Source organism: Bacillus sp. I-2 (genome assembly GCF_001974945.1).
GTDB classification, from domain to species: Bacteria; Bacillota; Bacilli; order Bacillales; family Bacillaceae; genus Bacillus; species Bacillus safensis.
Genome location: NZ_LZRW01000043.1, coordinates 230685 through 288355 on the forward strand (window position 1 = coordinate 230685; position 57671 = coordinate 288355).

Sequence of the window (57671 nt, forward strand, 5' to 3'; positions counted from 1 at the left end):
GATCGAGACTGAAGGAGGCTGCTGATCCAGCTCTTCATTTGCCGCTGGGTTTGAGCTCACGACGTATGCGTGAGCAAATGCTACCTTTGGAATGAAAAAAGCGAACATGACCATAAGAAGCAGAAGCCACTTACTATTTTTAAACAAGATGAATAACCGCCTTTCTACCTATGAAAATGTCTCATGTATCAGAAAGAAAGCGGCAGTAAACTGTGAGTCACAGAAAAAACCGCTCTTCCTATTGTGCCGCCCACTCTAAAAGGTAAACGAAACAAACAGCAAGATGGTTCACTTTTTCTGTGTCATGTCTGCGCAGACATTTCTTAATTGAATAGGTTTGATCAATTATAAGCCTATTCGATTTAAGAAGAGGAAACAAGAAGAGAGCATTTGAAAGTTGTGAAATTCCCATGAATTTTGCGTCAAAACAATGGCAGATCAACCTTTTTACCCGTTTTGTATTAGGATCTGAGAGTGATTTCACATCATTTTTCAATTTTGTCACACACTATGTGACAAAGTGACATTTAGTTTCAATTGAAGAGAACGTGAAAGCGTTTTACGATAGGCATAAGGGCTTCACTGAATATTGTTCTTATATCTTTTGACCTATAAAGCCCTAAATAAAGGGAGAGAAGAAAGGAGTTTTCATAGATGCAGGAAAAAAGCGGATTTCGCGTAAAAGTACAGCGCTTCGGAAGCTATTTAAGCGGTATGATCATGCCGAATATTGGAGCTTTTATCGCTTGGGGACTCATCACCGCATTGTTCATTCCAAGTGGTTATTTTCCAAATGAACAATTAAATACACTAGTTGGTCCAATGATCAACTACTTGCTGCCGCTCTTAATCGGTTACACAGGCGGGAAGCTCGTATATGACCATCGAGGCGGGGTACTCGGTGCAACCGCTACGATAGGGGTTATTGTCGGTTCGGACATCCCAATGTTTCTAGGCGCAATGATCATGGGCCCGCTTGGCGGTTATCTCATTAAGAAAATCGACCAGCTGTTTAAAGACCGAATCAGATCAGGCTTTGAAATGCTGATTAATAATTTTAGTGCAGGTATACTAGGTGCCATTTTAGTCGCCATTGCTTTCTACGCCATCGGTCCAGTGGTACTAGGCCTGAATAAAGCCCTTGCGGCAGGTGTAGATATCATTGTCAATGCGCATTTACTTCCGCTGGCAAGTATCTTCATTGAACCAGCGAAAGTATTGTTCTTAAACAATGCAATTAACCAAGGGATTTTAGGTCCATTAGGAGTAGAGCAAGCGGCGAAGACAGGCCAGTCCGTTCTGTTCTTGCTTGAAACAAACCCTGGACCAGGTCTCGGTGTTCTTCTAGCTTACATGTTCTTTGGAAGAGGGACGGCAAAGCAGTCTGCACCGGGTGCGATTGTCATTCAATTCTTAGGGGGAATCCATGAGATTTACTTCCCATACATCTTAATGAAGCCAAAGCTCATTTTAGCGGTTATTGCTGGGGGAGCGAGCGGCGTTCTGACCTTTACACTGTTAAATGCAGGCTTAAAGGCTGTGCCGTCACCAGGAAGTATCATCGCTCTGATGCTCATGTCACCAAAAGGCGGCCACCTTGCCGTTCTAGCAGGTGTTGTCGTGGCAGCGGTCGTATCGTTCCTTGTCGCTTCTGTCATTTTGAAAGCGTCTAAAGCAGTGGACGAAGACTTAACAGCAGCAACTGAAAAAATGCAAGACATGAAAGGCAAGAAAAGTGCAGCAGCAGCTGCTCTTACAGCACAAAAAGAAGGTGCTGAAGCAAGCGAGCAAGCAGCATCTCCAGATGAAATCAATCCAGATAACGTGAACAAAATCATCTTTGCCTGTGATGCAGGAATGGGCTCAAGTGCGATGGGCGCATCCGTCTTAAAGAATAAAGTCAAAAAGGCAGAGCTTGATATTGATGTAACAAATACATCCATCAGCAACCTCCCAGATGATGCCGATGTGGTCTTTACTCATAAAGATTTAACAGATAGAGCCAAGGCAAAACTGCCAGGAGCTGTTCATATCTCAGTTGATAATTTCTTAAACAGCCCGAAATACGATGAGCTGATTGAGAAATTGAAAAAATAACATGATGAAACGGGTTGAGTCCAATTTTTCCTAATTGAACTCCCCGTTTTGGTTGTTTTCTGATTTTCCATTCTAAAAAAGGTGTGTGATCTTTCATGAAACAAGTACTTTCAAAAGACAATATTTTTCTAAACGAACAAGCCGGCTCTAAAGAAGAAGCCATTAAAAAAGCGGGCGAAGTCTTAGTGGCAAACGGTTATGTCACGAGTGATTATGTGGACAAAATGTTTGAAAGAGAAAATATTTCTTCTACATTTATGGGCAACGGAATTGCCATTCCTCATGGAACAGAGGATGCGAAAGCGGCTGTTCTTCATTCAGGAATTTCCATTATCCAAATTCCAGATGGCGTTGAATATGGCGAGGGGAATATTGTCAAAGTTGTATTTGGTATCGCTGGTAAAAACAATGAACATCTCGATATTCTTTCTCAAATTGCGATTGTCTGTTCAGAGGAAGAAAACGTAGAGCGTATCATTCATGCAAAGGATCAGGATGAACTGATTGCCATCTTTAACGAGGTGAACTAACATGAAGGCACTTCATTTTGGAGCAGGAAATATTGGCAGAGGATTTATCGGATCTTTGTTAAAAGCATCAGGCTTTGAGCTCGTTTTTACCGATGTAAATGAAGCGGTGATCAACGAGCTGAATGAAAAAGGAGAATACACAGTAGAACTTGCAGCACCAGGGCAGCAGCAAGAAGTGGTTGGTCCTGTGTCAGCCATCAATTCCGCAAAAGATCCAGCCGCATTAACAGAGGCAGTTGCAACAGCTGATCTCATTACAACAGCTGTTGGACCAGCTGTTTTGAACATCATTGCTTCATCGATTGCTGAAGGTTTAAAACAGAAAAAGACTGATCATATCATCAACATTGTGGCGTGTGAAAATATGATTGGCGGCAGCTCTCATTTAAAGGAAGCCGTTTTCTCTCATTTAACAGCTGATGAACAAGAAGCGCTGTCACACACAGTTGGTTTTCCAAACGCTGCGGTTGACCGCATTGTCCCCATTCAGCACCATGAGGACATTTTGAAAGTATCAGTCGAGCCATTTTTCGAGTGGGTCATTGATGAGACAGGCTTTATTGGAGACGTTCCTCAGATCGATGGAGCGACCTTTGTCCAAGATTTGACGCCTTATATTGAGCGTAAGCTCTTTACTGTCAACACAGGACATGCACTAGCTGCTTATGTCGGGTACGAGAAAGGCGTGCAAACGATTAAAGAAGCTGTCGATACACCAGAGATTCGTCAAGTGGTAGAAGGTGCACTTCACGAAACGGGCAGTTATTTAATCGACACATATGGTTTTCAAAAAGAAGAACATGATGCGTATATCCAAAAAATCATCAAACGATTTGAAAATGCCTTTATCTCTGATGAAGTCACGCGCGTCGCACGTTCCCCGCTTAGAAAGCTTGGAGCAAATGACCGTTTAATCGGTCCAGCGAAAAAAATCAGACAGCCACAGTATTTAGTAAAAGGAATCGTGGCAGCTTTGGCTTACGATTTTACTGAAGACGAAGAAGCTGTTCGTCTGCAGGCATTACGAAAAGAAAAAGGCATTGAAGGTGTGCTGAAAGAGGTATGTGGACTCTCGCCAGCAGACGATCTTTATCAAGCCATTCTTAAAGAAGCAGCTCATTAATCAGAAAATCCCTTTCCAATGTGCGAAAGGGATTTTTTCTATGACTTTTTTAATACTTTTTCCTGCTTGACGATATATAAAGTAAGGGGGAATTTGTACATGAAAAAGAAAGCGTTTGCGTCAAGAAGTGTCTTTTTTCAATTAATGTCTGCCATTATCGTGATCACGATTTTAACGGGCGGACTTGTTGGAACAACGGGTTATTTTTTAGCGAAACACGTATTAATTGATGCAGGGAAAGCAGATTTAAAGCACATCGTCAGCGGAGCAATGGCCACACTTGAACAGTTGAATGACCGTGTGGAGAAAAAAGAACTGACGCTTGAGCAGGCGCAAGAACAAGCCCGGCTTTACTTGAGTGGACCCAAAAATGACAACGGGAAGGGATACCAATCTCAAAAATCAGATTTTATCTATAAAAATAAAGGCTATCTGATCGCATATGGCACTGACTATTCAACCCAGGTCCATCCGGTCAACGACATCGGCGTCATTCCAGATAACACGACCAATCGTCAAAAAATGGTCGCTGGCGCCAATGCAAAAGGCGAGGATGCACACTATGTGACCTATATGGATAAGGACGATGCAACCGGCGAAGAAAAAGAAAAGCTCGCCTATATGAGCCAGTTTACGCCGTGGAATTGGAGTGTAGGTATCGCTGTCTTCCAGGACGAATTTTATAAAGAATTAGAGCAGATGAAGCTCTATATTATTCTCATTACAGCAGGTGTCGCCCTTCTGAGTCTAGGCGTCTTTTATTTAGCTGCTCGAGGAAAAGTCAGACTGCTGAAGCAAGTCACTGCTGCTTCAAAGGAAATTGCGGCGGGGAATATTGAACGCACGAACTTAAAGGAAACAACGGATGAAATCGGACAGCTGGCAAAAGGCTTTAACCATATGTCAGGAGAGCTCAGAACGCTGGTGAGCGGTTTACAGGAAACGAGCAGTCAGCTTGTTGAATCAGCGACAGATTTATCGGCGATATCTGAAGAAACCTCAGCCAGCAGTGAAGAAATTGGACGAGCCATTGGAGACATTTCGACTGGAACACTTCATCAAGCATCTGATCTTGAAGAAGCCAATCAACAAATGACCCAGTTTAATCAATCTATTGAGAATGTCAAAGAACAGAGTGATCAAATTAAACGGATTTCTGACCAATCGAGTCAATCATCACAGCAGGGTCAGCAAATCTTACAGCAATTAAAACAATCAAATGAACAATCGATTCAGGCGTCTCAAGGCATTAGAGCAGGAATCGAGCAGTTAAGTACAAAAGTACAGGATATTTCTCAAATCACAGATACGATTGAAAGCATTTCAAATGAGACGAATTTACTGGCACTGAATGCAAGTATTGAGGCAGCACGGGCGGGAGAGCATGGCAAAGGCTTCTCAGTTGTGGCGAGTGAAGTGCGGAATTTAGCTGAACAGACAAAACAATCAGCCGTCCAAATTCAGCAAATGATTCAAGGCATTAAAGAAGAAACGACGGCAACAGCGGGCATCATGTCGAGCACAATGGATCGTTTTGCCGAGCTGGATGAAGCGGTGCATGCAACAGAACATGAATTCAATGCCATCTCTACGTTGATTTCACAAACCATCGTTGAAACAAACGCGATGGCAAAAGAGCTGAATACACTGCTGGAGCAAAACGACCTCATCACAAAAGCCATGCACGGCGCAGCACATGTTTCTCAAGAAAATGCTGCGGCGATCGAAGAAATCACTGCATCCACAGACGAACAAGTGACAGCCATTTCTAATGTGGCTAAAGCAGCAGAAAGACTCAATGAGCTTAGCATGCGATTGAATCAGGACATTGCGCGTTATCGTCTATAAATCATTTTGACGATGTATCACTTGTCAGGTACGATGAAGTTAATCAAAACCTTGCTCACGCAATCAAAAGGAGTGTTCCGGTCATGAAAAAGAAGATATTGATGTTCTTACCTTGTGGCTATGGATACTCCACTGCTGTTTTCTTTGAAGGTAGATAGAAATTGGTGAAGTCTGTCTACAAAACGAAGAAACTAGTAGAAAAATAAACGTGAGTGAGGGACATAACATGGAAAAAATCACGAGAAAAAACCCAGAAAGTATGCCGAAACCTGTTGGTCATTACAGTCATATCACAAGGGTGCCAAAGGGTGCGGGTTTATTTGTTACATCGGGTCAGGTAGGGACAGATATAGATGGGCAGATCCCATCAAGCTTAAACGACCAAGTAACGAATACGTTTGAAAACATTAAAAAAATCCTTGAATCAGAAGGATTGAATGAAGAACATGTGATCAAGGTCAATATATGGGCAACAGAAGAAATCGACTGGGACCAACTATATCCTCAGTGGGATACGATCTTTAAAACAGCTTACCCATCAATGACGGTTGCTTATGTATCAGCTTTAGGATGGCCGGAGCTGAAAATTGAAATTGAATTATGGTGTGCGGATATATGATTCAAAAAAAGAACAGTGGAAACTGTTCTTTCAAATTGTTGACAAAGGGCTAAAATGATCTTTATTTTAGCCCTTTGTCTTCTTTTTTTCAGCGTGATAGAAAACCTTTGAAGTCTAGGAAGGACGAGTACCGGCGCGGAGCGAATTTGACATTTGTGAGCACCGGAACGCAGACCTGATACCGAATGCGAGGGTTTGTCTACACGCTGAGCCGCCTTGTAATCCATCCAGCAAGGAACGTAAAGACGGTATAGACGATGACCCAAATGAGAAAGGATTCATTCCCGTCAATATAAGTGAACATGAAGATCATGCTCGCTAACAGCACAATCAAAGTAGGCATCCAAACATTCTTTAAAAAGAGCGTGCCCAAAATGCCAATCAGCACAGAGATAATAGGAAAGCCAAATACAATGAATAGAATAAAAACAGCCATATTGCGAACTCCTTTTAACAAGTGTTTACATCAAAACATAAAAGACCGAAGCAGCCATGTGTGGAAGTGCAAAAATCATCACAAGAAAAGCCGTATCAAGACGCCACATGCGGTGTTCTTTTGTTTCAGAATGATAGGCTGCTCGTGTCTCTTCTCCACTTGTCCAAGCACCCATTAGCACCCCAGACATCACGACCCCAATAATAGAAATCCCGCCGCTGACAAACCCAATCCATTCAAGGTGCTGCAATAGGATAGAAGCGCTGCAAATCACAATCATTGAGCAAACACCGGCGAAAAAGGCATGTTTTTTTCTCATTCTGGTTCACTCCCTTCACAGCCAATTAGGAGACCGCATCACATATTTCAATGAAATGACCATCAGGATCAGACACATAAGCGACTGTTTGACCCCATGGTTTTTTTGCAGGTTCTTTGATGATCGGAACCCCTTTTTCCTTCATTGATGCAATCGTTTGCGCCACTTCATCCACAACAAAGCCAATCTCAAACGTGTGAGACGCTTGATTTGCTTCAGGGACAGGCAATCCGAGTGCTTCTTTGACATCCTGTCGTGAATTAATCGATAACGTCACGTCTCCAGTGTCAAACTCAACATAGGATTCAACCCTCAATTTTATTGGGAAACCAAGTACATGCTGATAGAAATGAATACTCGCCTCCACATCGTTTACATATAGAATGGTATATTTCATTTTCATGTGAAAAGCTCCTCTCTTCATATACGTGTCAAAAACGGAAAGGTTTCCCATTCATTGTACCATATAGGATATAAGATATATTTCATGCCAAAAAAATCAAAATAATTAGCTCGATAGTCTTGAAAAACAAAAAGTGGTGACATATGATAAAAATGTAAAATTAGAAAAAATAGGGGGATCTTACATGTTGAAAAAAATCATGGTGGCTGTCTTGTCTTTAGGTCTTTTACTAAGCTTTACACAAGTCGACACCCACACAGCAGATGCAAAAACGGTCAAGTCTTACAAAAACTGCAAAGCGCTGAACAAAGTATATAAAGGCGGCGTAGCAAAAAGCAAAAACACGAAAAACAAAGGCGGAAAAACAAAGTACAAGCCTTATGTATCAAAAGCACTTTATCAAAAAAATATGCGGCTTGACCGCGATAAAGACGGCATTGCGTGTGAACGCTAAGCACCTGTGAAAAGACCTGTCACAAGGTCTTTTTTCTATGGGATCAAACTCGTCCCTTTGTGCCAGCTTCATCTTTATATTAAAATAAAGATAGTTTCAAAAATCGATACAAAGTGGGGTACTCAATTTGTCAACACAAGCTCATAAGAAAGACATCCGATTGATTGCCATTGATATGGATGGCACGCTGTTAAACAGTGAGCACATCATTCCAGAGGAAAATAAACAAGCCATTAAAGAGGCTGAAGCAAAAGGGGTCCATGTGGTCATTAGCACAGGGCGGACACTGATGACATGCCGAGAGCTGGTTGAGCCGCTCAAGTTATCGTCTTACCTTGTGACAGCAAACGGAAGTGAAATCTGGGATTCAAACTTCCAGCTGATCGAACGAGATCTGCTGCATCCTGATCACGTCCAAATGATGTGGGATTTAAAAAATAGGTACGAAACCGATTACTGGGCTTCGACTGTGGATAAGGTGTGGAGAGGTGAATTCCCTGAACGAATTCATGACCATGAATGGCTGAAATTTGGCTTTGATATTCATGATGATGACGTTCGTGAGGAAGTACTCAATACATTGAAAACAAATAAGCATCTAGAGATCACAAACTCAAGTCCAACGAATATCGAAGTGAATGCAGCCGGCATTAACAAAGCGGCAGCTCTTGCAAAAGTAGCAGAACGCATTGGCTGTACGATGGACAACGTCATGTCACTTGGCGACAGCCTCAATGATATAGCCATGATTCAAGAAGCCGGATTAGGCATTGCCATGGGAAATGCGCAGGAAGTGGTGAAAGAGGCCGCTGATTGGATTACAGCGCCTAATACAGAACACGGCGTGGCAAAAGCCATCCAACATTGGGTGCTGTCTAAATAAGGTGCATATCATTACAAAAAAAGTGAGAGGATTTTGCCTCTCGCTTTTTTTGTTTTCTCCTAGTTCTATTGTTATGTTTTCTGCCAATTTCATGTGCAGTCTATTCAAAGTTGGTATAATCAATATAAATTCGAATATTCGGACTTTATATTCCGTATTTCGGAACAATAAGGAGGGATTCTATGTATCAAGTGGATATCAACTGTGATTTGGGAGAAAGCTTTGGTCAATACACAATCGGTGCAGATGAACAAATCTTAGAATATGTCACCTCAGCCAACATTGCTTGCGGTTTTCATGCAGGAGATCCAACGGTCATGAGAAAGACAGTTAGAATGGCACTGGATAAAGGGGTTAAAATTGGTGCACATCCAGGTTTGCAAGATTTGGCCGGCTTTGGCAGACGTCCAATGGCTATCTCCGCAGAGGAAGCCTATGATCTTGTCATCTATCAAATTGGCGCTCTATCAGCCTTTCTCAAGGCCGAGGGCGGCACGATGCAGCATGTCAAACCACACGGCGCCCTCTACAACATGGCAGCTAAAAATAATGAATTATCTGAATCGATTGCGCAGGCTGTATATGATGTGGACCCAAACCTTGTGTTATTTGGTCTGTCAGGCAGTGAACTTGCGTTAGCAGGTGAACGAATAGGTCTGCAAGTGGCACATGAAGTTTTTTCTGATCGGACGTATCAAACAGACGGGACGCTGACATCGCGCCGCGAACCACATGCACTCATTAAAGAGGATGAACGGGCCGTCCAGCAGGTTGTTCGTATGGTGCGAGAAGGCAGGGTTCGTACAGTTCAAGGAGAAGATATCGAGCTCAAAGCAGATACGGTTTGCATTCACGGAGACGGCAGTCATGCGCTTCAATTTGCGAAGATCATTACAGCAAAGCTAAAAGAAGCCGGCATCCATCTGAAGGCCTTTCAATAAAAATCGTCATCAAAGGGGGAAACAGCATGAAAACAGAGAAAGTCAAACAAATGAAGGCACCAAAGGGGAATCGGTCTATGCTGATGGGCGCAGCCTTTTTAATGGCGACGTCCGCGATCGGACCGGGATTTTTAACACAAACAACCGTCTTCACACAGCAGCTTGCGGCTAGCTTTGGATTTGTCATTTTGATCTCAATTTTATTAGATATTTTTGCACAAACAAATGTATGGCGCATCATTGCCGTGTCAGAAAAACGAGGTCAGGATATCGCAAATATGGTGCTCCCGGGTCTCGGCTATGTGCTGGCCTTTTTGATTGTCATTGGAGGACTTGCCTTTAACATCGGAAATATCGCTGGAGCTGGTCTCGGTTTCCAGGTGATCTTCGGAGTCGATCCGCGAATCGGCGCAGGGATCAGTGCTGTGATTGCCATTCTTATCTTTGTGATCAAAGAGGCTGGGAAAGCGATGGATCGTTTCACACAGGCAGCTGGTTTTGTCATGATTGGCCTGATGCTGTATGTGGCGATTTCAACAGCGCCGCCAGTTGGAGAAGCGGCCGTGAGAACATTTGTCCCAGAGACGATTGATATTTTATCCATTGTGACACTTGTGGGCGGAACGGTAGGCGGCTATATCGTCTTTGCTGGCGGGCATCGCTTGCTGGATGCAGGTATTAAGGGGAAGGAAGCACTGCCGCAAGTGACGAAAAGCTCTATTTTCGGTGTTTTAATTACATCTGTCATGCGTGTAGCACTCTTTCTTGCCGTATTAGGGGTTGTTTCAAAAGGCTTGCAGATTGATCCATCCAACCCGCCTGCCTCTGTTTTTCAATTAGCTTCAGGAAATATCGGCTATAAAATGTTCGGGATTATTATGTGGGCTGCGGCGATTACGTCTGTCATTGGAGCAGCATACACATCTGTTTCTTTCTTCAAAACCTTCTCACCAAAAATTGAGCAAAACCAGCGTGGCATTATCATTGGTTTTATTGCTCTTTCAACCCTTTGTTTTATCACGATCGGAAGACCTGTGAACATCTTGATATTAGTTGGAGCAATCAATGCATTGATTTTGCCGCTCGCCCTTGGCACTTTACTCGTTGCGGCGTATAAGAAAGACATTGTTGGAGATTATCGTCATCCATTCTTTTTGACAGTGACTGGTGCATTTGTTGTGGTCATTATGGCGATGATGGGCGGCTATACCATCATGAATGAAATCCCTAAACTATGGAGCTGATCCAGATGAATACTTATCAAACATATGAGCCATCACAGATGAGAGAATTGATTCGCGAAAAAAAGATCACAGGACCAACGGCTGGCTTTGCAGAAGGGTTTGCTCAAGCCAATTTAATGATTGTCAAAAAGGAACTTGCCTTTGATTTTCTTTTGTTTTGTCAGCGGAATCCGGCTGCATGTCCCTTGCTTGATGTACTGGACCCAGGTGATCCAGTGCCAAGACGGTCGGCGCCTCAAGCGGATATTCGTACGGACTTTCCTAAGTACCGTATTTACCGAAAAGGGATTCTTGAAGAAGAGGTTACAGATATCACTGCTTATTGGGAGGGTGATATGGTTGCCTTTCTCATTGGATGCAGTTTTACGTTTGAGCACGCGCTTATGCTGAATGACATTCCTGTCCGCCATATTGAAGACGGTCATAACGTACCCATGTATCAAACGAATATAGCTTGTGAAAAAGCAGGAGTCTTTCACGGCCCGATGGTGGTCAGCATGAGACCCATTCCGGCGCATCAAGTCACAAGAAGTGTTCAAGTGACATCTCGATTTCCATCAGTCCATGGCGGTCCGATCCATATAGGGGACCCAGCGGTGATTGGCATTTCCGATGTGAATCAGCCTGACTTTGGAGAACCATCTGTGATCAAAGAAGGAGAGGTCCCGGTGTTTTGGGCATGTGGTGTGACGCCGCAAGCCATTGTCATGCATACAAAACCCGACATTGCGATTACTCATGCACCTGGGCATATGTTCATCACAGATCGAAGAGATCAAAAGCTCGGTGTACTGTAGAAAGAGAGGTGTCCTCAAGTGGCTTTTTCAACGATAAAAGATTCTATCACCTACCACCCGCTGGGAGATGCAGCGATCGTCATCCAAGCTGGAGCTGACATACGTGAGGAGATTCATGCACGGGTTGAGCAGCTGTTTGCATGTATTGAACAGCACCCATTTGAAGGGTATGTAGAAGCAGTTCAAGCCTTTACAAACGTGACTGTTTTTTACGAGCCTTATACCGTTCATCAATCGGCCCAGCTTCAAACACATGACCTGTCTCCGTATGAATGGGTCAAAGGCTATATTGAACAACTTCTTGAAGACAAATGGCAAGATGAAGTTCAGGTGAAGCGACGCATCGTTGACATTCCAGTCTGTTACGGGGGAGCGCTGGGCCCTGATTTAGAAGAGGTTGCCCGTATCAATGGTTTAACGCCAGAGGAAGTCGTGCGTATTCACACTGCCGGTACGTACCTTGTCTATATGGTTGGATTTGCCCCAGGGTTTCCGTTTTTAGGCGGGCTGTCTGAAAAGATCGCAGCACCACGCAGAGAAACACCAAGGATGTCCATTCCAAAAGGCTCTGTTGGTATTGCAGGAAAGCAGACAGGCGTTTATCCAATTTCCACACCCGGGGGCTGGCAGCTCATTGGACAAACCCCGCTGCCGCTTTTTCGCCCAGACGAGGAAATTCCGAGTTTATTAAAAGCAGGGGACGAGGTCAGATTTGTCCAAATGTCTGAAAAGGAATTTTTCAGCATGAAGGAGGCAGAACGTTGAGTATTCATGTCATCAAGCCAGGGATCTACACAACCATTCAAGATAAAGGGCGGCAAGGCTATCAAAAGTATGGCGTCTTAACGAGCGGCGGCATGGACCCGCTCTCACTTAGAATCGCCAACATTCTCACTGGCAACCAAGAAAATGAAGCCGTGCTGGAAGTGACGTTGATGGGGCCGGGGCCTGTGCTCACATTTGAGAGGGATCAGCTCATCGCCGTCACTGGTGCTGATGTTGAGATTGATATTGATGGAGAGCGGGCACCATTATGGAAGCCGCTCTTTGTCCGATCAGGAAGCACGATCACCTTTGGTCTTTGTAAGAGAGGCTGCCGCGTTTATCTTGCTGTGGCAGGTGGATTTGATGTGGAACCAGTCATGCAGAGCAAAAGCACCTATGTCAGAGCAGGGATCGGTGGACTGAAAGGACGACCGCTTGAAAAAGGTGACGTTCTATCCATTGGAGAGCCGTCTATCGTAGCGGATCATTTGTTTGATAGGCTAAAAAATAAAGTGAATCAGGCGGGATATGGCGCACCCGATTGGACAGTGAGTCATGATCATTTTTTACCGCTGCGGAAATCACCAGTGATTCGTGTGCTGGCAGGCAGGCATCTTTCTCATTTTCAAGAAACATCTCAAACCGCGTTTTTTGAGCAGTCTTATCAGGTCACACCCCAATCAGATCGCATGGGCTGCCGGCTAAAGGGAGAGCCGGTTCATTTAAAAGAAAAGCTGGAATTGATCTCAGAAGCTGTCGCCTTTGGATCTATTCAAATTCCACCCGATGGCCAGCCGATTATTCTGCTGGCAGATCGGCAGACGACAGGCGGATACCCGCGTATTGGAGAAGTAGCGACTGTTGATTTGCCGCTTATTGCACAGGCGATGCCTGGGGCAAAGCTGTATTTTGAACAAATAGATCATCGGGATGCAGAGCAGGCGTTATTTAAGCAAGAAGCAGAACTGAGGGAGCTGGCCGCAAGAATCAAGCTGGAAGCATTCTCGTTTAGAAAAGGTGAAGAAGATGCAAAACACAAATAAAACGGTTGTGAAATCAATGGAGATTTTGCGGCTGTTTATCGCTCACGATCAATTAACATTAAATGAAATGATCGAGCTTTCCGGTATGCCGAAAACATCTGTCCATCGTATGGCGAGCTCTTTAGCCGATATGGGACTGTTAGAAAAGCAAGAAACAGGTGTGTATCGATTAGGATTAATGTTCCTTGAATACGGTCAGCTTGTGGCGGACCGCCTTGATATTCGAAGGATTGCAAGACCATTTATGGAAAGCTTACGGGATGAAGTAGGAGAAGCTGTACAGCTCATTGTTCGTGAGGGCGACGAAGCCATTTACGTGGAAAAGATTGAAGGTACGCAGCCTGTTCGTCTCTACACCGCCGTTGGCAGACGGTCTCCCCTATATGCGGGTGCCTGTGCGAGAAGTATTCTCTCCTTTTTGCCAGAGAGCGAGAGACTTGCCTATATTGACTCAATAGAGCTGGGGAAGATCGGGATTGGGACCATCACAGATAAAGAGGTTCTAAGAAACATGCTGGAAGAATCAAATGCGCGGGGATATACGCTAAGCTATTCTGAGCTTGAAAACTATACAGCTGCGATTGGAGCTCCTATTTTCAATCATCTGGGGGAAGTGGCAGCAGGTATTAGCATTGCAGGATTTGAAGCAGGCTATCAAAAAGAACGCTTACCTTACTTAATTCAACAGGTGAAAAAAGCCGCCAGTGATATTTCGAGAGAATTAGGTTTTTCTGAACAAATAAAAAGCCAATGACCGTAAAGATCATTGGCTTTTTGCGTGCAGTTATTAGAAAGTTTTTCCTAAAGCTTTCGCACGTTCGATTGCATCTGCTTTAATTTGCTCTGCTTTCGCAGGCTCAGCATTGTGACCTTCAACGATAAGACCTTCGAAAGAAGGAATTCCGAAGAAGTTAGCGATTGTACCAAGGTAACGGTGACCTGCTTCAAGTTCAGCAGCAGGACCTTCAGAGTAGTATCCGCCACGTGCTTGGATGTGAAGAGCTTTTTTGTCTGTTAATAATCCAACAGGACCTTGCTCAGTGTATTTGAATGTTTTACCAGCTACAGCAACAGAGTCGATGTATGCTTTAAGAACTGGTGGGAATGAGAAGTTCCAAAGTGGTGAAACAAATACATATTTGTCAGCAGAAACGAATTGATCACTTAATTCGTTTAGACGAGCAACTTTCGCTTGCTCTTCAGCTGAAAGTGTATCGAAACCAGCGCCAGATTGAAGTTTGCCCCAGCCAGCGAATACATCTGCATCAATGTGAGGGATGTTTTCTTTGTACAAATCGATATGTACAACCTCGTCACTTGGATTTGCTTCCTTATAAGATTCGATAAATGCCTTAGCAGTAGCCATACTGTAAGAAACTGTTTCATCATGCGGATGTGCAGTGATGTATAAAACTTTTGCCATGTTCATTCAATCCTTTCTGTTTCGGTTATTTTTTTAGCGTATCCCAAAGGTACACTGAATATGTGGCATCTTTAATCATATTGGAATGCTATGAAAAAGATGTAACAAGCACAGTTACATGAAAACTGATATTTTCATTGTAATCACAATGTAGTTTGAAGTCAAGGTATAAAGTCTCGAAATCAAGATAAAAAGTTTGTAAATTTTTCTGGAACGCGTAAACACGCAGTTTTCAGCGCAAAAAGCCTACTCTTATTGAACAAAAAATCGTTCGATACCGCAAGTAAAGAGTTTGTAAAGGCGCTGCATCTCAAAAAAAAATGAATGCCCCTAAGTCATCTGCTACAAGCATCTGTTCTTCGAATTCGTATATATAAGAGAAGGCAGGAGAGAGTGAGGGATAAGAGTGGGACGATCCTATGTTGCGATTGGAGATTCCTTAACAGTTGGGGTGGGGGCACGTTTATTTGGCGGAGGATTTGTTCAGCGGTTTTGGTGGATGCTTGAAAAAAAGACGCATGCACCGGTCGAGCTGTCCGTATTTGCAAAATCAGGGTTAACGACTGAGCAGATTTTACAGCTCTTCAAACGGTCAGAGGTGAGACGTGCGATTGCGGCAGCTGACATCATCACCATCACAGGCTGTGGGAATGACCTTGTTCAAGCTGTTCAGCAGTATGAAGAAGGTGAAGATGAAAAGAAACTGCTGCAAGCAGTCATACATTGTCAGGCGAATTTTAGCAAGATGATTCAAGAAATTGCTCAAATTAAAAGAGGACAGCATCAGCCCTACTACGTGTATTTCATGAATTTATATAACCCATTTCCAGAAATACCAATAGCCGGGCGGTGGCTTCAGCAATATAATCAACAGCTTCGTTTGCTTGCTGCGAATCCACATGTAGAAGTTGTGGATGTGTACCGGGCGTTTGAAGGACATGAAAGAGCCTACTTATCGATTGATCAATTTCACCCGAATCCTAAGGGGTATGAAGCGATGGCAGAAGCATTGTTTAAAGCATACTGTAAACAGCTGTAATCCGTGGGATTGCAGTTTTTTTCATCCTTTTCAATATATGACGGTTTCGATATGATAAAAGAAACGAAGGTGAAAGAGGTGTACAGGCATGGAGGAAATCAGTGCGTTTTTTCAAAAGATGACAGGAACGGCTTATGAAGTAGGAAAACAGCAGGCTGTCTGGCTTAAGGAGAACCCGTTGCTAAAGACACAATATATTCGAACAGAACCGGTAACACAACAGGCTGTGAAAGAAACGAAGCAGCTGATCCGTCCCTTTCTTCCTCAATTAGATGAAGAGATTGCTGGGTTATGTGATGAAATGCAATTAGATGAGCGTTATTTGACCATTTTCTATTCATCTCATCTTCAGCCAGGCTGTTCCCACTGTGTGAGGCAAGGGAATATGGCGGCAGGCCAACAAACGGTCATGCTGCGTAACTATGATTTCTCTCCGATTTTTGATGATATGCGTCTTGTGACGACACATGTGAAAGGCTCGGCATATCATACAGGCTCGTCGCTGCTGTTGTTTGGCAGATCTGATGGAATGAATGAGCATGGTCTTGCAGTGACTTTCTCTGCTTGCGGTCCGCCGGTTGGCAATGAACCCGGTTTAAAGCCTCCAGCAGTCGCCGGTTTGCAGGTGTATCATGTGATTCGCTCTGTTCTGGAATCCTGTTCAACGGTCGAGGAAGCCATTCGCTCTATCGAGGAAATGCCCGTTGCCTCAAATGTTCATATCATGCTTGCCGATCGAAAAGGAAAGGCGGCTGTGATTGAAATCATTGATGGTCAAAAAAGGGTGAGAAAACCGAAGAGAGGTTATATTGCTGCAACGAATCATCCGGTAGCTGCTCAAACAGCAAAAGGGATGACCAAACATCATTCTGTTGTCAGATACGATATGTTAATGGAAGCTTTAAAAGAGCAACGATCAAGTGATTCTCTTGTGAAACTGTTCCAGACAGAATATCCTGATGGTCTGACTGTGCACAATTATGATGAGCTGTTTGGAACGATGCGAACCGTCATGTTCCGTCCAGAAGAAGGCACAATCGATTATTGCTTTGGCTCTCCAGTATACAATCCGACTTATTCTTTAAAAGCCGGGGGTTCACTGCCTTTTCAAGAACGAAAGGTTCAATTTCATCAAAAGGATTATGGACCTTCATTTTGGAGAAGTGTCTGATGATCCCTTGTTTATATTTTGTCACAGCCGCTGTGCCAAATTCAGATCAACTTAAGATTGCATCGCTCATTGAAAGCGTTTTATATTAAGGTGTGACAATAGACCTATTTATACAGAAGGAGGCATTTCATGTACATAACGGCACGAGAACAGAAAGTCATTAAATACATCATTCAGCAAAATCGTTATGTCACCATTCGTGAGATAGCCGATTCTGTTCAGGTGAGTACTAGAACGATCCATAGAGAACTAAAATCCATTAAACCAATATTAAAAGATTATCATCTTTCATTAGATAAACAGCCGGGGAAAGGTTTGAAGGCAGTCGGCGAACAGGAGGATAAACAGCGGCTTCTTGCTCATATGTCAAATGAGGATCAAATCGAATATAGTTCAGATGAACGAAAACTCTTAATCCTATGTGCGCTACTTGAAGCGAAGGAACCGGTGAAATTATACACACTCGCAGCTGACTTGCAGGTAACAAATGCGACGATCAGCTATGATTTAGATGAACTGACGGAGTGGATTGCTCCATACGGTTTGCAGCTTATCCGCAAGCGCGGGTACGGCATTGAATTAAAAGGGCCGGAGGAAGCAAAACGGAAAATTGTCGGCAATCTCATTGTTGACCGGCTCGACATTCAATTATTTTTAGAAACGATTGAAATGAATATCAAACATCGAACGAAAGCGACGGAAAAGGTGTTTGGCGTTGTCAGCAGAGGGCAGCTGCTTAAGGTAGAAAGGCTGCTCTTTCATTTGAAAGATCGACTGTCACTCTCCTTATCTGATAGTGCCTATATTGCACTTGTTGTTCACTTAACCTATGCTATCGAACGTATTCAGCTTGGGGAAACCATTCGAATGGAAGAGGAAGAGCTGCTGGAATTAAAGCGGACGAAGGAATTTGAATCATCACTTCGAATGGCAAGAGCACTTGAACGCATGTTTAATGTGGAAATTCCTGAAGCGGAGGTCGGTTATATGACCATCCATCTACGCAGTGCAAATCGCAGCTTTGGGGCAGAATACCGTATTGATGAAATTGAGCTGGATATAGCGCTGAGAACGAAAAAGCTCATTGATTTTATTTCAAATAAAACCGGCTATCATCTCAATGAAAATGATTCATTGTATGAGGGGCTCGTGTCTCATCTTGAGCCTGCCATGAACCGTCTAAAGGAAAAGATGAGAATCTATAATCCGCTCACACAACAAATAAAAAAAGACTACTTTTTGCTGTTTATGGCGATTGAAGAAGGAGTCGAGCGTTTCTTTCCAGAGATTGAATTTCCAGAGGATGAAATTGCCTTTCTTGTGCTTCACTTTGGCTCAGTGCTTGAAATCAAAAAAGAAGAAACAAAAATTCATGCGCTGGTTGTTTGCTCAAGCGGGATTGGTTCATCTAAAATGCTCGCCTCCCGGTTGAAAAAAGAACTGCCGGAGATCGCCAAATTCGATCTATCCTCCTTGATGGAGCTAAAGGAAATCGATGCATCGAGCTATGACATGATTGTCTCGACCGTTCCGATTCCATATGAGCATATCGATTACATTATGGTCAGCCCCCTTTTAAACGAGGATGATGCCATGCGTGTGAAGGCTCATATTAAACGGAAGATTCCTTATATCATCGAGAAAAAAAGAACAAAAGAATCTCCTAAAGAATTGGTGCAAGAAACTGTTGATATGATGGCGGTTGCAGAGCAGGTGACGAATTATATGTTTGTGATTCGCAGCATCTTGTCCCATTTTACCATCGAAAAAAGAAAGACGATGCCGCAGCATGATGACACCATCAGGCAACTGCTTCGTCAGCTTGAAGAGGAAGGGTTTATCATACATGCGGATGATGTAGCGGGCGGCCTTTTGGAACGTGAACAGCAAGGCGGCTTAGGCATACCTGGCACTAAATTTGCTCTTTATCATTTAAAACATACATTCATCAAGGAACCAATCTTTCATATTTACGATCTTGATCAGGCATACGAGGTTAAAAGCATGGATGGCGGGCAGCAGCAGATGTCACGAATGCTCATGATGCTTGCACCGCAAAAGCTGGGCAAGGAAGGATCAGAAATGTTTAGCCTGATCAGTTCATCCATCATTGAAAGTGAAGAAAGCATGGCGCTTTATGGACAAGGAACAAAGGAAGACATTGAACAGAAATTACATCAGCTTTTCTATCAATTTGTCAAAGAGGCAAAGTGGTAAGAAAAAGGCCGAGAGCTTAGTCGCTTCTCGGCTTTTTTGCTGTGACACAGACAGCAAGGGTGGGGCGAATTTCTTCATACTCAATAGAAAATTCGTCAAACCCTGCAAACTGCAAGTCATTTAATATGTTTTCACCCATCTCTTTTGTCCGATTGGTATCAGCTCCTTTTTCTCTTGGTTGCATCACAATAACGAGTGTTCCGCCTGGTTTCAAGGTGTGATAAAGATTGAGTAAGCCCGTTTTTGGATCATCCCAAATCGTAAAATTGTTAACAGACAGCACTTTGTCATACTGCTCTCCGGGAAGACGTGTTTTCTCGATTTTGCCGACATACAGACGAACCTGTTTGTCTTTTGCCCGTTTGCTGACGCGGGACTGTGCTTGCTCTTGCATGGTGGAAGAAGCATCAAGCCCATCAATGTGAAGATCTTGATAATGCTTGAGCATATGTTTGATACTGTAGCCGGGTCCATAGCCAATTTCCAGAATGTTTTCACCATCTGTCAAATCTAAGTGGCGGATGGCCCACTGATTCAATGCTTTATTTTCATTTGCCATAATGAGCCCAGCAATACTTCCGAGCCAGCCTTTTGGTCTGCTAAAGGTTTTCGAAATAGTAGACAGCATGTGAGAACGCTCCTTTTTGATGATCATGTAACCGATTTTCCTCCTCTTCAAACATGCTGATTTTCGGGAACACATCAGTACAGCTTCATGATGTTTGAGTGAAAAAATGAGGTGGTAATGAAAGGATACATCAACAAATCAAGGAGGAGCTTACACATGGATTTACGTAAATATTTAACAAATGGCATTCCGCGCCAAACGCAGGATCAGCAGCCAGGCAGTGAAAGAGAAATGAATCCAGCACCGATCTTTGAGGATGAATCATATCAAGGTTCTGGCAAGCTAAAAGGAAAAGTGGCCCTGATTACAGGCGGAGATAGTGGAATTGGACGGGCAGTATCTGTTGCCTATGCAAAGGAAGGTGCACATGTCGCCATTGTATATTTAAATGAACATGAGGATGCAGAGGATACGCAAAAATGTGTAGAACAGGAAGGCGTCAAATGCTTAACGATTGCAGGAGATGTCGGTGACGAAGCCTTTTGTGAGAAAGCAGTAGAAAAAACAGTTGAAGCCTTTGGTCAATTAGACATTTTAGTAAATAATGCGGCTGAACAGCATCCGCAAGAACGTATTCAAGATATTTCGAGTGAACAGCTTCATCAAACCTTTAGAACCAACTTCTATTCCTATTTCTATTTTACGAAAAAGGCTCTGGATTATTTAAAACCGGGAAGCTCCATCATTAATACAACATCCATTAACCCATATCTGGGTAACCCAGTGCTGATTGATTATACGGCGACAAAAGGAGCCATTAACGGCTTTACGCGTTCTATGGCACAATCGCTTGTGAAAGATGGGATTCGGGTGAACGGTGTAGCGCCAGGTCCAATTTGGACGCCGCTCATTCCATCTACATTTGATGAAGACAGTGTGGAAAGCTTCGGAGCAGAAACTCCGATGGGAAGACCAGGACAGCCTGTTGAGCATGTCGGCTGCTTTGTCCTGCTGGCTTCTGACGAATCGTCTTATATGACAGGACAAACACTTCATGTCAATGGCGGTTCCTTTATGAATACATGATCTACCGCGGCACCGCCCAGCTTTGATTGGGCGGTGTTTTTAGTATTTCTTGCGATTCTTCTGCACAGATATGACAGACCATACGATAATGCCTACAACAACTGCCGCAATGACAAGTGAACTCAAATGGAACATCGTTTCATGATGCATGTTCAATTTCTCCCTTCATTGAACCTGTTTTCTATAGCATCAGCCAGAAGGTCTCTTTTTATGAAAAACACATTTCTTTGTTTAATGAATGGGCTGTCGTGGAAACCTAAGCATACGGATGAAATTTTGAAGGAGTGAAACGATATGTCTCAAGAAGAATTAAAACAAAAGGTATTAAACCTGTTAGATGAACAAAAGGTGGGAACACTAGCGACTGTTGAACAGGATAAGCCGCATACCCGCTATATGACTTTTTTTCATGAAGGTTTGACGTTATATACACCAACGAGTAAAGAAACACATAAAGCAGAAGAAATTGAAAAAAATCCGAAAGTTCATATTCTCATTGGATATTCAGGCGAAGGATTCGGTGATACGTATGCAGAGATTGCAGGCACCGCAACATTAACCGACGATCCGGAACTGATTGACCGTCTTTGGTCTGATGAGATGGAGAAATGGTTTAAAGGAAAAGAGGATCCGAATCTAGTGATTCTGAAGATTGAGCCAACCTCCATTCGTTATATGAATGAAGGAAGCCGTACTCCAGCAGAATTATCACTTTAACACTTGCGTAAGCAGGGGGAATGTGTTATAGTTTTATATTAGTGTTGAAATAAGCAAATAAATAAAGAAAGTAAACTTTCTTTTTTCTATGACATAATGAGAAGCAATAGAGCTTCTACTTGATAAGAACGAGACGCTGTCAAAGCGAACAAACTTATTCTTTTCCTTCTGCACCCGCCCCCCTATAAAAGCGGAAGAATGGAAAAAAGACGTTTTGATTTACAATTCACACTGGCACGGCTTCGGAGCCGTAAGGACGAATGAGAGGTAGGGCTTTCGTTGTCTTGTTATCCAGAACTTCCATGGCGTTTACTTTCAAACGTAGGTTCACTCGGAACACATATGACACACTGATATGATCGAATCTTAATTCATACACTCCGTAACGGAGATTAAACATTGATTATTTATTTGCATGAAAAGAGTAAGGAACAGGCTGCCATCTATTTGGCAGCCTTTTTCATTAGGGCAAACAATAGGAACCCGAAACCAATAAGCCCAAGAAAAGGGAAGATGAAGATACAAACCAATCGCATAGCGTCCGCCCCAAAAGGGTTTGACATTAACAGCAGACCGATAAATGCACAAATAATCAGAGTGAATAAAGCGAGCTTCATGATCATTTACTTCGTCCTTTCTTCTGATACTGCCAAATCCGCTCAATAAAAAAGAACATGACCGCAAACAAAATAGAAAACATGAACATGTCCAGCATTGTCACGCCTCTATTTGGGTGCACAAGACCAAACCAAACGAATTGCAGCACAAAAGAGATCGCAAAATATAGAATCAATTTTTTCATCATTGTCCTCTTTTCACTTCTTTTTTTGACCCTTAAGCCACATCAGCCAAATGATGAAGGAACCAATCACACATGAGAGCAAAGTGACAGGCGGCAAGGTGTGCCAGCTAGTCAGCAGCCCCTTTACAAAACACATATAAAAAAAGAAAATGGAAATGGATACGAGTACCCATTGCTTGAACCAGCGAGGGACACGCAGCCAAGCTGCTAGAATGATTGATGATAGCTTATCCAATGAGATAACTCCTTTTTTGAATCTGATTGGATTTTATCGTAAACAACAAAGTTTGTAAAATATGGATTTTAGAGGCTTTGATGGTATTCTTCTAGCATGAAACATTTTCGCTGTACTGACGTATAAGTGAAAGGAACCTCATGAAAGGAAGCGATCAAGTGAAAAGAGTACCAGTCATCTTCCTCAGATATATTGTCTTCTTTATTCCAGCAATCATTCTCAGTGTCTTGGTGTGGAACCATTACCAAGATGATTTATCAGATGGGAAAGTAACAGAGTATGACGTCAAAGGAATGTTTACTTTTGATGAAGGAAAACGAGTGGTGAGTGCTGTATCAAAAGACCAGCAGCTCCATTTTGCAATGTATGATCCTCAATCAGGAAAAAGAATCAGTGAATGGACCACAGAAAGTGATACGTTTCATGAAATGCTGCCATCCATTCAAGGAAACAATCTCTTACTGGCTTTAAAAAATAAAGACGGAAAGCTGTTGATCGAGAAACTAACACCAAGCGGAAAAAAGAAAGAGCTCGTTCAAAATAACCTGCAGATTCCCTCATTTTTAAAAACGAATACATACCAATGGAATGGACGGCTCGTATTTACAGGAGAAATGGAAGGCGCTGCTGCGGTCATCGGTGAGTTGAAGAATGGTCAGTTTCATGTGCACAATCTGAACGACCTAAAGCTGCCAGCAAGACCCGTTTCCATCGATGTCGTCATGAATTCTTTTAGAGGGCAGACGCCAATTCCTATATTTGAAGTAACTTTGAAAAATGATCAGAAGGCGTATGTCAGCGGAATCTCAAACGAGAAGCATCAGCTTGGGGTTTATGTCTCCAAAAACGCTGAACCGTTTAGCCTTGTAGAAGATACAGTTGAGCAGCGGCTGCAAAAAACGATTGGATCATCACAAAACTTTGCTGTCGCCGTGGAATCGGAATATCCAAAAAGGGCAAGGAAAGTGAATGCAGAGGGAAGGCTTGAAGAAGTCGTTCCAACACCAAAGCCAATTTACCAAACGAATGTGTACCAGCTTAATGAAGAAGAAGTTCTTCTGGCAGGCTCGACAGCAAAGGACGAAGCAAAAGGCAAACTGACTGGTTATATTTATAATCATCGCACGAATAAGGCGACGTCTGCCAGCAAGCTTTTGCAGTCGTTTTCATATGAATCTTTACAAAAAGAAGGGCTCTCTTTCAATAAAAATGTGAAGAGCGACTGGCTCTATTATTCATTTGACAATCAATTAACGGGTGCATTTGAGACGAAAAGCAAAGAGCTAAAGGAATTTCCTTTGCAAAAGGTCATCTCAATTGAAAACGCCAGTCCAGCCCACCAAACGTCTGTTGATACCTTTACGCAATATGTAATGAAGGGCGGACCGCTCATTCTTAACTGGGCGATATGGATCTTGATCCCGCTATTATTATTTGTGCTAGCGATCTTCCTCCCGCCGATTTTGAGACTGGTGAGGAGAAACAAGATAAAGGACAGTGTCATATTAGAAGCCAATATTGTGTCTGTTAAAGAAACGGGCACCTACATTAACGAACAGCCAGTTGTCAGCATGCGGCTTCAATTTGAATATGAAGGGCAGCGCATAGAAAAGACGGTTAAAACGGTTGTATCCTACACCCAGATACCGCAGCCGGGACAGCGTATTGTCATTCACTATGATCCGAAGAAGAAAAAGGCAATGCTCTTAAAAGAAGGTGACTTCTCGCAGCCAAGTCAGCCAAAGTTCATCAAAGGCGCTGTTTTAAGAAATATAGAATCATATGGAACCGTAGGACGAGGCACTGTCTTATCACTCACATTTGAATTGGATCAGAAAACGTATATCATTCCAATGATTCAAGCCGCTGGTTTTGAATTTACAACAGGAGAAAAAGCCAATCTCGTCGACATCAACGGCCAGCTCAAAATGGCAGCCTATGGCCATGAAGTGCGGAATCGATCGGGTAAAGATGTGACGTTAACAGGAACGATCCAGCGTGTGAAGCAATATCCAATGGCCATCCATGAACAAAAGCCTATTCAGCTTGATGTGACGGTTTCAAACGGAGATGAGTCCATCACAAAAACGGTTAGCCAGTTTATCCCTGATCATATGCAGGTCGCAGCGGGCACTCAAATCACGATCCAGACAAAGAAAGAAGAGCTGGATAGAGAAATGGGTCTCATGCAAGAGAAACAAGGAAGTGCAAAAGTGACCAATGTTGAATTTGCGGGCGTCATCGGCAATCTGCCGTTAGCGATCATTCAGGTTGAGAGAAATGGCATGATGTATGAAGTGAAACAGCCAATCGATCCAATCACTAGCGTCTTGCCTGGTGATGAATTATGGGTGGCGTATCACGACATGACGCGTCGAGCAGCCATTGTGAAATATGCATCAATATAAAAAAGCGTTCCTTTATCAGGACGCTTCAGCGTGAAGACTAAGGGCTAAAACGAATGTCGTTTTAGCCCTTTTTGATTAAGCTTTTGTATCATATTGGCGGAGCACCTTATCGTAGGCGAAGTTACCGAAAGGAATGAAAGCCGCAAAAAAACCAGCGATGGACCATTTCAAATGCCAGCGAACTTTAAAAGTCACATATGCCAAAATGAGCATATAGATGACAAACAATGCGCCATGAAGAGAGCCTACAATAGTGACTGCCATCGGAATATCCGCAAAATATTTTAGAGGCATGGCAATTAAAAGAAGGGTTAAAAGAGACATACCCTCAATAAAACCCGCCTGTCGAAGACGGCTAACACTTGTATGCATATACAAATCCTCCTGTATAAAAGCTAGTTTCTCATCTTCTAATATAAACGAAAGATCGTCTGGACATGCTGAAATCTACGAAAAATTCAAAATATGTTCATGGAATGCTTAAAAAATGGGAAAAGTCCTTTACTCTTTGTTTGTTTTAGAGAGTACTTGCTTTAAGTGCATAGCATCATGTAATAAATGCTCTGTCATTGCTTGAACCGCTTCTCTGGAGCGGCGCTCTTTTATTTCAGAATAGATGGCTGTATGCTCTCTTTGAATGGTTTCAGCACGAGCCCCGCCGCTAAAATGGAAGATGCGGCAATAGTGAATGAGTGCATTCACGTGATTTAATTGTTTGGATAAGCGGTCATTGTGACTCGCCAAAATGATTTTTTGGTGAAAGGCTTCATGTAACTGGACGATCTCTTTAGATGGCAGCTGCTGCTTGATCGCTTCGTCCGCCTGCGTGAGAACCTGCTCAATTTCATCCATTTCTCTTTGCGAGGCTTCCTTACAGGCAAGCTCAACAGCAAGTGTTTCTAAGGCCGCCCGAATTTGATAAAGCTCCTCGACATCTTTTTCTGTTAATGTATAGACGGAATAGCCTGAGCGATGATCCGCGATTAAAAGCTCGTCTTTTTCTAACAGCCTCATCGCCTCTCTTACCGGTGATCGGCTTACGCCAAATTGCTTGGCAAGCTGTGTTTCATTGATGCGCTCTCCTGGCTGAAACTGGCCATCAAATATCATTTGCTTCAGCTGTTCATAAAATTGCATGTGATACGGTGCTGGTTTTTCCAACTCGAATGAATTCATACCATCGTTCCCTCTTTTATACATCATCTTTTGTCTCATGTTATCCAAGTTCTTCCCTCTAGGCAAGCCTGCATCGAAAAGTCAATATCGTACAATCCAAGAGAAAAAGGGTGTGCTACACTAATGATCAGTTCAGTGAAAAGAGGGATCGACATGAACACACAAGAGGAACGAACTGTACATTTTGATCAGGACTTACAAATAGAGGCGTATCGCTTTCATGGCATCATGCAAAAGTTCCCGAATCATTTTCATACATATTATGTGATTGGATTTATTGAAGACGGTCAAAGACGTTTGATCTGCCAAAATCAAGAATACATCATTGAAAAGGGTGATATCCTTCTTTTCAATCCGTATGATAATCACGCATGTGAACAAATTGATCACAGGACACTCGATTATCGCTGTTTAAATATTGAAGCAGAGGTGCTGGAAAAAATCTTTCAGCACAAGCCGCATTTTAAAGCCCCTGTGTTTTCACAAAGTGAACGAACAAAGCCGTTATATGATTTACATCAAATGATCACAGAAGAAGCGCCTGCTTTGAATAAACAGGAAACCTTCTATTTCTTTATGAAACAATTGATTGAAGCCTATGCTGATACCCTAGGGGGAAAAGTATCAGCCGCACATGCCAACGAACAAAAAGTCCAAGACGTACAGCAATATATCGAAACACACCTCACGGAAAATATCTCGTTAGATGACTTAGGTGAGCTTGTGTCTATGAACAAATATTCATTGCTGCGTGCTTTTACAAAGTTCAGAGGCATCACGCCGTACCGTTATTTACAGACAGTCAGGGTGAACTATGCGAAGGAGCTTCTCGCCCAGTGAGTGAAGCCTGTAGATGCGGCTGCCTCCGCTGGATTTTCTGATCAAAGTCATTTGAGTCATTTCTTTTCAGAATTTATTGGACTCACGCCAGGGCAGTATCAGCAAATTTTTGTAAAGCAGGTAACTGCTGATGAAAAATAAACAGCTGCTTGGTCATTTGGCGGCCATGTTCACCATTTTTTTATGGGGATCTACCTTTATCTCTACCAAAATATTATTAACGGCTTTTTCTCCAACAGAGATTTTATTTTTCCGTTTTTTTATAGGGTACTTGGCTCTGATGATCATCTATCCAGTCACCATGAAGGTGCGAAGTAAAAAGCATGAAGGGATGTTTGCGCTGGCAGGTTTATGCGGTGTGGTCTTATATTACTTTTTAGAAAATGTCGCACTTACTTATACGTTCGCTTCGAATGCAGGTGTCATCAGCTCCGTTGTCCCATTCTTCTCTTTTTTATTGGCTTATTTTTTATTAAAAGATGAGCCGCTGCACAGCCGGTTTTTCATAGGCTTTTTCATCGCGATGACGGGAATCGTGCTGATTAGCATGAATGGAATGACCACGTTTCAATTGAATCCACTCGGTGATGCGTTAGCATTAACGGCCACCATCGTTTGGGCATTCTATTCCATTTTATCGAAGATGATCAACCAATATGGCTACCATATCATTCAGGTAACAAGGCGTGTTTTCTTTTACGGACTGCTATGGATGATTCCACTGATCTGGCATTTTAAAATTCGTTTAGACTGGGAACGATTGACGAATCCATCGTTTGCCTTCCACTTGCTGTTTCTAGGCTTTTTCGCATCTGCCATTTGTTTTCTGACATGGAGTTTTTCCGTGAAAACGCTCGGTGTGGTGAAATCGAGTGTGTATATTTATGGAGTGCCCCTTATTACGATGGTTATTTCAATGATCGTTCTTCATGAGAGATTGACCTTTATGTCTGCGCTTGGAACGGCACTGACCTTAGGAGGTTTGCTGCTTTCAGATAAAAAAAGTACGGGAAGAAAGAAACAGAAGCCCCGTGTGCTGATGCAGGATAAAAAGGCGCTTTGATCAAAAAAGCGTCTTTTGTCCATTGTAAGAACAGACACTCTCTAGTAAACTCGAATTAAATGGTCGACGGTCGACCGATAACGAAGGGGGAAAAATCAATGAAGCATGTTTCAATTGCAGCAATACCAGGAGACGGGGTTGGAAAGGAAGTTGTACCTGAAGCCATCCGAGTTTTGAAAGCGATATCAGATGTGCATGGCGGTCTGTCTTTCACCTTTCAGGATTTTCCGTGGAGCTGTGAATATTATTTAGAGCATGGCGAAATGATGCCAAAGGATGGATTGGAACAACTGAAAGCCTTTGACAGCATTTTCTTAGGGGCAGTCGGAGATGCCAATTTAGTGCCGGATCATGTATCGCTTTGGGGATTGCTGATTAAAATTAGACGTGAATTTGAGCAGGTGATTAACGTTAGACCTGCAAAACAGCTGAGCGGTATTCGCTCCCCGCTTGCTCGGCCAAAGGATTTCGATCTTCTTGTTGTAAGAGAAAACGGTGAAGGTGAATATAGTGAAATCGGAGGCCGCATCTATCAAGGGGAAGATCAGCTTGCCATTCAAAATGCTGTTTTCTCAAGAAAAGGGACAGAGCGAGCCATGCGCTTTGCTTTTCAATTAGCAGAAAAAAGACGAAAGCATGTGACAAGTGCAACCAAATCGAATGGAATCGTTCATACAATGCCATTTTGGGATGAAGTGTTTCAAGACGTAGCAAAGGATTATCCAGAGGTGACAGCAGACTCGCAGCACATTGATGCGCTCTCAGCCTTCTTTGTGACAAGACCAGAGAAATTTGATGTGATTGTTGCCAGCAATTTATTTGGCGATATTTTAACTGATCTTGGGGCTGCAATTATGGGAAGTATTGGCGTGGCGCCTGCCGCCAACATCAATGTGAATGGCAAATATCCATCCATGTTTGAGCCTGTACACGGATCAGCCCCAGACATTGCAGGAAAAGGAATCGCCAACCCAATCGGTCAAATTTGGACCGCTAAACTCATGCTTGATCATTTCGGTGAGGAAGAACTGGGTACACACCTGCTCGAAATCATCGAGTCAGTCACAGCAGACGGCTTTTTAACGGCAGACATCGGCGGGGCTTATCAAACACAAGAAATCACAAACGAAATCATCACGCGCTTGAAGAAATAATCCGTCATTAGAACCACATCTCCACGTCTGCTATAATAAAAGGATGGATAGAAGAAAGAGATGTGAAATCTAGTGTCAAAAACAGTTGTATTAGCAGAGAAACCTTCAGTAGGACGTGACTTAGCACGTGTACTGAAGTGTCATAAAAAAGGAAATGGTTTTTTAGAAGGAGATCAATACATTGTAACGTGGGCCCTTGGCCATTTAGTCACACTGGCTGATCCAGAAGGCTACGGAAAAGAATTTCAATCCTGGCGTTTAGAGGATTTGCCGATCATTCCAGAGCCGCTCAAGCTTGTCGTCATGAAAAAGACAGGCAAACAATTTCAAGCAGTAAAAGCACAGCTTGCAAGAAAAGATGTAAAAGACATTGTCATCGCAACAGATGCTGGACGTGAAGGGGAGCTTGTCGCAAGATGGATTCTTGAAAAAGCGCATGTGAAAAAGCCGCTAAAACGACTATGGATCTCATCTGTTACGGACAAAGCCATTCAAGAAGGCTTCAAACGACTAAAAGACGGCAGAGAATATGATAACCTGTATCGCTCAGCGGTTGCACGTGCTGAGGCAGACTGGATTGTAGGGATCAACGCAACAAGGGCGCTGACGACCAAGTTCAATGCGCAGCTTTCCTGCGGACGGGTACAAACACCAACGATTGCCATGATCGCCAAACGAGAAGAAGACATTCAGCAGTTCCAGCCGAAGCCGTTTTATGGAATGACTGCACAAGTAGATGGACTTACCTTGACGTGGCAGGATGCCAAAACAAAGCAAAACCGCACATTCCAAGAGAATGTTATAAAAGAGCGTTTGGCAGGCTGCAAAGGAAAACCAGCAGTGATCGATGCATTGAAAAAAACAGCGAAAAAAGCTTTTGCTCCAGGGCTGTACGACCTGACTGAATTGCAGCGTGATGCGCATAAACGCTACGGATTCTCAGCAAAAGAAACATTATCTACGCTTCAGCGGTTGTATGAGCAGCATAAGCTTGTGACATATCCGCGGACAGATTCACGATTTATTTCAGCGGATATCGTTCCTACATTAAAAGATCGATTAAAAGGAATGAATGTCAGACCGTACGCTCAGCATGTGAACCGCATTTTACAATCAGGCGTGAAAGCGCACAAAGGTTTCGTCAACGATGCAAAAGTGTCAGATCACCATGCGATCATTCCAACCGAGGAAGAGCTGTATCCTGGTGCATTAAGTGATAAAGAGCGTAAATTATATGATCTGATTGCCAAACGATTCCTTGCTGTACTTATGAATCCTTTTGAATACGAGGAAACAACGGTGATCGCCAAAATAGGCAGTGAAACATTCACAGCAAAAGGAAAAACCGTGCAATCAGCAGGCTGGAAAGCCGTGTACGATGAATCCTATGAAGACGAGGAATCAGCCGAAGCAGATCAGCATCTGCCTGTACTTTCCGAAGGGCAATCACTTGAAGTGCGCCAGCTGAAAGAAACAAAAGGAGAAACGAAACCTCCTGCTCGTTTTAATGAAGCAACCCTGCTATCTGCTATGGAGAACCCAGCGGCATTTATGCAGAATCAGGAAAAGGATTTAGTGAAAACCCTTGGTGAAACAGGCGGACTAGGGACAGTGGCCACAAGAGCCGATATCATTGAAAAACTGTTTAACAGCTTCTTAATTGAGAAAAAGGGCAAAGATATTTTCATCACATCGAAAGGGAAGCAGCTGCTCTCCTTAGTGCCTGAAGACTTAAAGTCTCCTGCGTTAACAGCGGAATGGGAACAAAAGCTTTCTAAAATCGCAAAAGGACAGCTGAAGGCTTCTCAATTCATGAGTGAAATGAAGTCCTATGCAAAACAAGCCGTATCTGAAATCAAACAGACGAACCAAACCTTTAAGCATGACAATGTCACTGGCACCCATTGTCCGGACTGCGGAAAACTGATGCTGAAAGTGAACGGAAAACATGGCACAATGCTCGTGTGCCAAGACCGAGAATGCGGCCACCGTAAAAATGTGGCGAAGAAAACAAACGCACGCTGCCCGAACTGTCATAAAAAGCTCGAGTTGCGCGGAGAAGGCGATGGCAAAATCTTTGCTTGTGTGTGCGGACATAGAGAAAAACTGTCTGTTTTCGAAAAACGCAAATCACAATCCAATCAAAAGAAAGCCAGTAAGCACGATGTGTCTAAATATATGAAGAAACAAAAGAAAGTGGAAGAACCAATCAATAACGCACTGGCTGAGCAATTAAAGAAATTAAAATTAGATCAATAGTAGTATAAAAACCCATGCGGAAACGCATGGGTTTTCCAATGTAATCAAGCATATCGACATATTGTTTTTCTGAAAATGGGAATGTCTATGCGAAAAGACTCGTAACTTGGTATAAAATATTTATTTAAATTTAAACAGAAACAATCTATAATAAATCGTTGGAATGCTAAGAGAACGGGAATTGAAAGGGGACACGAATGGATACACCCATACATCGCATAGGTATTGTTTTACTCATTGTTATTCTACTAGGCGGATGTACCTGGAAGCAGCAGAAGGAATCAGCTTATCCAGTATCACCACAGCCTGTATTGCCTGGAGAATATTTTATTACTCATCACCTCATGACAGATCAAGGCATGATTCGCACTTCATTTGCAGAGCAGCACATCTACTTATCTGAATCGCTTGGGCTTTGGATGGATTATCTTGTTCGGAAAAAAGACCAAAATTCGTTTGACCAACAATTTGGTGTCCTGCAAGATGAATTTTTACTAGATCATCATCTTCTCAGCTGGCAAATCGAATCTGATCAAAAAAGTAAGGCCAATGCCTTGGTTGATGATTTACGGGTAGTGGCGGCACTTCAAAAGGCAGATCGTTTATGGAAGAATGCAGCGTATCAAACCACAGCAAAAGAAATCGCACAAGCGTTAAAAGACAAAAATATGTATAGAGGCATCTTGTCCGATTATTATGATGCATCAACAAATCGAACTTCACACACAATCACACTCTCATATTTAGACCCAAAAGCAATCAAAGAATTGGAATCCCTCAAAATATTCACGAAACAAATGACGAGTAACCAATTGACCATTCTAAAACAAGCACCGAGAAAAAAAGGATTCTTTCCTAAATCCTATGACATAAAGAAAAAAGCCTATTCATTTGATCGAGAAATCAATATGATTGATCAACTCTATACGGCTCTACATGCCGATCGTGCAAAGGTGAGTACGTCCGCGATCATGAAATGGCTTAAAACGACTTTTAAAAAAGAAGGAAAGCTGTACGGTAGATATAAACTGAGCACATTGCAGCCAGCAGTGACGTATGAATCGCCTTCTGTATATGCACTGGTCATCTTGTATGCTCTTAAACGAAACGAACCGGAATTCGCAAAAGAGGTGTATGACCGCATGAAAGAATTACAAATTCAAGATCCTCTCAAGGATTATTATGGAGGGTACATGAACGAAAAAGACACACACTCATTTGACAATTTATTGCCTCTCATTGCAGAAAGGGAGCTTTTTAATGAATCGGTTATTCAGTAATACGTATCGTTTATACTATTCTCTGCTCCTCACGTTTGCAGGTCTTATTTTGTTTATGGGCTACCTTGGCGTACATGATGCAGAGAGCTTTTTGATGATTACACTGACTTTTGTCGTGTTAGGATGCGGGATTTTATTTGGCATCTTACCAGCATTAATTTTTACCTTGCTGATGCTGTTCTTTATAGGAAGCGCTATGTTCTTTACAGAGCTTGGCCACACAAACCCTTTATTTTCCAATCAAACATTGCAAGATGTGGTGATTTGGGGCGCAGCCCTCCTCTTTTTCGCGATTTCAGCAGGAAGCTTGCATGAGCGGATCAAGACGATGCGGCAAACCATTGAACAACAAAAGCAGGCGATGAAACAATTTGTGGCGATTGACTCGACCACTGGATTTGACAATGCAGAACGGATGAGGCTGGAATTGTCTGAGGAAATGAAACGGGCAGAACGTTACAAACAGCCATTCGTTTTTATCCTTCTTCACATCCATTATGCAGCAGAATTCAAATCGTTATATGGAGAAAAAGAAATGCAGCACCTATTTCAGCAATTAAGTAACAAGATTCGCGAAAGTGTCAGAGAAACCGATAAGAAATTTCGATTATCTGAAGAACGAATAGGCCTGCTGCTTACTCACACACCCGAAGAAAATGTCTCTGTCGTCCTTGAGAAGCTAAAGGATAAATTGAAAAAGCATGTGCTGTTAAACGGTCGTGAAGTCACCTTGACATTTCATGTCTGTCATTTAACAAGCAGTTCGGAGTATCGCACGCCAGAACAATTTTTAGAAGAACTAGAAAAAGAGATGATGATGAATGAACTTTAATTCTTTAATGAAATGCTGTTTGATGATTGCTCTTTTTTTGATTCTTTCGTTTCAATATATGGCTTCAGCCGACGCTCTTGCCAAGCCAGATACCCTGATCGTTTATTCGACAGAATCAGGAGAAGTGACTCCAGCAGTGCATATGCTGGATCTACTCGCCGGACATTTTTCCCAACAGACGACGATTGTATCTGATGAACATTTGGCTGAAAAGAAGATTAGTGAATTTCAGCAAGTCATCTATCTAGGGGAAATAAAGAGAACCTTACCAAAACAGACCATTCGTGTAATGAACGAAGCACAGAAGATCATAGCCATTGGATACAATGCGGACCAGCTGCGCCCATTTTCCAAGCTTACTTTTCATAAACAAGAACACACGAGTCAAATCAAATATACAGATGATAAAGCATACCGTCAGCTAGAGAAAAGGATCATTGCGTTAACGGTTCAAGGGGCAGACTTGCAAAGGAAATTTCTATTGAAGAAGCATGAAGCTGATCTTCCATTTGTGATTCAAACAAAGGAAGGTGCGGCCTATATTGGACTCTTAAATGTCGTGCAGCACAGCGAGCTTCTTGCAGAAGTGCTAGAAAAACACCTGCCTTCTTCTAATCAGCTGACCACAAAGTACTTAAGGCTTGGGAACATCAGTCCTGTCACTGACGAAAAGAAGCTGCTTGAGCTTGGACAATATGTATCCACTCGGCATATCCCGTTTCTGATAGCGGTAACCCCTGTTTGGGTGGATCGAACAACAGGCGATGAAGTGACACTGAGTGACCGCCCGAAGCTCGTAAAAGTGTTAAAACAATTGCAAAGTAATGGAGCCAGCATTATTCTTCATGGATTTAGCCGTACGTATCGAACAGAGGATTCTGGTCAGGACTTTGAGTTCTGGGATGCAAAGAATGATCAGTCCATTACGTCAAATGACCCAAAAAAAATCGAGAAGAAGCTAAGTGAAAGCCATTTTTCGAATGAAAAAGACTTCCATGCTTATACGAGATCGAATCAGCAGCAAGAAACCATCTATACAGAAGAAAAACTGACAAAAGGCATTGAGTTTCTTGCGCAGCAAGGTCTCTATCCACTGGCATTCGAGGTGCCGCATGATGCCATATCTCAACAAGGCTATGAAGTGATATCAAGGCATGTGTCCAGTCTGTTTGGACAGGTACAGCTGTCGGACCATACTTGGAAAACAGCCGGTGCTCCGCCGTTCGTGACGAAGCCCGCCATGCTTCATGGCATGACCTTATATCCTCAGCAATCAGTAGAGCCAGCGTCTGACCAAGAAGGTTCAAATATTTTAACAGAACAAAAGATTCAATCCATCCAGCATCTTCAATCAGCCGCAATCGGGCTGTCCTATGATGTGGAATCGGGAATAACTGGATTGCAGAATCTGATGACGCTGATGGATGCAATTCCTTCTAGTGAATGGCTGGATTTAAAGAAAACAAAACAAACAGTCCAAACACCACATGTACAAATCAAAACATCAGGGAATGGACATATTCAAGTAGAACAATCCAATAGAGCAGAAACCAAAACAGTTAAACGAAGCGGCATGGAAAATATGCTGCGAATTCTCACAGTCGTGGTGATGCTGTTTATTGCGGCATTTGCTTTTTACACATTGTATTTAAGGCTGACAATGAAAAAACGAATTTTTAAGGAGAGAAAATTAGGTGGCTGATGTCTTATTTTATCTTTCATTAATATTGATTTGGATCATGCTCCTATACCATATGTTTCTCATGCAGGGCGGCTTTCAGCACTACCTGACCTACGAAAAAGTGCTGCCTGAATGGACGAAACAAGGGAAAGAACTGCCGACCGTCAGCATTCTAATTCCTGCTCATAATGAAGAAGTTGTCATTCGGCAAACGCTAAAAGCAATGGTCCAGCTATCCTATCCTAAACATCTCCTTGAAATCATTGTGATTAATGACAATTCCTCTGATGGCACAGGGGACATCGTGCAGTCTTTCTGTGAGCAATATGATCATGTCCATATGATTGAAACGAAGCCGCCATTTGCAGGAAAGGGAAAATCCACTGCACTGAATGAAGGCTTAAAGGCTTCAACAGGAGAAGTTATCTGCGTATACGATGCAGATAACATGCCTGAACAAAAGGCCGTCTATCATTTGGTTCTTGGTTTATTGAATGACCCGAAGGCAGGCGCTGTTGTCGGGAAATTCAGGGTTATCAATGCAGCCAAAAATCTACTAACCAAATTTATTAATATTGAGACCATCTGCTTCCAATGGATGGCGCAGGGCGGAAGATGGAAGTGGTTTGGTATTGCGACAATACCGGGCACCAACTTCGCCATCCGCCGGCACATTTTAGAAGAGCTTGGCGGCTGGGATGTTCATGCGTTGGCTGAGGACACCGAATTAACGATTCGTGTCTATAACCTTGGCTATGTCATTCGATTCTTCCCGGCTGCGATTACATGGGAACAAGAGCCTGAGACGTGGCAGGTCTGGTGGCGGCAAAGAACGCGCTGGGCACGAGGTAATCAATATGTTGTACTCAAATTTTTAAAACAGTTTATGAAGCTGAAACGAAAACGAATGATTTTTGATTTGTTTTATTTCTTCTTTACGTATTTCTTATTTTTCTTCGGTGTCCTGCTCTCAAATGGGATCTTTATCGTGAACCTATTTGTTGACCTTCACTTATCTGTAGGAGCTGTTGCACTGATCCTGTGGGGATTGGCCTTCTTCCTCTTTCTAACAGAAGTGATGATTACACTAAGTATTGAGAAAACAGAGCTCACCAAACAAAATATACTCATTGTGGCGCTCATGTACTTCACTTATTCTCAAGTATGGATTGCGCTAGTCGTGTACTCCTTATGTGTAGAGGCAAAGAGCCGTCTATTCAAACAAGAAGTAAAATGGTACAAAACTGAGCGATACGATCAACAACAAAAGAAAAGCGGGTGACAAATTGAAATCGGTAAAATGGATGATTTTTATATTGATGATATCCCATGCCATTCAGCCTTTTTTCATGGCGGGTCAAGCAATGGCGCAATCAAATCGAGTACAAGTGAAAGATGACTGGATTCGCTCGTCAAAAGGAAGTCAAATAGAAACGCAAGCATTATCAGAAGATGTAGTGACCTTGTATGGACAAGAAGACCGCACTGAATTTTCCTATCAAATAGAGAAAGAAAAAGTAGAGTCTAGCATCCTTACATTGAATATAGAGGCATCACCATTACTCATTTCGCCATCATCGTTCACAGTCATGATTGATGGAGAAATTGAAAAGACCATTCCTGTAACAGGGAAAAACCAAAAGAAGTCGATTCAAATCAAATTGAGCAAATCGCAATTGAAAAAAGGTTCTCATCAAATTCAGCTCGCATTTTATGGCGTGTTAAAAGAAGGTGTGTGTATCAACCAAGAGACACCTGCCAACTGGCTGAAAGTATATCCTGAAAGTGAGCTGGCTTTCAAAGGAACTCAAACGAAAGACGTGACGTTAGACAGCTTCCCTTCACCTTTCATTCAAACTGGTGATCAGAAAGAACAAACAGATATTGTGATTCCAAATTCACCGGAAGCAGCTGAATTAGAAGCGGCTATGAAAGTATACCGTACGTTGAAAAACAAAGACCGCCAAGCAGCCCTCAAAATTGTCCAAGAAAAGGACATCAAGCAAATCGCGCATCCAACCATTGCTGTGGGAGCAAAAGGAAACTGGGATGGACGAGTGAAATCGATCGAGCAAGCTGCAAAAATGAAAACAGCAAGCAATCAGCTCACATTAGCGGTGAGAACCTTGACAGGAAAGAAAAAAGAACAGCCTATTTTATTTGTCACTGCTGAACAGCCAAAAACTATTGCTGAAAAAATCAATGTCCTGACTCAACCAGAACTGACTGGTCAGCTCACTGGTAGCGATTTACTGCTTCAAAAGGTTACGGCTAAAGCATCAAAACCATCTCATCAAATTCGTTTAAAAGATTTCGGTGGAGAGGATGTCACAGTTGGAACCAAAAAGACGTCGTCTGAACATTACTATTATCCGAAGGCATTGATCGCTAATCAAAAATCAGGTGCAAAGCTAAATCTATCATTTAAAAAATCTGATACAGCGAACAAGTCGGAACGCTTAACAGTCATGATGAATAACGAGCCGCACGATGTACCGTTAACAAAACTAGGAAACAAAGATGAGAATGGATTCTATCATGTGTCAATTCCAGTAGATTCACAAGTACTCCAAAAGAACGAATATATTGATTTGCAATTTGTTACTACAGGCTTTAAAAACATGGAATCCTGCAGACATACGGATGAAGAAGGCTGGATTTACATTGATAAGAACAGCTCTCTTCAAATACCAGAAGGTACGACTAGTGATACACCGGATTTAGCCGCATGGCCGCTTCCTTTCACATCAAAAACGCAGCAAGGAAAAACATTGATCATCATGCCAGATCAAATCAAGCAAGAAACGATCAATCAAATGGCGATGCTGACAGAATCTTTTAGTCAGCCGGAAGCTGCCCAATATCATTTGATCAAAGCTTCAAATGTGACAAATGATCAATTGAAAGATCACTCTCTCATTTTCATCGGGGGCATTCAAACGTTCTCTCTTTTAAAAGAAAAGGCAGGCGATCTCATCATTCCAGTGAAAAAGGATCAGTATGATGTATCCTCCTTTGGCATGATCAACGAAACGACTGCTCGAATTGTATGGACGCAGCCATCTGTATGGAATAAAGAACAGACAATGACCGTCTTTTCAGGAATGAATGCAGCTGATGCTGATCTTTCACATGAAGTGCTTCATTTCCTGCAAACCAATACGGAAACGGCAACAGTCGCAATCGAGAGCAGAAACAAAGACATGTTCTCTAATCATCAAACGGTCAGCAGCACAACAAATGATCTCCAAAAAGATGACAAGCAAGGCATCGATAATTCTTGGATTTACTTTGCATGTATCGCTGTGCTGATTATTTTTGTGGTCGGGCTGATTATTTATTTCCTGCGAAAAAACCGCAATAAGACTGATTGATAAACGATCAAAAGACCATGAAAAAATGTCTTTACTTTGGTGTCAAACGGGAGTATGATCTCTTTTATAAAAGACCAATCGCTGAATCATTTCGATGAGCGGGGGAACCATTAGTGGTGCAAGACACCACATGGGGTGAATCCTTTTTAGGTAGGGCAAAGTCTCATGCGCCCGAATCCGTCAGCTAACCTCGTAAGCGTTAAAGAGAGCAAAGACCAACCTGTGATCTAAACAATAGACGCAGGGGCATTCTATTGCCTCTGTGTCTTTTTGGCGATCCATCTTTTGTAACATAAAACGTTTGACACTAAAGGAGCGGGCATCACATGTACAGTTTGATGAAGCGTATTTTAATTGGGAAACCATTAAAATCACAGGCAGCAGGAGAACAAAAACTATCAAAAATCAAAGCATTGGCATTATTGTCATCAGACGCATTGTCATCCGTTGCATACGGTACAGAACAAATCTTGATTGTTCTTTCAGTCGTTAGTGCAGCAGCATTTTGGTACTCACTCCCGATTGCAGGTTGTGTATTAATTCTTTTAATGGCTTTAATTCTATCTTACCGCCAAATTATTTATGCTTATCCAGAAGGCGGAGGGGCCTATGTTGTCTCTAGCAGAAACTTAGGTGAAAAACCAGGACTGGTCGCTGGCGGATCATTGCTTGTAGATTATATTTTGACTGTAGCGGTGAGCATATCAGCGGGTACTGATGCCATCACATCGGCTTTTCCGGCACTATATCCATATCATGTGTTGATTTCAATTGTATTGGTCATCTTGATTATGGTGCTTAACCTTCGTGGATTGACAGAATCAGCATCTATTTTGGCTTATCCCGTATACTTGTTTGTATTATCACTCCTTATACTAATTGGAGTCGGAGGCTTTAAATTATTAACAGGAGGCATCCCGCCAGCACCTGAGCATACAGCGATCGGCACACATGTACCTGGCATTACATTATTTCTTTTATTAAAAGCATTTTCGTCTGGCTGTTCAGCACTGACTGGGGTAGAAGCCATTTCAAATACCATTCCATCTTTTAAAAAACCAGCTGCACAAAATGCAGCGAGAACATTATTGATGATGGGTGGATTACTAGCTGTTTTATTTGTGGGTGTAACATTGCTTGCGTTTGGTTTTGGCATCTCACCAAAGCCAGAAGAAACGGTTGTATCACAAATTGCATCAGATACATTTGGACGTACATTTTTCTATTATGTCATTCAGGCTGTCACAGCTTTAATCTTGATATTAGCGGCAAACACCGGTTTTTCCGCCTTTCCTTTATTGGCGGTCAACTTAGCAAAGGATAAATATATGCCGCGCATGTTTACTGTAAGAGGGGATCGACTCGGTTACTCTAATGGCATTATCTTTTTAGGTGTAGCTTCTATGCTGCTCATTTGGTTGTTTGATGGGAAAACGGAACACCTCATTCCGCTATATGCTGTCGGTGTATTTATTCCATTTACGTTGTCACAGACCGGTATGTGTGTAAAGTGGATTCGTGAAAAACCGCAGGGCTGGAAAACGAAAATGCCTATCAATATAGTCGGAGCACTGATTTCTTTCACCGTTCTCATGATTCTCATTTTGACCAAGTTCCATCTTGTATGGCCAGTATTTGTTTTCATGCCAATTGTGCTATTGATCTTTCATTCCATTAAAAAGCATTATCTGTCTGTTGGAGAACAATTGCGTTTAATGAATGAAACAGAGCCTGTTGAGATAAAAGGAAATGTGGTCATCGTGCCAATAGCAGGAGTAACACGTGTCGTCGAGCAATCTGTTCAATATGCAAAATCCTTATCAGAGCAAGTCATAGCAGTTCATGTATCTTTTGATAAAGAAAAAGATAAGAAAATTGAAGCGGATTGGGAAAAACTGAACAGCGGTGTGCGGCTTGTGATATTGCATTCGTCTTATCGAAGTCTTATTCATCCGCTTGATAAATTTCTTGAAACGGTTGAGGCAAAAGCAAATGCGCATCAATATAAAGTGATGGTGCTTGTGCCTCAATTTATCCCGAAAAAAAGATGGCATACGATCTTGCATAACCAATCTGCCTTTTTATTAAGGTTCCGTCTATTATGGAAACGGGATATTGTGGTCGCCACCCTTCCATATCATTTTAAAAAGTAGCAGCAAGTTGAAACGTTTGATCAAAAGGGTGCGGTGGTATGGAGTAAGAAAAAAGGAGTTTTCTCACATGCCGCAAAGAACCGCAGGAAAAGAAGTAACAGCGCTACTGGAAGAGTGGGGCGTAAAACATATTTATGGAATGCCCGGCGACAGCATAAACGAATTGATTGAAGAGCTTAGGCATGAATCAAGCCAAATACAATTTATACAAACGAGACATGAAGAAGTGGCGGCACTCTCAGCGGCGGCTGATGCCAAACTAACAGGTAAGCTCGGTGTCTGCTTATCCATCGCTGGACCGGGTGCTGTCCACTTATTAAATGGACTATACGATGCAAAAGCAGATGGCGCACCCGTTTTAGCAATTGCAGGGCAGGTTGCCTCGAATGAAGTAGGAAGAGACACATTTCAAGAAATCAAATTAGAGCGGATGTTTGACGACGTCGCTGTCTTTAATCAGCAGGTACAAACAGCAGAAGCTCTGCCTGATTTATTGAATCAAGCCATTAAAGCAGCTTATACCCATAAAGGGGTGGCTGTTCTCACCGTATCAGATGACTTATTTTCTCAAAAAATTAAGCGTAAGCCTGTTTATACATCTCCTCTTTATGTTGAGGGAGAGGTACGGCCAAAGAAAGATCAACTGCTAAAGGCAGCACAGCTAATTAACAATGCGAAGAAGCCAGTCATCTTAGCAGGTAAAGGATTACGAAATGCAAAAGAAGAGCTTCTTTCATTTGCAGAAAAGGCTGCTGCACCTATTGTCATCACACTTCCTGCAAAAGGGGTTGTACCAGACAGGCATCCATACTTTTTAGGAAACCTAGGTCAAATTGGAACGAAGCCAGCTTATGAAGCGATGGAAGAGTGTGATCTCTTAATTATGCTTGGAACTTCCTTTCCGTATAGAGACTACTTACCAGAGGACACACCTGCCATTCAACTGGATATTAAACCAGATCAAATCGGTAAAAGATATCCAGTAGACGTAGGAATCGTGAGTGACAGCAAGAGTGGTTTGCAGGAACTGACCTCCTACATTGAATATAAAGAGCAGCGTGGTTTCCTTGAAGCTTGTACAGAGCATATGATGAAATGGCGAGAAGAAATGGATAAGGAAAAATCCGTTGCCACATCACCGCTTAAACCGCAGCAAGTCATTGCTAGACTAGAAGAAGCAGTTGAAGACGACGCCATTCTTTCTGTTGATGTAGGGAATGTAACCGTATGGATGGCACGACATTTCGAAATGAAACAGCAGGATTTCATCATCTCCAGCTGGCTTGCCACAATGGGCTGTGGTTTGCCTGGAGCGATCTCTGCTAAGTTAAATGAACCGAATCGTCAAGCGGTTGCTGTCTGCGGCGATGGTGGCTTCACAATGGTCATGCAAGACTTTGTGACAGCGGTAAAATATAAACTGCCGATCGTTGTTGTGATCTTAAACAACAACAACCTTGGAATGATCGAATATGAACAACAGGTAAAAGGAAACATCAATTATGGTATAGAGCTGGAAGATATTGATTTTGCTAAGTTCGCAGAAGCATGCGGCGGCAAAGGAATCTCCGTGTCATCACATGAAGAACTAGCTCCAGCTTTTAGTGAAGCCCTTCAATCTGATAAACCCGTCATTATTGATGTTGCTGTCACCAATGAACCGCCGTTACCTGGGAAAATTACGTACACACAAGCAGCCGGTTTTAGTAAGTACTTACTGAAAAAATTCTTCGAAAAAGGCGAGCTGGATATCCCTCCACTCAAGAAAAGTTTAAAACGCTTTTTCTAAACAAAATGTAGTCGGTCCTCTCAAAAGAGGACTGACTTTTTTGTGATGAAAGAAAAAATCTTTCAATTATCACTTGTTTTATTTCCTCTAAAAATATATGGAAATTATTTTTGTAACTTAAAGCCTATTTTTCCAATTCGCTGAGAAAGGTAAAATAGACTTTATGATCAATAATGGAGGGAGTGACTTCTTCTGGGCAAGATACTTGATGCAAAAGCACTAACAAGTGCCATGGACACAAGGGCAAAACACTACCAGGAACTCCGCGAACAAATGGTAGATTTAAAAAAGGCAATACAAGGTGTGGCCAATCTCGGTGATGATTTCACTGGGAAAGGTGCAGATAATATTAAAAGTTTCTATAAAGAGCTTGCTGGAAATGTAGACATGTTTATTAGCTTCATTGATAAACAAAAAGCCTTTCATGAAGGTGTTTCTGGGACACTGGATGATACGAGCTTTGGCGGCGATACCTTTGTAGAAGAACATTTTTTAGATAACGCAGTACATATGGGCATCAAGAATGCCAAAAGCATTGTGAAGGATCAAAAAAAGGCACTCAAAACGATTTTTCAAGACATTGATGACCTCATTTCTCTAGAGGTATTTGATAGTCAAACCTTTGATGAAAAAATAGAGGATGCGGAAGATGAACGAAAAAAGACGGTCAAAGAACTAAGAGAGCTTGATCAAAATTTAAAAGATGAATATGCTTTGTCAGAGACGGAACAGCAAGCTACAATGGCATTGTATGCTGAAATGATCAATGCGACAAATGACGGAAAAGCGATTTCGCCTATGAATTTTGATAAGAAAGCGTATCAAAATAGCGACATCTACAAGGCAAAGAGCGATATTGAGAAGCAAACTTCTGAATATCTGAAAATCAAAAAAGAACAAGAAGAAGCCCGTGAGATCGCAAAAGAACAAGAAGCCCTCGCCAACCGTCCTTGGTATGAAAAAGCCCTAGATTATGGCGGAAATATTGTCAATGAACTAACAGGTGTGAACGATGCAAAACGTGCCGCAACAGGCGTCGATCCAATCACAGGGGAGGAACTCACCGCAGGCCAGCGAGTCGCTGCAGGAGGAATGGCTGCAGCCGGCTACATCCCTATCGTCGGCTGGGCAGGACGCATTTTCAAAGGCGGGAAAGCAGTCTATAAAACGACCCAAGCCACATCAGCCGCAGTCAGGGCAGTCGACATTTACAAGACATCACAAAAATCCTTTGACGCCCTGAAAACATCGCAAAAAGGTTTATATGGACTCACCGCCACCAACGGCTTCAGCGAAGCGATCACAGGCCGAGATATGTTTGGAAACAAGATCTCAAAAGAACAGCAGGAAGCGAGTATGAACGCGGCTCTGGGGATGCTTTTGCCGTTTGGGGCTAAAGGGTTTCATGGGAAGATGGGGATTAAGAGTACAGAAAAAACTTTGAGTAATAAAAAAGTAGCAGTAGGTGAAGAAATTATTGCTCAGAGGGTACAGAAAGTAGAATTAGATTTAACTACAAAAGTTACACCTTACAAATCGTTAAGTCGGAATCAGCAGAAGAAAATAAAGGAAAAGATTGAAAATCGTACTGTTACAAAGGAAGAGTATAAACGATATCAATGGGATAAAAGATTCTCCAAAAGAAGGGCTGCAGGGGTTACTGAATTCTGGAAACAAGAAAAGAAAAGAATTTTAGATGGAGAATCTACAACAAGGAATTGGACTAATGAACAAAAACAAGAGATTTTAAAAAGCAAAAAACCACAATATAATGGGAAATCCATTATCGGACACCATACTTACAATGCTATGAATTATCCACATATCAGTAATAGAGGAGAATTAATTTATCCTGTGACTGGAAGAGAACATTTAAAGGGTTGGCATGGAGGAAGTTATAGCAAAAATGCACCTGGTAGACCTGTTAATCCAGATTATTTAGAGGAATTTTAATAGGGAGGAAAAATATGAGTAAGATAGCTATTAAGATAAGCTCAAAAGGTCCAATTAATAAATATGTATTACCTTTAAGAAAGTACACCGGTTTAGGAATTACAGATATAAAAAGTGGGATTGAAAACAAGGACTTTTTTTCCGAAACGGATGCAAATGATATTGATAGTATGGAAAGTTTAAAGGAATTAGTTGATGCTTTACTGAATTTGGGAGCGGATGTGAAAATCTTTGATAGTGATGAATATGGTGAAGGAATATTTAATTATCAAGAAATTTCTTACGATGAATTGATCAATAGTATTGAGCGATTAAAAGAAATAATGGAAGAATTACAGGATTACGACGATGCTATATCTGATGAGTGAAAGTGAACAATTAATAAAAGAATAATGAATGGAGCTTTGCCAGTAAAAGAACCTATGTAATTTTAACGTCTAAATGATGACATAAAAACTAAAAGATTACGATACTATGTTAACCTTGATTTTTTTACGAAATATCAAGGTTTTTTAAACTGAAAATGCACTTGCAAACTCAATCACCCACTCATAATTGGAAATTACATGTTAAACTAATCCAATCACCACAAAAAAGGAGCTAAAACCATGCTATGGATTTTCACACAAAACCAGCAAAGTTTCGTTCATGTCCACGAAATCACAGTAGCCGGCAAAAAGATTGAAGGGATGATCGCAGGAAGCGATACTTGGGTCAAGACTCTCGGTAAGTATGACTCAAATGATCGTGCAGCAGAGGTCCTTCAAGACATTGTGAAAACGATTGAAGCCAATCAAGATGCCACTGTGACTTACAGAATGCCAAATCAATAAAAAAGAAACCACCTTTCCATTGCGAAAAGGTGGTTTTTGTTTATGATGGTGTTTTTGTAAAGGCTAAAAATAAAGGAATGCCTGTGCCGACAAGGGTTGTGGCAAATAGGAACATACCGCAAATGAATAGAAAATGGCTGGCTGAAAAGACAAGTGCCAAAATGAGAAAAACGATGCTGAGTCCTGCCATGCTATATGATGGGACAAAGCGGCGTTTGTAGGTGGCTTTCTTTGTTAAGAATGAGAAGAAAATGCCAAATAATAAAGGGACAATCCATAAGTAAAATAAAATAATGAGAGACATACTTCATACCTCGATTTTTCCTTCTATTTTATCAGATGCTGATCGCAATCGATACTACAAAGCTTCACTTTGTAAAATAATTCATGCAATCGACACAATTACGTGGGCTGATTCATAGAATGCGTTTTTTCTTTCATATATTCAGGCTGCAAAAGGGCGTATACACAATGATCCGTAAAGCGGTCGCCCAGCCATTCACATTGTCTCAAAATGCCTTCAAGCGAAAAGGATAATCGCTCTGCGATGCGTCTGCTCTTCAGGTTATCGACAGCAGCCCTAATTTCAATGCGGTGCAGTCCACATTCTTCAAATAAATAACGAATGACTGCTTTGCACGCTTTTGTCATGATGCCTTTTCCTTGATAGCCTTCTCCGAGCCAATAGCCAATTGAAACAGTCCTGTCGATCCAATGAATTTGGTGGGTGCCGATGATCCCGACAAGCTCTCCATGTGACCAGATGCCCGCTTGAAAACCGTTGTTCTGCAAGGCTTGCTGCATTGCGCCTTGAATGAACGCCATGCTGTCTTCCTCTGTTTTCGTTGAATCCACCCAAAGCATCCATTCACGTAAATGCTCTCTTGACCGCTGGATGAGCAAATATAGACTTCGTGCGTCTCTTGGCTCAAGCAGCCGCATGGCTATCTCTTGATCCTGATAAAAAAACATGTGCCCACATCCTCTCAGGGGAATTTTACCATAACCATATGAAAAGAAAAAGACAGCATCACTACTGTCTTTTACATAAACGTATCCACAATTAAAAAGAGATTGAGTGCGACAACGAGAGCTGCTATCACCCAAGATATTCCTGTTACCCACCGGGCATTCGTTAATTCGCCCATAATTCGTTTTTTACTTGTAAATAAAATGAGCGGAATTAAAGCAAAGGCAATACCAAAGGATAAGACCACCTGACTCATCACAAGTGCGGATGTCGGATTCACCCCAGATGCAATGATCACAATAGGGGGAATCATGGTAATCAGCCGGCGGACATACAGTGGAATGCGGTATTGAATAAAACCCTGCATAATGATATCGCCTGACAATGTACCGACAGAAGAGCTTGATAGTCCGGCTACAAGCAGGCCTACACCAAATAAGATAGCTGATACAGGACCTGCGAGTGTGCTAAAATGCTGGAACGCAACATCCAGATCTTCAACAAAGAGACCATTTTTATAAAATAGAGCGGCTGCCACAATCAACATACTGGCATTGATGGCTCCAGCAACTAGCATCGCAATGAGGATATCTAAAAACTCAAAGCGGAAAATCTGTTTTTTCTCCTTTTCCGTTCTGCCGACGACTCTTCTTTGGGTTAATGCTGAATGTAAATAGATCGCGTGCGGCATTACAGTGGCACCTAAAATTCCAGCTGCGAGCAGTACACTATCTGCGCCATCAAATTTTGGAATGAAAAGCCCGCCTGCGACACTTGCCATATCAGGCTTGGCGACAAAGGTTTGCACAGCGAAAGCGATCACGACAACGAACAGCATGCCGGTGATGCCGGCTTCTAATGCGCGATATCCCCGTCTTTGCAATTCTAAAATCGCAAATGATCCGATGGCTGCAATAATAGATGCTTCAAGCAAAGGAATCCGAAAGAGCAAGTATAAACCAAGTGCCGCTCCAATAAACTCAGCTAAATCTGTGGCAATAATAACGAGTTCGCCCTGAATCCATAAACCGATAGAGACGGGTTTCGAAAACTCTTCACGTGTGATTTCAGGTAAGTTTTTCCCTGTCGCTATTCCAAGCTTTGCGGATAAGGATTGGATGAGCAACGCCATAAGATTTGATATAAGAATGACCCATAAGAGAAGATATCCATATTTAGAGCCAGCTGCAATGTTGGTGGCAAAATTCCCTGGATCAATATATGCAATGGCAGCGATAAAAGCAGGGCCTAGAAAAGGAAGAAGCCTTCTAAATCCTTTGACCTTACCTTCAAGTGCACGCTCAGCTGCCGCTGACATGTGTGCCTGTGCCTCGATGTATTTGTTTGTCATATGTCATCACCTAGATTCTACAAAGTTTTGCTTGGGCACAAAAAGTTTCCTTCATGCAATTTTTAATCATCATATGCCCATCCTCATGAAAAGTCAACTATCTGAACTAATAGGTTTGTTTATCATATGTAAGTGAAAAAAATAGATACCTTGTCAACGCGCAACATAAAAAACACCGCCCCTTAGACGGTGTCCCTACTGCTTCCTCTGTTATTTGTTTTTTTAAGATACCCTTGATCCCACGCTGCGGAAGATCAGGCTTAAAATAATGACAAAGATGGCTGCTCCTAAGATCGCTGGAATGATCGCAAAGCCTGCCAGACTAGGACCCCACGTTCCAAGTAATCCATGACCAATCCAAGCGCCTACAAACCCGGCAATCATTGAGCCGATCCATCCTCCTGGTACACTGCCTCCAGCGAGTGCACTCCCAATGAGACCGATGACAATCGCCACAACTAATGAAATTAGAAATCCTAACATGTTGATCACTCCTCTTTTGTTTGTTTATTAAGCAATAACCGTTTTGAAAAAGATTAAAACCTTTCGGAACCGCTTCAATGTTCTATACGTATGATGGACAAGGATTGTGTATAATAACAGACAAATACTTCAGCGGCATCTAAGGAGGCATATGACATGGAGGAAAGAGAATGGCTAAAAGCACAATTAAAGGAGATTGAAAAGTGGGAGAAAGACCAGCAAAAGGTATGGTTTTGGGAGAAGCTCAGCCGCCTTCCATTTCAAATGCTGGACAAGCTGACGCCTGCTTTTATTCAGAAAAAAATCGGTGTGCTGCTAGACGAAATGGGTCATTACATTCAATCTGGCGGTGCCTATTTGACGTCGGAAAAAGGCATCATTCATCAATTTCAAAAGAAGTGTGAGGGCGAATCCATTCAGCGCATAGAGGATATTGGAAAGGCCCCGATCGAAATGATGGATGCCATTAGTGAACATATGGGGAAAAACAGAACGAATCTTGCGACGGTGCAAGGGGCGACAACTGGTGTCGGCGGAATGTTTACGCTAGCCGCTGATATTCCTGCGGTCCTGGGTCTCTCTCTGAAAACATTACAGGATATTGCCGTCACCTATGGCTATGATCCTAAAAACAAAGAGGAGCGGGTCTTCATCATTAAATGCTTGCAGCTGAACTCTGCGGATGTCGTTGGAAAGAAATCGATTCTAAAAGAGCTGAAAAGCTATCATGCATCCGAAGGGAAACATGAAAACATGATTTCCCAAATCCAAGGGTGGCGTGAGGTCGTCTATAATTACCGGGATTCGTTCGGCTGGAAGAAACTATTTCAGCTTGTGCCCATCGCTGGGATTTTGTTTGGTGCCGTTTCGAACCGCTCACAATTAAAAGGAATTGCCGAAACAGGCATGATGCAATACCGAAAGCGAAGAATTTTAACAAGATTAGAAGAGCTCACGCAGCAAGAACAGAGTGAGTCCGGCGCATAAAAAAATCCCATATCAAAGGGATTTTTTATTTGCTCTCATCCTCTTCCTGAAAAGCATGAATAGGTGAGTGTTCATAACGTGCACGCAGTTCGCGAATCTGTTTGATGAGGGTGGAGCCGATCGTTTTTTCGGCTTCATCATACAAAGGATCAAGGGCTTTCATCCATTTTTGTCTTTCAGCTGGCGTCAATTCATGAATGGCAATCGGCGATTCACGTTTAATGTCCTCCAGCTGATCTTTGTTCATCTGTTCTGCATGCTTTTCATTCCAAGCCGTTGTTTCTTCCATGGCTTCAAGTAAAATTCGTTTCGTTTCGGGTGTCTGGCGGTCAAAGAAGGATTGATCTGTTAAGACCACATAGCCTAAATACCCGTGATTGCTGATCGTCATATAGTCTTGTATATGATAGAATTTTTTTGAATAAATATTTGAAATGGTATTTTCTTCGCCGTCTACTTTTTTGGTTTCTAATAGCTGAAACGTTGAATTAAATGATTCCTGATAGGGCTTTGCGCCAAGGAGTTTGAATTGTTTTTCAATCATGTCGCTTTGCATAATGCGGAGAGACTGGTTTTTTAAATCAGCTGGCTGTTTGATGGGCCCTTTATTAGAGGTAATTTGCTTAAAGCCATTTGTCCAATAAGCCATTCCCTTTAATCCATCTTTTTGCAGCGTGCCAAACAACCGTTGTCCAATTGCACCGTGCAGGCCTTCTTGAACCGCATTGTAATTTGAAAAAGCAAAGGGAAGATCAAGTGCCAGCCACTCAGGGGACAGCATGCCGAGCTTCGAGGTAGACGGAGCGATAAATTGAACTTGATTCTCTTTGAGTGCATTAATCTCTTCAATATCAGAATAAAGGCTTCCGTTGGAGAAAATTTGAATGCTGATCTTTCCATCGGATTTTTCGTGCACGAGCTCAGCAAATTTCTTTGCGGCAAGTCCTTTAGGTGTATTGTCTGCCACGACATGGCTGAATTTGAACACAAGCTGGTCCTTCAGCCCTGTCTGTTCATCATCAAAGGTTGTCGCTGATTTTGGCATCATATGATAAAAACCAAAGTATAAAGCGGTTACAAAACCGATCATGAGCAATAGTGTATAAGCGAGTAAATTCTTCATGCGTCAGATCCCCCTTATGTCAAGCATACTTGACAGAGGAAGAATTCGTAAAGATACAGGTGAAAAAATGATGAGAAATCGATTGAAATTACAACAATTATCTATTAGATGGAAGCTTACCATCCTCACATATTTCGTTGTCATTTTCGCCCTTTTAATCGGAGGAATTGTTCTTGTTGGGGGAATTCAGCAAACAGAGGAACGGGAGCTTCGAAAAAGACTCATGAACACGGCGAGAACCGTGGCTGAGATGAATGAGGTGAAGCAGGCGTTAGCTGATCAGACAAAGGATCGTGATCAGTTACAGCATGCAATCGAAGAGATTCGGATTATTCAAGATGCTGACTATATTGTCGTGATGGATATGGATCATGTGAGATTAACGCATCCAGTGAAAACGAGGATTGGCCAGCGCTCAGAAGGAACTGATGAAGAGCCGGCTTTTGCAGAGCATATTTATTTCTCAGAAGCAGAGGGAGAGCTTGGAACAGCCATCAGAGCTTTTTATCCAGTCAAGGATGATCAATTTAATCAAACAGGGGTTGTGCTTGTAGGAAGAACTCTGCCAAGTATGGCAGATATATTAGGAGAAATGAAGCAGGATATCCTCATGATTCTCCTGCTGACGCTCAGCTTTGGGCTTGTGGGTTCATTTTTGCTCGCCCGTCATATTAAACAGCAAATGTTTAAGCTGGAGCCGCATGAGATTGTCAGAATGCTAGAGGAACGCACTGCAACCTTTCACTCTATTAATGAAGGGGTCATCGCCATTGATAATCAGCACATGATCACCATTTTTAATGAAAAGGCGAAGCAGATTTTTGGCGTAACAGGTGATGTCGTGGGCCGGAATATTTGGGGTGTGCTGTCTGATACAAGACTTCCTGAGATTATTGATCGCGCAGAACCCGTCTACAATGAAGAAATTCATATGAGCGGAAAGCGGATCATGAGCAGCCGGATTCCAATTGTCATGAAAAAGAAGATCATCGGAGCGGTCGCCATTTTTCAGGACCGGACAGAAGCGGCAAAATTGGCGGAGGAGCTCACAGGGGTTAAGAACTTTGTGGACGGTTTGCGGGTGCAAAACCATGAACATATGAATAAGCTTCATACGATTGCCGGGCTGATTCAGCTTGGTAAAGCCGATCAGGCGCTCGATCTAGCCTTTCAAACGACAGAGGAGCAGGAACATGTGACGGACTTTCTTCATCGCGTCATAGAGCATGATGCTGTCGCAGGGTTATTGATGAGCAAAATCAGAAGGGGCAAGGAGCTTGGCATCAAGGTCGAAGTAGATGAACATAGCTGTCTCCGTGATTTCCCAGAACGGCTTGATCAGCATGATATGACGAAGCTGCTTGGAAATCTCATTGAGAACGCCTTTGCCTCGTATGATACTGTAGAAAGAGACACAAAAGTCATTTCCATTAGTATCGATCAAACGGAGGATGTTCTTGCGATTTTAATTGAAGACAATGGCTCCGGCATCGAAGAGGAACTGATTCCTTCTATTTTCGATAAAGGCTTCACACACGGCAAAGAGGGTGGAACAGGCTATGGCTTGTATATTGTAAAAACGATTATCGACAAAGGGATGGGAAATGTAGAGGTCACATCAAGCATCGGCATTGGTACCACCTTCTCAATCGAATTCCCAATGACCATAGAGGAGAGAGACAGATGAATCAGATTAAGGTGCTGTTAATTGAAGATGACCCGATGGTGCAAGAAGTGAATAAAGAGTTCATTATGAGTGTTCCTGGCTTTCAAGTTGCAGCTATCGCTGGGAATGGGGAGCAGGGCATCCAGCTGATCAAAGAAATTCGTCCAGACCTCGTGGTACTTGATGTATATATGCCAAAAAAGGATGGCGTCAAAACGCTGCAAGACATCAGAAAACAGAAGATGAAAGTGGATGTGATTGTCATTTCAGCAGCGAAGGACAAAGAGACCATCGGCATCATGCTTCAAAATGGTGCGCGGGATTATATTATTAAACCATTCAAATTTGAACGAATGAAAGAATCACTTGAAAGCTATAAGGCGTTTAAATCAAAAATCCAAACTGCAGCAGAATTTTCTCAGGAGATGCTCGATGATATCATACGAAAGCCTGCTGTTAAGCAGGAAGATACTTGGCTTCCTAAAGGGCTGAATGTGCATACGATGAACGAAATTAAAGCGTATATGGGCTTGCAGGAAGGCGCGCAGTCTGCAGAAGAAGTCGCCAATTCACTTGGCATTGCCCGCGTCACGGCACGCCGGTATTTAGACTTCCTCGTCAAAGAAGGCGAGCTGAAATTAGATATGCAATATGGGGGGATTGGAAGGCCTGTGAATAAATATATCGTACATTCTGACTAAGAGACCAAAAAGACCAAAATGTACGATATGTCCATAAGCTTCACAGTCTTTGGTGAAATCGCTATCATTTATCTACAGATAATAGTTAAGCGTTTACATCAAAGGGTGAGGGAGTTGATTTTTTATGAAAAGGCTTTTGAAGAACCTGACATTTCAGGTGATTGCAGCTGTCATCATCGGGATCATTGTCGGGATGGTTTGGCCAAACGTCGGAAAAGAAATGAAGCCGCTTGGTGATACCTTTATCAATGCCGTTAAAATGGTCATTGCACCAATTATTTTCTTAACCATTGTTCTTGGTATTGCCAAGATGGGTGATATGAAAAAGGTTGGAAAAGTTGGGGGAAAAGCATTTATTTATTTTGAAGTCGTCACGACACTTGCTCTGGTCATCGGTCTTTTTGTTGTGAATATCATGAAGCCGGGTGCAGGTCTTGACTATAGCAAGCTTGAAAAAGGGGATGTCTCACAATATACCCAAAATGGCGGACAGGGTATCGACTGGATGGAATTTGTTACACACATCGTGCCATCTAACATGGTTGATGCTTTCGCAAAGGGTGATATTTTACAGGTCTTATTCTTCTCTATTTTATTCGGTGTTGCGCTCGCTGCTCTTGGCGAGAAGGGGAAAGGCATCATCGAATGGCTTGATAAGCTGTCACTTGTTTTCTTTAAAATCATTGGATATATCATGCGTGCTGCGCCGCTCGGTGCGTTTGGGGCAATGGCTTATACGATCGGACACTTTGGTTTAGCATCAATTAAACCGCTAGCGAGTCTGATGCTCTCCGTTTATATGACGATGTTCCTGTTCATCTTCGTTGTGCTGAACATCATTTGTAAAATGTATGGCTTCAGCCTGCTAGGTTATTTAAGGTTTATCAAGGATGAAATTTTGATTGTTCTTGGCACAAGCTCTTCAGAATCCGTGCTGCCAAGAATGATGGATAAAATGGAACGCTACGGGTGCTCTAAGTCTGTTGTTGGTCTTGTCATTCCAACAGGTTATTCCTTTAACCTAGACGGAACTTCAATCTATTTATCAATGGCCGTCGTCTTCTTGGCGCAAGTGTTTGGTGTAGACCTGTCGATTGGTCAGCAGATCACTATTATCCTTGTTCTGATGCTTACATCAAAGGGAGCAGCTGGGGTGACAGGAAGCGGATTTATCGTGCTTGCATCTACTCTTGCGGCACTACAGGTCATTCCGTTAGAGGGTCTAGCACTGCTGCTTGGGGTTGACCGCTTCATGAGTGAAGGAAGAGCGATTACAAACCTCATTGGAAATGGAATTGCAACAATTGTTGTCGCGAAGAGTGAAGGTGAATTTGACGAAGCGAAGAGCAAAACAGCACTTCAGGAAATGCGGAATATGAAGCAGGCTGTTTAGTATAAAAACAACCAAAAACCGAAACCTTATGTTCTACATGGGTTCGGTTTTTTTGTGTAAAAAAGAAAAACCAATAAAATTAATACAAATCGTAAGACCTCTTTGACCTTTTATTATATAATTTACAGAAAGATCCGATATAATGTATATCAGATACGATGAAAAATAGACTTTAGTCCTGGCAGGTGTGTAACGTAATGACGGCATTTTTAAAATTGTTCGAAAAACCCGGTGTTAAGCGGTTTTCAGTATTTGTAGTATTAGCCACAGCATTATATCTATTAAGAGGAATGATGAATTTAATCCTTTTGACCTTCATTTTCACCTTTTTGATGAATCGGTTGGAAGAGGTCATTAGAGGCTTTTTAAATCGCTTCCTGAAAATAGGACAGAAATCGGTCATTACCATTTTGTATATTCTTCTGGCTGGTGGATTGACATTTGGCGGATTCGTTTTTGTACCAATCATCGCCAAACAGGTAGAGCAGCTATTCCGTTTAGGAAAGAAAATTGCAGATCACCCACAAGATTTACCCTTCTTTGACGTCATCACGAACGTATTCGGAGATTTTAAAATATCAGCTTTCTTTGAGAAAGGGTTTAATTTCCTCTATACATACATAACCGATTTCAGCACGTTCAGTATCCAGGTCATTATGTCCTTAATATTAAGCATGTTCTTCCTGTTCGAAAAAGAACGCCTCATTCAATTCATGAACAAGTTCAAAACGAGTAAAATCTCCGTGTTCTATCATGAAATTGCCTTCTTTGGACGTAAATTTTCCCGAACGTTTGGAAAAGTACTTGAAGCTCAGTTTATTATTGCAACCGTTAATTGTGTGCTAACGACCATTGCGTTAGGCATTATGGGTTTTCCGCAGTTATTTGGATTAGCGGTCATGGTCTTTTTGCTAGGCTTAATCCCAGTAGCGGGTGTGGTTATCTCTCTTATTCCACTCAGCATCATTGCGTATACACTCGGAGGCGGAATGTATGTCCTGTATATTGTGCTGGTGATTGTGATTATCCATGCTATTGAAGCATACTTCTTGAATCCGAAGCTCATGTCAGCTAAAACAGAACTCCCTATTTTCTTCACGTTTATTGTGCTGATTTTCTCTGAACACTATATTGGCATTTGGGGACTTATCATCGGTATCCCAATCTTTGTCTTTATTTTAGATATTCTTGAAGTTACAAATAGGGAAGAAAGTAATTAAAAAGTTCATATGAACCTGTTTACAATTTTCTAAAAATAAGGTATAAATGGTATGAAAATATCATATTACCACACGCTTAATCCTTCTAAAGGAATGGGGGACCCATGTTTTTGGGGTGAATTTTTCTTATCTGAGAAAAAAGGACATCTCTTCGTCCTAACCCGTCAGCTAACCTCATCAGCGTGAAGAGAGTAGACAGTGGTACACGTAAGGACACGCAGGCCCACGAGAAAACTCTCTCGTGGGTCTTTTTGACGAGGAAGGGGAGATTTTATTGAAGCTGGCTACAAAAATTATTATTGCCCTTATTGTAGGTGCAATCACGGGACTTTTGCTTAACATTTTCGCTCCAAATGTATTCAAAACGTTAGACCCTTATCTATTCACACCTCTAGGTCAAATCTTCTTAAATCTAATCAAAATGCTAGTTGTACCGATCGTCTTCTTTTCCATTACACTTGGTGTGGCAGGCCTCGGCGATCCAAAAAAGCTTGGCAGAATTGGCGCAAAAAGCATCTTATATTTTCTACTGACCACAACATTCGCTATTATCATTGCGATGTCTTTGGCATTATTGATCAAACCTGGTTCCTTTGGTTCATTCGATACGAAAGGGGCAGAATACAAACCTCAAGAAGCACCATCAACGACCGACACTTTATTAAACATCATTCCATCAAATCCAGTTCAATCTTTAGTCGAAGGAAATATGCTGCAAATTATTGTATTCTGTGTTTTCTTAGGACTAGGAATTGCAGTGCTAGGTAAAAAGACAGAAGGATTACTCAAAATATTAGAACAAGGCAATGAACTCATGATGTACCTTGTAGGTGTGGTCATGAAATTTGCTCCATACGGAACATTCGGCTTAATTGTGACGGCGATTGGGAGTCAAGGTCTTGATGCCATTAAAGCCATGGGACTTTATTTTACAGTGGTGTTAGTAGCGCTATTGGTGCATTTCTTTCTCACTTACGGCTCAACGTTGGCTATATTTGCAAAAAGGAATCCATTTACATTCTTTAAAGACTTTTCACCTGCCATGGTCGTAGCCTTTAGTACGTCCAGCAGTAGTGCAGTTCTCCCTGTATCAATGGAAACCGCTCAAAAGAAATTGAAAGTACCTGAGCCGATCTCTAGTTTCGTACAGCCGTTAGGCGCTACGATCAATATGGATGGGACAGCGATTATGCAAGGGGTTGCAACCATTTTTATTGCTCAAGTGTTTGGTGTGGAGCTAACGCTGATGCAAATGCTCACAGTTGTATTAACGGCAGTTTTAGCCAGTATCGGGACAGCCGGTGTACCAGGCGTTGGCTTGATCATGCTTGCGATGGTCTTGAATTCAGTTGGACTTCCTGTCGAAGGCATTGCGCTTATTCTTGGAATCGACCGCCTACTAGATATGGCAAGAACCGTTGTCAATATTACAGGTGACGCAGCATGTGCGGTGATCGTGACAGAAACCGAGAAAAAACATGAGAAAGATACAGCTTCACCGAATCTATCCATGTAATGTGAAAGAAGGGCTGATTTGATCAGCCCTTTTTTTCATGGAGTCCCTTGTCCTGCGTGATATACTTTTAACAGAATGAGCGGCCATACATGCCGCCATAGGTTTACATCAGAAGGAGGAACTACTTTGCAGTCTGCTGTTTTAAAAGTAGAAAAAGTCGATAAACAAATTGGCCGGAAAATGATCTTACAGGATATTTCTATAGACATTGGGCAAGGAGAAATTGTTGGATTACTTGGACCCAATGGGTCTGGGAAAACAACTTTGATTCGATTGATCGTTGGCTTGATGAAAAAAAACAATGGCAACATCATAATCAATGGATATTCACAAGATGAGAATTTTCTCCAGGCGATGTCATCTGTTGGTGCGATCATAGAAAACCCAGAATTTTATTCGTATTTAACAGGGTTTGAAAACCTTGAAATGTATGCAGCGATGCACGATGGCGTGACCGAGGAACGCATTCAGGAAGTGGTGGAAAGAGTTCGTCTGGAGGATGCCATTCATCAGAAGGTCAAGACGTATTCACTAGGGATGAAACAAAGGCTTGGCATTGCACAAGCTATTTTGCATCGGCCGAACCTGCTCATTTTAGACGAACCGACAAATGGACTGGACCCTGCAGGAATGAAGGAATTCCGGGAGCACTTACAAATGCTTGTAAAGGAAGAAGGAACCTCGGTGTTATTTGCGACGCATTTAT

54 protein-coding genes, 1 pseudogene and 2 riboswitches (2 of these 57 cut by a window edge) are annotated in these 57671 nt (G+C 42.3%); of the genes and pseudogenes, 40 read left to right on the forward strand and 15 right to left on the reverse strand.

Annotated features, from left to right (window positions below; all coding sequences use genetic code 11):
* On the reverse strand, positions 1-147 hold the 5' portion of the coding sequence (locus tag BAE31_RS14095) for a copper resistance CopC/CopD family protein (protein WP_076840737.1). 1488 nt of this gene lie to the left of the window's left edge; the window shows 147 of its 1635 coding nt (coding positions 1-147); its start codon is at positions 145-147; its stop codon lies off the left edge, out of view.
* Between the two features lie 507 nt (positions 148-654).
* Here BAE31_RS14095 and BAE31_RS14100 point away from each other — a divergent pair.
* The 5 genes from BAE31_RS14100 to BAE31_RS14120 all read left to right on the forward strand — a co-directional run bounded on the left by BAE31_RS14100 (position 655) and on the right by BAE31_RS14120 (position 6217).
* Positions 655-2097, forward strand: a complete 1443-nt coding sequence (locus BAE31_RS14100) for a PTS mannitol transporter subunit IIBC (RefSeq protein WP_076840738.1) — start codon at positions 655-657, stop codon at positions 2095-2097.
* Positions 2098-2192: 95 nt separating this feature from the next.
* Positions 2193-2627 (forward strand): PTS mannitol transporter subunit IIA, encoded by a 435-nt coding sequence (locus tag BAE31_RS14105; protein WP_041106527.1) that lies wholly within the window; start codon positions 2193-2195, stop codon positions 2625-2627.
* A 1-nt stretch (position 2628) separates the two neighbouring features.
* The gene (locus BAE31_RS14110; RefSeq protein ID WP_076840739.1) at positions 2629-3750 is read left to right on the forward strand and encodes a mannitol-1-phosphate 5-dehydrogenase; all 1122 of its coding nucleotides are present in this window, start codon (positions 2629-2631) and stop codon (positions 3748-3750) included.
* A 99-nt stretch (positions 3751-3849) separates the two neighbouring features.
* Positions 3850-5598 carry a methyl-accepting chemotaxis protein gene (locus BAE31_RS14115; protein ID WP_076840740.1) on the forward strand — a complete coding sequence of 583 codons (1749 nt, stop codon included), beginning with the start codon at positions 3850-3852 and terminating at the stop codon, positions 5596-5598.
* Between the two features lie 226 nt (positions 5599-5824).
* Positions 5825-6217, forward strand: coding sequence for a RidA family protein (locus BAE31_RS14120; protein WP_076840741.1), 393 nt, complete (start codon positions 5825-5827; stop codon positions 6215-6217).
* A gap of 199 nt (positions 6218-6416) precedes the next feature.
* Here BAE31_RS14120 and BAE31_RS14130 read toward each other — a convergent pair whose 3' ends face one another.
* The 3 genes from BAE31_RS14130 to BAE31_RS14140 are packed head-to-tail and all read right to left on the reverse strand — an operon-like array spanning position 6417 to position 7375.
* The gene (locus BAE31_RS14130) at positions 6417-6653 is read right to left on the reverse strand and encodes a DUF2651 family protein (RefSeq protein WP_076840742.1); all 237 of its coding nucleotides are present in this window, start codon (positions 6651-6653) and stop codon (positions 6417-6419) included.
* Between the two features lie 25 nt (positions 6654-6678).
* On the reverse strand, positions 6679-6972 hold the full coding sequence (locus BAE31_RS14135) for a DUF5316 family protein (RefSeq protein ID WP_041106517.1): 294 nt from the start codon (positions 6970-6972) through the stop codon (positions 6679-6681).
* A 25-nt stretch (positions 6973-6997) separates the two neighbouring features.
* Positions 6998-7375, reverse strand: coding sequence for a VOC family protein (locus BAE31_RS14140; protein WP_076840743.1), 378 nt, complete (start codon positions 7373-7375; stop codon positions 6998-7000).
* Positions 7376-7559: 184 nt separating this feature from the next.
* Between BAE31_RS14140 and BAE31_RS14145 the strand changes: the two genes are divergently transcribed.
* The 8 genes from BAE31_RS14145 to BAE31_RS14180 all read left to right on the forward strand — a co-directional run bounded on the left by BAE31_RS14145 (position 7560) and on the right by BAE31_RS14180 (position 14256).
* A complete protein-coding gene (locus BAE31_RS14145; RefSeq protein ID WP_080769491.1) occupies positions 7560-7829 on the forward strand; it encodes an excalibur calcium-binding domain-containing protein in 270 nt (89 codons plus the stop codon).
* 127 nt (positions 7830-7956) lie between these two features.
* The gene (locus tag BAE31_RS14150) at positions 7957-8712 is read left to right on the forward strand and encodes a Cof-type HAD-IIB family hydrolase (RefSeq protein WP_041106513.1); all 756 of its coding nucleotides are present in this window, start codon (positions 7957-7959) and stop codon (positions 8710-8712) included.
* Positions 8713-8894: 182 nt separating this feature from the next.
* On the forward strand, positions 8895-9653 hold the full coding sequence (locus BAE31_RS14155) for a LamB/YcsF family protein (RefSeq protein ID WP_076840744.1): 759 nt from the start codon (positions 8895-8897) through the stop codon (positions 9651-9653).
* 26 nt (positions 9654-9679) lie between these two features.
* On the forward strand, positions 9680-10897 hold the full coding sequence (locus tag BAE31_RS14160; protein ID WP_076840745.1) for an NRAMP family divalent metal transporter: 1218 nt from the start codon (positions 9680-9682) through the stop codon (positions 10895-10897).
* A gap of 5 nt (positions 10898-10902) precedes the next feature.
* Entirely contained in the window at positions 10903-11694 is a 792-nt protein-coding gene (locus tag BAE31_RS14165; RefSeq protein ID WP_076840746.1) for a putative hydro-lyase, read from the forward strand.
* An 18-nt stretch (positions 11695-11712) separates the two neighbouring features.
* Positions 11713-12459 (forward strand): 5-oxoprolinase subunit PxpB, encoded by a 747-nt coding sequence (gene pxpB, locus BAE31_RS14170; protein WP_075622361.1) that lies wholly within the window; start codon positions 11713-11715, stop codon positions 12457-12459.
* Positions 12456-13502 (forward strand): 5-oxoprolinase subunit C family protein, encoded by a 1047-nt coding sequence (locus tag BAE31_RS14175; protein WP_076840747.1) that lies wholly within the window; start codon positions 12456-12458, stop codon positions 13500-13502. The genes pxpB and BAE31_RS14175 overlap by 4 nt, the downstream gene beginning before the upstream one ends.
* Positions 13486-14256, forward strand: coding sequence for an IclR family transcriptional regulator (locus BAE31_RS14180; RefSeq protein ID WP_076840748.1), 771 nt, complete (start codon positions 13486-13488; stop codon positions 14254-14256). Before BAE31_RS14175 ends, BAE31_RS14180 begins: the two co-directional genes overlap by 17 nt.
* A gap of 33 nt (positions 14257-14289) precedes the next feature.
* On the opposite strand, the gene BAE31_RS14185 is transcribed toward BAE31_RS14180, so the two are convergent.
* A complete protein-coding gene (locus tag BAE31_RS14185; RefSeq protein ID WP_024425558.1) occupies positions 14290-14925 on the reverse strand; it encodes an FMN-dependent NADH-azoreductase in 636 nt (211 codons plus the stop codon).
* Positions 14926-15331: 406 nt separating this feature from the next.
* Here BAE31_RS14185 and BAE31_RS14190 point away from each other — a divergent pair, with 406 nt between their 5' ends.
* From BAE31_RS14190 to BAE31_RS14200, 3 genes are all read left to right on the forward strand, one after another.
* Positions 15332-15964 carry a GDSL-type esterase/lipase family protein gene (locus tag BAE31_RS14190; RefSeq protein ID WP_076840749.1) on the forward strand — a complete coding sequence of 211 codons (633 nt, stop codon included), beginning with the start codon at positions 15332-15334 and terminating at the stop codon, positions 15962-15964.
* A gap of 88 nt (positions 15965-16052) precedes the next feature.
* Entirely contained in the window at positions 16053-17135 is a 1083-nt protein-coding gene (locus BAE31_RS14195; protein ID WP_076840750.1) for a C45 family autoproteolytic acyltransferase/hydrolase, read from the forward strand.
* A 129-nt stretch (positions 17136-17264) separates the two neighbouring features.
* Positions 17265-19352: a BglG family transcription antiterminator gene (locus BAE31_RS14200; protein WP_076840751.1), complete on the forward strand. Its 2088-nt coding sequence runs from the start codon at positions 17265-17267 to the stop codon at positions 19350-19352.
* A 16-nt stretch (positions 19353-19368) separates the two neighbouring features.
* Here the strand turns inward: BAE31_RS14200 and BAE31_RS14205 are convergent, their stop codons facing one another.
* On the reverse strand, positions 19369-20007 hold the full coding sequence (locus tag BAE31_RS14205; protein ID WP_226015161.1) for a class I SAM-dependent methyltransferase: 639 nt from the start codon (positions 20005-20007) through the stop codon (positions 19369-19371).
* 129 nt (positions 20008-20136) lie between these two features.
* On the opposite strand from BAE31_RS14205, the gene BAE31_RS14210 reads away from it, so the two are divergent.
* Both BAE31_RS14210 and BAE31_RS14215 read left to right on the forward strand, forming a co-directional pair.
* Positions 20137-21006: an SDR family oxidoreductase gene (locus tag BAE31_RS14210; protein ID WP_076840752.1), complete on the forward strand. Its 870-nt coding sequence runs from the start codon at positions 20137-20139 to the stop codon at positions 21004-21006.
* Positions 21007-21300: 294 nt separating this feature from the next.
* Complete coding sequence (locus BAE31_RS14215; protein WP_076840753.1) at positions 21301-21723, forward strand: pyridoxamine 5'-phosphate oxidase family protein; 423 nt, start codon at positions 21301-21303, stop codon at positions 21721-21723.
* A gap of 619 nt (positions 21724-22342) precedes the next feature.
* Here the strand turns inward: BAE31_RS14215 and BAE31_RS14225 are convergent.
* Positions 22343-22525: a hypothetical protein gene (locus BAE31_RS14225; protein ID WP_041106487.1), complete on the reverse strand. Its 183-nt coding sequence runs from the start codon at positions 22523-22525 to the stop codon at positions 22343-22345.
* Positions 22526-22538: 13 nt separating this feature from the next.
* Positions 22539-22760 (reverse strand): hypothetical protein, encoded by a 222-nt coding sequence (locus tag BAE31_RS14230; protein ID WP_076840754.1) that lies wholly within the window; start codon positions 22758-22760, stop codon positions 22539-22541.
* A gap of 158 nt (positions 22761-22918) precedes the next feature.
* Here BAE31_RS14230 and BAE31_RS14235 point away from each other — a divergent pair, with 158 nt between their 5' ends.
* Positions 22919-25168: a hypothetical protein gene (locus BAE31_RS14235; protein ID WP_249895869.1), complete on the forward strand. Its 2250-nt coding sequence runs from the start codon at positions 22919-22921 to the stop codon at positions 25166-25168.
* Positions 25169-25243: 75 nt separating this feature from the next.
* Here the strand turns inward: BAE31_RS14235 and BAE31_RS14240 are convergent, their stop codons facing one another.
* Together BAE31_RS14240 and BAE31_RS14245 are read right to left on the reverse strand one after the other, a co-directional pair.
* A complete protein-coding gene (locus tag BAE31_RS14240) occupies positions 25244-25540 on the reverse strand; it encodes a DUF3817 domain-containing protein (RefSeq protein WP_076840756.1) in 297 nt (98 codons plus the stop codon).
* 129 nt (positions 25541-25669) lie between these two features.
* Complete coding sequence (locus tag BAE31_RS14245) at positions 25670-26344, reverse strand: GntR family transcriptional regulator (RefSeq protein ID WP_076840810.1); 675 nt, start codon at positions 26342-26344, stop codon at positions 25670-25672.
* A 153-nt stretch (positions 26345-26497) separates the two neighbouring features.
* Between BAE31_RS14245 and BAE31_RS14250 the strand changes: the two are divergent.
* The 14 genes and pseudogenes from BAE31_RS14250 to BAE31_RS14320 all read left to right on the forward strand — a co-directional run bounded on the left by BAE31_RS14250 (position 26498) and on the right by BAE31_RS14320 (position 45555).
* Positions 26498-27325, forward strand: a pseudogene (locus BAE31_RS14250) (AraC family ligand binding domain-containing protein).
* Positions 27315-28247 (forward strand): DMT family transporter, encoded by a 933-nt coding sequence (locus tag BAE31_RS14255; protein WP_076840757.1) that lies wholly within the window; start codon positions 27315-27317, stop codon positions 28245-28247. The pseudogene BAE31_RS14250 and the gene BAE31_RS14255 overlap by 11 nt, the downstream one beginning before the upstream one ends.
* Positions 28248-28345: 98 nt before the next feature.
* Positions 28346-29401, forward strand: coding sequence for a tartrate dehydrogenase (locus tag BAE31_RS14260; RefSeq protein ID WP_076840758.1), 1056 nt, complete (start codon positions 28346-28348; stop codon positions 29399-29401).
* Between the two features lie 72 nt (positions 29402-29473).
* On the forward strand, positions 29474-31660 hold the full coding sequence (locus BAE31_RS14265; protein ID WP_041116726.1) for a DNA topoisomerase III: 2187 nt from the start codon (positions 29474-29476) through the stop codon (positions 31658-31660).
* Between the two features lie 197 nt (positions 31661-31857).
* Entirely contained in the window at positions 31858-32940 is a 1083-nt protein-coding gene (locus tag BAE31_RS14270; protein WP_041106475.1) for a glycosyl hydrolase family 8, read from the forward strand.
* Positions 32921-33772, forward strand: coding sequence for a diguanylate cyclase domain-containing protein (locus tag BAE31_RS14275; protein WP_076840759.1), 852 nt, complete (start codon positions 32921-32923; stop codon positions 33770-33772). Before BAE31_RS14270 ends, BAE31_RS14275 begins: the two co-directional genes overlap by 20 nt.
* Positions 33762-35474, forward strand: coding sequence for a DUF2334 domain-containing protein (locus tag BAE31_RS14280; protein ID WP_076840760.1), 1713 nt, complete (start codon positions 33762-33764; stop codon positions 35472-35474). Before BAE31_RS14275 ends, BAE31_RS14280 begins: the two co-directional genes overlap by 11 nt.
* A gap of 37 nt (positions 35475-35511) precedes the next feature.
* Entirely contained in the window at positions 35512-36735 is a 1224-nt protein-coding gene (locus BAE31_RS14285; protein WP_481747485.1) for a glycosyltransferase family 2 protein, read from the forward strand.
* 4 nt (positions 36736-36739) lie between these two features.
* Positions 36740-38827 (forward strand): cellulose biosynthesis cyclic di-GMP-binding regulatory protein BcsB, encoded by a 2088-nt coding sequence (locus BAE31_RS14290; protein WP_076840762.1) that lies wholly within the window; start codon positions 36740-36742, stop codon positions 38825-38827.
* A 69-nt stretch (positions 38828-38896) separates the two neighbouring features.
* A riboswitch (cyclic di-AMP (ydaO/yuaA leader) is annotated at positions 38897-39041 on the forward strand.
* 112 nt (positions 39042-39153) lie between these two features.
* Complete coding sequence (locus tag BAE31_RS14295) at positions 39154-40980, forward strand: APC family permease (RefSeq protein WP_024425576.1); 1827 nt, start codon at positions 39154-39156, stop codon at positions 40978-40980.
* Between the two features lie 67 nt (positions 40981-41047).
* Positions 41048-42769, forward strand: a complete 1722-nt coding sequence (locus tag BAE31_RS14300; protein ID WP_041106467.1) for a pyruvate oxidase — start codon at positions 41048-41050, stop codon at positions 42767-42769.
* A gap of 192 nt (positions 42770-42961) precedes the next feature.
* Positions 42962-44722 (forward strand): T7SS effector LXG polymorphic toxin, encoded by a 1761-nt coding sequence (locus BAE31_RS14305; protein WP_083704012.1) that lies wholly within the window; start codon positions 42962-42964, stop codon positions 44720-44722.
* Positions 44723-44736: 14 nt separating this feature from the next.
* Positions 44737-45090 (forward strand): hypothetical protein, encoded by a 354-nt coding sequence (locus tag BAE31_RS14315; protein WP_041107490.1) that lies wholly within the window; start codon positions 44737-44739, stop codon positions 45088-45090.
* A gap of 240 nt (positions 45091-45330) precedes the next feature.
* Positions 45331-45555 carry a hypothetical protein gene (locus BAE31_RS14320; protein ID WP_041107488.1) on the forward strand — a complete coding sequence of 75 codons (225 nt, stop codon included), beginning with the start codon at positions 45331-45333 and terminating at the stop codon, positions 45553-45555.
* A gap of 40 nt (positions 45556-45595) precedes the next feature.
* On the opposite strand, the gene BAE31_RS14325 is transcribed toward BAE31_RS14320, so the two are convergent.
* The 4 genes from BAE31_RS14325 to BAE31_RS14340 form a co-directional block, all read right to left on the reverse strand.
* Positions 45596-45859, reverse strand: coding sequence for a hypothetical protein (locus BAE31_RS14325; RefSeq protein ID WP_008346966.1), 264 nt, complete (start codon positions 45857-45859; stop codon positions 45596-45598).
* A 98-nt stretch (positions 45860-45957) separates the two neighbouring features.
* The gene (locus BAE31_RS14330; RefSeq protein ID WP_041107486.1) at positions 45958-46527 is read right to left on the reverse strand and encodes a GNAT family N-acetyltransferase; all 570 of its coding nucleotides are present in this window, start codon (positions 46525-46527) and stop codon (positions 45958-45960) included.
* A gap of 71 nt (positions 46528-46598) precedes the next feature.
* Entirely contained in the window at positions 46599-47876 is a 1278-nt protein-coding gene (locus BAE31_RS14335; RefSeq protein ID WP_076840763.1) for an Nramp family divalent metal transporter, read from the reverse strand.
* Positions 47877-48098: 222 nt separating this feature from the next.
* Positions 48099-48359, reverse strand: coding sequence for a GlsB/YeaQ/YmgE family stress response membrane protein (locus tag BAE31_RS14340; RefSeq protein WP_024427360.1), 261 nt, complete (start codon positions 48357-48359; stop codon positions 48099-48101).
* Positions 48360-48515: 156 nt separating this feature from the next.
* Here BAE31_RS14340 and BAE31_RS14345 point away from each other — a divergent pair, with 156 nt between their 5' ends.
* Positions 48516-49346, forward strand: a complete 831-nt coding sequence (locus tag BAE31_RS14345; RefSeq protein WP_073203922.1) for an EcsC family protein — start codon at positions 48516-48518, stop codon at positions 49344-49346.
* A 25-nt stretch (positions 49347-49371) separates the two neighbouring features.
* On the opposite strand, the gene BAE31_RS14350 is transcribed toward BAE31_RS14345, so the two are convergent.
* Positions 49372-50469 (reverse strand): TRAP transporter substrate-binding protein, encoded by a 1098-nt coding sequence (locus tag BAE31_RS14350; protein ID WP_034283972.1) that lies wholly within the window; start codon positions 50467-50469, stop codon positions 49372-49374.
* A gap of 67 nt (positions 50470-50536) precedes the next feature.
* Here BAE31_RS14350 and BAE31_RS14355 point away from each other — a divergent pair, with 67 nt between their 5' ends.
* The 6 genes from BAE31_RS14355 to BAE31_RS14380 form a co-directional block, all read left to right on the forward strand.
* Positions 50537-52156, forward strand: a complete 1620-nt coding sequence (locus BAE31_RS14355) for an ATP-binding protein (RefSeq protein ID WP_076840811.1) — start codon at positions 50537-50539, stop codon at positions 52154-52156.
* Positions 52153-52836, forward strand: a complete 684-nt coding sequence (locus BAE31_RS14360) for a response regulator (protein ID WP_076840764.1) — start codon at positions 52153-52155, stop codon at positions 52834-52836. Before BAE31_RS14355 ends, BAE31_RS14360 begins: the two co-directional genes overlap by 4 nt.
* A gap of 124 nt (positions 52837-52960) precedes the next feature.
* Entirely contained in the window at positions 52961-54229 is a 1269-nt protein-coding gene (gene dctP, locus BAE31_RS14365) for a C4-dicarboxylate transporter DctP (protein ID WP_041107478.1), read from the forward strand.
* 197 nt (positions 54230-54426) lie between these two features.
* Positions 54427-55449 carry an AI-2E family transporter gene (locus BAE31_RS14370; RefSeq protein ID WP_041107476.1) on the forward strand — a complete coding sequence of 341 codons (1023 nt, stop codon included), beginning with the start codon at positions 54427-54429 and terminating at the stop codon, positions 55447-55449.
* Positions 55450-55512: 63 nt separating this feature from the next.
* Positions 55513-55646: riboswitch (cyclic di-AMP (ydaO/yuaA leader) on the forward strand.
* A 77-nt stretch (positions 55647-55723) separates the two neighbouring features.
* Positions 55724-56965 (forward strand): dicarboxylate/amino acid:cation symporter, encoded by a 1242-nt coding sequence (locus BAE31_RS14375; RefSeq protein WP_041107474.1) that lies wholly within the window; start codon positions 55724-55726, stop codon positions 56963-56965.
* 126 nt (positions 56966-57091) lie between these two features.
* On the forward strand, positions 57092-57671 hold the 5' portion of the coding sequence (locus BAE31_RS14380) for an ABC transporter ATP-binding protein (RefSeq protein WP_076840765.1). Its footprint extends 332 nt past the window's final position; the window shows 580 of its 912 coding nt (coding positions 1-580); it begins with the start codon at positions 57092-57094; its stop codon lies off the right edge, out of view.

Coding starts and splice junctions, on each gene's coding strand:
- BAE31_RS14100 (WP_076840738.1), top strand. CDS start 655: ATGCAGGAAAAAAGCGGATTTCGCGTAAAAGTACAGCGCTTCGGAAGC.
- BAE31_RS14105 (WP_041106527.1), top strand. CDS start 2,193: ATGAAACAAGTACTTTCAAAAGACAATATTTTTCTAAACGAACAAGCC.
- BAE31_RS14110 (WP_076840739.1), top strand. CDS start 2,629: ATGAAGGCACTTCATTTTGGAGCAGGAAATATTGGCAGAGGATTTATC.
- BAE31_RS14115 (WP_076840740.1), top strand. CDS start 3,850: ATGAAAAAGAAAGCGTTTGCGTCAAGAAGTGTCTTTTTTCAATTAATG.
- BAE31_RS14120 (WP_076840741.1), top strand. CDS start 5,825: ATGGAAAAAATCACGAGAAAAAACCCAGAAAGTATGCCGAAACCTGTT.
- BAE31_RS14130 (WP_076840742.1), bottom strand. CDS start 6,653: ATGGCTGTTTTTATTCTATTCATTGTATTTGGCTTTCCTATTATCTCT.
- BAE31_RS14135 (WP_041106517.1), bottom strand. CDS start 6,972: ATGAGAAAAAAACATGCCTTTTTCGCCGGTGTTTGCTCAATGATTGTG.
- BAE31_RS14140 (WP_076840743.1), bottom strand. CDS start 7,375: ATGAAAATGAAATATACCATTCTATATGTAAACGATGTGGAGGCGAGT.
- BAE31_RS14145 (WP_080769491.1), top strand. CDS start 7,560: ATGTTGAAAAAAATCATGGTGGCTGTCTTGTCTTTAGGTCTTTTACTA.
- BAE31_RS14155 (WP_076840744.1), top strand. CDS start 8,895: ATGTATCAAGTGGATATCAACTGTGATTTGGGAGAAAGCTTTGGTCAA.
- BAE31_RS14160 (WP_076840745.1), top strand. CDS start 9,680: ATGAAAACAGAGAAAGTCAAACAAATGAAGGCACCAAAGGGGAATCGG.
- BAE31_RS14165 (WP_076840746.1), top strand. CDS start 10,903: ATGAATACTTATCAAACATATGAGCCATCACAGATGAGAGAATTGATT.
- BAE31_RS14180 (WP_076840748.1), top strand. CDS start 13,486: ATGCAAAACACAAATAAAACGGTTGTGAAATCAATGGAGATTTTGCGG.
- BAE31_RS14185 (WP_024425558.1), bottom strand. CDS start 14,925: ATGGCAAAAGTTTTATACATCACTGCACATCCGCATGATGAAACAGTT.
- BAE31_RS14195 (WP_076840750.1), top strand. CDS start 16,053: ATGGAGGAAATCAGTGCGTTTTTTCAAAAGATGACAGGAACGGCTTAT.
- BAE31_RS14200 (WP_076840751.1), top strand. CDS start 17,265: ATGTACATAACGGCACGAGAACAGAAAGTCATTAAATACATCATTCAG.
- BAE31_RS14205 (WP_226015161.1), bottom strand. CDS start 20,007: ATGATCATCAAAAAGGAGCGTTCTCACATGCTGTCTACTATTTCGAAA.
- BAE31_RS14210 (WP_076840752.1), top strand. CDS start 20,137: ATGGATTTACGTAAATATTTAACAAATGGCATTCCGCGCCAAACGCAG.
- BAE31_RS14215 (WP_076840753.1), top strand. CDS start 21,301: ATGTCTCAAGAAGAATTAAAACAAAAGGTATTAAACCTGTTAGATGAA.
- BAE31_RS14225 (WP_041106487.1), bottom strand. CDS start 22,525: ATGAAAAAATTGATTCTATATTTTGCGATCTCTTTTGTGCTGCAATTC.
- BAE31_RS14240 (WP_076840756.1), bottom strand. CDS start 25,540: ATGCATACAAGTGTTAGCCGTCTTCGACAGGCGGGTTTTATTGAGGGT.
- BAE31_RS14245 (WP_076840810.1), bottom strand. CDS start 26,344: ATGAATTCATTCGAGTTGGAAAAACCAGCACCGTATCACATGCAATTT.
- BAE31_RS14255 (WP_076840757.1), top strand. CDS start 27,315: ATGAAAAATAAACAGCTGCTTGGTCATTTGGCGGCCATGTTCACCATT.
- BAE31_RS14260 (WP_076840758.1), top strand. CDS start 28,346: ATGAAGCATGTTTCAATTGCAGCAATACCAGGAGACGGGGTTGGAAAG.
- BAE31_RS14270 (WP_041106475.1), top strand. CDS start 31,858: ATGGATACACCCATACATCGCATAGGTATTGTTTTACTCATTGTTATT.
- BAE31_RS14275 (WP_076840759.1), top strand. CDS start 32,921: ATGAATCGGTTATTCAGTAATACGTATCGTTTATACTATTCTCTGCTC.
- BAE31_RS14280 (WP_076840760.1), top strand. CDS start 33,762: ATGAACTTTAATTCTTTAATGAAATGCTGTTTGATGATTGCTCTTTTT.
- BAE31_RS14285 (WP_481747485.1), top strand. CDS start 35,512: ATGCTCCTATACCATATGTTTCTCATGCAGGGCGGCTTTCAGCACTAC.
- BAE31_RS14295 (WP_024425576.1), top strand. CDS start 39,154: ATGTACAGTTTGATGAAGCGTATTTTAATTGGGAAACCATTAAAATCA.
- BAE31_RS14300 (WP_041106467.1), top strand. CDS start 41,048: ATGCCGCAAAGAACCGCAGGAAAAGAAGTAACAGCGCTACTGGAAGAG.
- BAE31_RS14315 (WP_041107490.1), top strand. CDS start 44,737: ATGAGTAAGATAGCTATTAAGATAAGCTCAAAAGGTCCAATTAATAAA.
- BAE31_RS14320 (WP_041107488.1), top strand. CDS start 45,331: ATGCTATGGATTTTCACACAAAACCAGCAAAGTTTCGTTCATGTCCAC.
- BAE31_RS14325 (WP_008346966.1), bottom strand. CDS start 45,859: ATGTCTCTCATTATTTTATTTTACTTATGGATTGTCCCTTTATTATTT.
- BAE31_RS14330 (WP_041107486.1), bottom strand. CDS start 46,527: ATGTTTTTTTATCAGGATCAAGAGATAGCCATGCGGCTGCTTGAGCCA.
- BAE31_RS14335 (WP_076840763.1), bottom strand. CDS start 47,876: ATGACAAACAAATACATCGAGGCACAGGCACACATGTCAGCGGCAGCT.
- BAE31_RS14340 (WP_024427360.1), bottom strand. CDS start 48,359: ATGTTAGGATTTCTAATTTCATTAGTTGTGGCGATTGTCATCGGTCTC.
- BAE31_RS14345 (WP_073203922.1), top strand. CDS start 48,516: ATGGAGGAAAGAGAATGGCTAAAAGCACAATTAAAGGAGATTGAAAAG.
- BAE31_RS14350 (WP_034283972.1), bottom strand. CDS start 50,469: ATGAAGAATTTACTCGCTTATACACTATTGCTCATGATCGGTTTTGTA.
- BAE31_RS14355 (WP_076840811.1), top strand. CDS start 50,537: ATGATGAGAAATCGATTGAAATTACAACAATTATCTATTAGATGGAAG.
- BAE31_RS14360 (WP_076840764.1), top strand. CDS start 52,153: ATGAATCAGATTAAGGTGCTGTTAATTGAAGATGACCCGATGGTGCAA.
- dctP (WP_041107478.1), top strand. CDS start 52,961: ATGAAAAGGCTTTTGAAGAACCTGACATTTCAGGTGATTGCAGCTGTC.
- BAE31_RS14370 (WP_041107476.1), top strand. CDS start 54,427: ATGACGGCATTTTTAAAATTGTTCGAAAAACCCGGTGTTAAGCGGTTT.